Source organism: Vibrio artabrorum (assembly GCF_024347295.1).
Classification (GTDB): domain Bacteria; phylum Pseudomonadota; class Gammaproteobacteria; order Enterobacterales; family Vibrionaceae; genus Vibrio; species Vibrio artabrorum.
Map to the genome: position 1 here is coordinate 115,343 of NZ_AP025458.1, position 56,618 is coordinate 171,960.

Genomic DNA, 56,618 nt, shown 5'->3' on the forward strand with positions numbered 1-56,618 from the left:
CCCGACGGGCTCAGGTAAATCAACAACCTTGTACGCCGGTCTGCAAGAGCTCAACAGTAACGAGCGAAATATTTTAACTGTTGAAGACCCAATCGAATTCGATATTGACGGCATAGGTCAAACACAAGTGAACCCTAAGGTTGATATGACCTTTGCGCGAGGTTTGCGTGCCATTCTTCGTCAAGATCCTGATGTGGTGATGATCGGTGAAATCCGAGATTTAGAAACCGCAGAGATTGCAGTACAAGCTTCTTTGACCGGCCATTTAGTGATGTCGACTCTGCACACCAATACTGCCATCGGTGCGATCACGCGTTTGCGGGATATGGGTATTGAACCTTTCTTGATTTCGTCTTCATTGCTGGGAGTTCTAGCGCAGCGTTTAGTGCGTACCCTATGCCATGGCTGCAAAGAGCCTTATCAAGCCGATAGCGAGCAGAAAAAACTGTTCGGATTGATGAAAAATGAAAGCCTGACGCTATACCGAGCGAAAGGTTGTGAGTTGTGTGGTCATAAAGGATACAAAGGCCGTACGGGCATTCATGAACTATTGATGATTGATGACTCGGTACAAGAGCTAATCCATAGTGAGTCTGGAGAGCAGGCCATTGAGAAGGTCATTCGTGGCACAACGCCCAGTATTCGTGACGATGGTTTAAGCAAAGTTCGAAAAGGCGTAACGTCCCTAGAAGAAGTGATGCGTGTGACCAAGGAAGTCTAGAATGGCAGCATTTGAATACAAAGCGTTGGATAACACTGGCAAGAGTAAAAAAGGGTCAATCGAGGCCGATAATGCCCGCCAGGCTCGTCAAAGAATCAAAGAGCTTGGTTTAATTCCGGTTGAGATGACCGAGGCCAAAGCCAAGCCCTCGAAAGGTGTTCAACCATCGACCAGTTTTAAACGTAGTATCAGTACGCCAGATCTGGCGTTGATTACCCGTCAAATCTCAACACTGGTTCAATCTGGCATGCCTTTAGAAGAGTGTTTGAAAGCGGTGGCCGAACAGTCGGAAAAACCTCGCATTCGTACCATGTTACTTGCGGTGCGATCTAAAGTTACCGAAGGTTATTCGCTGGCGGACAGTTTGTCTGATTTCCCACATATCTTCGATGAGCTGTTCAGATCGATGGTTGCCGCTGGTGAGAAGTCAGGACACTTGGATGCGGTGCTTGAACGCTTGGCTGATTACGCCGAAAATCGTCAAAAGATGCGTTCAACATTACTGCAAGCGATGATCTACCCTATCGTGTTGGTGGTCTTTGCGGTCGCGATCGTCTCTTTCCTACTCGCTACGGTAGTCCCTAAGATTGTAGAGCCAATTATTCAAATGGGACAAGAGCTGCCTCAATCGACACAATTTTTATTAGCATCGAGTGAATTTATTCAGAATTGGGGTATCCAATTACTGCTATTGGTCATGGGTGTGATTTTTGTTGTCAAGACCGCGTTGAAAAAGCCGAGTGTCCGCATGAGTTGGGATCGTAAATTATTAAGTCTCCCGCTGATTGGCAAGATAGCGAAGGGCATCAATACATCTCGGTTCGCTCGAACATTGTCGATCTGTACCTCAAGTACGATTCCCATCCTTGAAGGGATGAAAGTGGCCGTGGATGTGATGTCGAATCATTATGTGAAGCAACAAGTATTGCAGGCTTCAGACAGTGTTAGAGAAGGTGCAAGCCTGCGTAAAGCGCTCGCCCAAACCAAACTTTTTCCACCGATGATGCTGCATATGATCGCCAGTGGTGAGCAGAGTGGTCAGTTGGAACAGATGTTAACAAGAGCCGCGGATAACCAAGACCAAAGCTTTGAATCGACGGTGAATATTGCGTTAGGTATTTTCACCCCAGCGCTTATCGCTTTGATGGCAGGTTTAGTGCTGTTTATTGTGATGGCGACCTTGATGCCGATGCTTGAAATGAACAATCTAATGAGTGGCTGATTTAACAGTAGCTTATAGAACATGAGTTTTTGGATTGTCGAGATGAAGGCATTGCTGTCTCAACTCGCATCTGTAATTTGGAGAAAATAATGAAACACAAAATGAAAAAACAGTCAGGCTTTACCCTATTAGAAGTGATGGTTGTTGTGGTTATTCTTGGCATTTTAGCCAGCTTTGTTGTGCCTAACCTCTTAGGTAATAAAGAGAAGGCTGACCAACAAAAAGCCATTACTGATATTGTGGCGCTAGAGAACGCGCTCGATATGTACAAACTGGATAACAGCGTTTACCCAACAACGGATCAAGGTCTTGATGCATTGGTTTCTAAGCCAAGCAGTCCAGAGCCTCGTAACTACCGCGATGGTGGCTACATCAAGCGTCTACCTAATGACCCATGGGGTAACGAGTACCAATTCCTAAGCCCAGGTGATAATGGCACTATCGATATTTTCACTCTTGGTGCAGATGGCCAAGAAGGCGGTGAAGGCATTGCTGCGGATATCGGCAACTGGAACATGCAAGACTTTCAATAAGCGGCGGTGGATTGCTTCTTGATAAGTTATTGCGCGTGACACATTTTGAGATCAGGACGTAAACCCATGGAGTCTAGACGGTGAAGACGACGCAAACACAGCCAGGTTTCACTTTGATTGAGATTCTTTTAGTGTTGGTTCTGCTGTCATTAACAGCGGTCGCGGTGATCGCGACCATCCCGATCAATAGTAAAGATGTTGCTAAAAAATACGCTCAAAGCTTTTATCAACGAGTTCAGTTGCTCAACGAAGAAGCGATTTTGAGTGGTTTGGACTTTGGTATTCGTGTTGATGAAAAGAGATCGACCTATGTATTGATGGCACTGAAATCAGAAGGTTGGCAGGACGTTGAATTCGAGAAAATCCCCTCTTTAACGGAATTACCGAAAGAACTGGCGTTGTCACTGACATTAGGGGGTGGCGCATGGGAAGACGATGATCGGTTATTCAATCCAGGAAGCTTGTTTGATGAAGATATGTTTGCCGATCTTGAAGAGGAAAAAAAGCCTAAGCCACCGCAGATATACATCTTATCGAGTGCGGAAATGACACCGTTCGTTCTTTCTTTTTACCCAAATACAGGGGATACGGTGCAAGACGGTTGGCGTATTCAAGTGTTGGATAATGGTGTCATTCGATTGTTAGAGCCGGGAGAAGAAGATGAAGAGAAATAACCTCTATTCTCATCGTTCTCGTGGTATGACGCTACTTGAGGTCTTGGTCGCGCTCGCGATTTTTGCAACCGCGGCGATCAGTGTTATTCGTGCCGTAACTCAACATATCAATACACTCAGTTATCTAGAAGATAAAACCTTTGCAGCGATGGTCGTAGATAACCAAATGGCCTTAGTGATGCTCCATCCTGAGAAGCTAAAAAAAGCGCAGGGCACACAAGAATTAGCAGGAAGAGAATGGTTCTGGCAGGTTACCCCCATCGATACCAGTGATAATCTATTAAAGGCGTTTGATGTGAGTGCAGCAACCAGTAAACAAGCTTCTCCAGTGGTCACGGTGCGCAGTTATGTCGCGAATTAAAAACCGTTCGCTCAGTAAAAGTAGGTCGTCTACGCTGGCTTCATTTAAGAGTTTGTCACGCAAACCGCGCCTACTTGCAAAAGGGAGAGGCTTTACCTTAATTGAGGTTTTGGTCTCGATTGCTATCTTTGCCGCTTTAAGTATAGCGGCCTATCAAGTTGTAAATCAGGTGCAGCGGAGCAATGATATCTCAATTGAACGCAGTGCGCGTTTGAATCAACTGCAACGTAGTTTAGTCATTTTAGATAATGACTTTCGTCAGATGGCGGTTCGACAATTTCGCACCAATGGTGAAGAAGCATCATCTAAGCTGATCTTAATGAAGGAGTATTTATTGGATTCCGACGGTGTTGGTATCCTATTTACTCGCCTTGGGTGGCACAACCCACAACAGCAGTTTCCACGAGGTGAGGTGACGAAAGTCGGTTATCGCATAAAAGAGGAGACGCTTGAGCGTGTGTGGTGGCGCTATCCTGATACACCAGCAGGACAACAAGGTGTGATTACGCCTCTGCTTGATGATGTCGAAAATTTGGCCTTTGAGTTTTATGACGGGAGCCGTTGGGAGAAAGAGTGGCAAACGGATAAGTCTCTGCCTAAAGCAATAAGACTAAAACTGACTTTGAAAGATTATGGTGAGATAGAGCGTGTCTATCTCATCGCAAGTGGCACCCTAGATCAGGTCGATGACACTTCAAACAGTGGCGCTTCAGTCACTAATGAGGGGAATAATGATTCATCGAACTAACTCTCTTGTCATGACCCGGCCAACGTTGGGGCGGAAACAGCGTGGTGTTGCACTGATCATTATTTTGATGCTGCTGGCGATCATGATAACCATTGCTGGGAGTATGTCAGAACGTTTGTTTACGCAATTTAAACGTGTGGGTAATCAGTTGAATTACCAACAGGCTTACTGGTACAGCATCGGTGTTGAAGCGCTCGTTCAAGATGGTATTAGGCAAAGCTACAAAGACAGTGATACCGTAAACTTAAGCCAACCTTGGGCGCTTGAGGAGCAGGTATACCCGTTGGATTATGGGCAAGTGAAAGGGCGAATCGTGGATGCGCAAGCGTGTTTTAATCTCAATGCCTTGGCTGGGGTTACGGTCACATCCAATAATCAGTCCCCCTATTTACTGACGGTTTGGCAAACCTTATTGGAAAATCAAGATGTTGAGCCTTATCAGGCGGAGGTGATTGCGAATTCAACATGGGAGTTTGTTGACAGTGATACACGTAGCACCTCTTCCGTTGGTGTTGAAGACAGCACCTATGAGGCGATGAAGCCATCTTATCTTGCGGCAAATGGCTTAATGGCTGACGAATCGGAGCTGCGCGCAGTGTATCAGGTGACGGGTGAGGTGATGAATAAGGTTCGCCCATTGGTTTGTGCACTGCCTACCGATGACTTTCGATTGAACGTGAACACAGTTTCGGAAAAACAAGCCCCTCTGTTAGAAGCGATGTTTGCGCCAGGTCTAAGTGAGTCAGATGCCAAACAACTGATAGATAAACGCCCATTTGATGGTTGGGATACGGTCGATGCATTTATGGCCGAGCCCGCCATGGTTGGTGTGAGTGCCGAAATCAAGAAAAAAGCGAAAGCATATTTAACTGTAGATAGTGCCTATTTTGAGCTAGATGCAGAGGTATTGGTTGAGCAGTCACGTGTACGTATACGGACGCTTTTCTATAGTAGCAATCGAGAGACTGTGACGGCAGTACGCCGTCGTTTTGGAGGAATCCGTGAGCGAGTTTCTGACCGTTCGACTGAGTAGCGAACTACACCATCCTGTGCAGTGGTTAGTTTGGTCGACAAGCCAACAGGAAGTGATAGCCAGTGGTGAACTGTCTAGCTGGGAACAGCTTAACGAGTTAACACCTTACGCGGAAAAGCGCAGTTGTATCGCTTTATTGCCGGGAAATGAGTGCTTAATTAAGCGTGTGGAGATCCCGAAAGGTGCTGCTCGTCAGTTCGATTCTATGTTGCCGTTTTTATTAGAAGACGAAGTCGCACAAGATATCGAAGAGTTACACCTGACGATTTTAGATAAAGACGCAACGCACGCCACAGTGTGTGGTGTCGATCGCGAATGGTTAAAGCAAGCTTTAGACCTGTTTCGCGAAGCCAATATCACCTTCCGTAAGGTGTTGCCAGATACGCTAGCGATTCCTTTGCAAGAGCAAGGAATCAGTGCTCTGCAAATCGAGCAGCATTGGTTGCTGCGTCAAAGTCATTATCATGCGGTATCGGTTAGCGAAGTATGGTTGCCGATGTTCTTGCAAAGTGATTGGGTTGTCTCTGGTGAGGAAGAGCAAGCGACGACGATTTTCTGCTATACCTCAATGCCAAACGACGACGTTCAGCGACAAAGTGGTTTGGAGTGGCAAGCCAAGCCTGCTGAATTGGTGATGGCTTTATTGAGTCAACAAGCGATCTCAAGCAGTGTCAATTTACTGACTGGCACCTTTAAAACCAAATCTTCATTCAGTAAATATTGGCGAGTTTGGCAGAAGGTGGCGATTGCTGCTTGTTTGCTGGTGGCTGTGATTGTCACTCAACAAGTGTTGAAAGTTCAGCAATACGAAGCGCAAGCACAAGCTTACCGCATGGAGAGTGAACGTATCTTTAGAGCCGTTCTTCCTGATAAACAACGCATTCCGACAGTCAGTTATCTGAAACGTCAGATGAACGATGAAGCCAAGAAATATGGCGGCTCAGGCGATGGCGACTCTTTATTGGCCTGGTTAGCACTGCTGCCTGAAACCTTAGGAAAGGTCGGGGCGATAGAAGTTGAAAACATTCGTTATGATGGGAATCGTTCTGAGATTCGGCTGCAGGCTAAAAGTTCTGATTTTCAACATTTTGAGACCGTGAGGGTGAAGCTCGAAGAGAAGTTCACCGTAGAACAAGGGCCACTAAACCGAAATGGTGATGCCGTATTTGGCAGCTTTACTCTTAAACCCCATCAATAACCAGCGTAAGGCGATCTGTGATGAGAAATATAATTGAGCCACTCCAAGCGTGGTGGACTTCAATCAGTCAAAGAGAGCAACGATTAGTCATTGGTTGCTCCGTTTTATTGGTGGTCGGTGTTGTTTATTGGGGATTAATTCAGCCACTCAGTCAGCGAGCTGAACTTGCCCAGAGTCGCATTCAAAGTGAGAAGCAACTGCTGGCTTGGGTAACCCATAAAGCCAATGAAGTGGTTGCGCTACGAGGCAGCGGTGGCATCAGTGCGAGTCAACCTCTGAATCAATCGGTGCCTGCTTCTATGCGTCGTTTCAAGATTGAATTGATTCGAGTGCAACCACGTGGTGAGATGCTACAAGTGTGGGTGAAACCTGTGCCATTTAATCAGTTCGTCGATTGGCTGACATACCTGAAAGAGAAGCAGGGTGTAGAGGTTGAGTTTATGGATATTGATCGCTCTGATACCCCTGGGGTTATTGAGGTCAACCGACTACAGTTTAAACGAGGTTAATGTGAAACGCGGTTTATCTTTTAAATATGGCCTGCTCTTTAGTGGCATCTTTGTCGTCTTTTTCTCCGTCAGTCTACTGCTGCACTTACCGGCTTCTTTTGCTCTTAAGCTCGCCCCGGTGATGCGCGGTTTCAGTATCGAAGGCGTGGAGGGCACGGTTTGGCAAGGCAGCGCAAACAACATCGTGTGGCAGCGTGTTAATTATGGCTCTGTGCAGTGGGACTTCCAGTTTTCTAAGCTATTCCAAGCCAAAGCGGAACTCGCCGTTCGCTTTGGGCGTAGCAGCGATATGAATTTATCAGGTAAAGGGTATGTCGGGTACAGCATGAGTGGGGCTTATGTGGAAAACTTGGTGGCATCAATGCCAGCTAAGAATGTGATGAAGTATGCTCCTGCTATTCCAGTACCGGTTTCGATTAGTGGACAAGTTGAACTGATGATCAAATCTGCTGTTTATGCGCAGCCTTGGTGCCAATCAGGCGAAGGTTCGCTGGCTTGGTCTAGTGCGGCGGTGGCTTCCCCAGTGGGGTCGTTAGATTTGGGGCCTGTGATTGCGGACATCACTTGTAAAGACAGCACCATTATGGCGAAAGGTACTCAGAAGAGCCAACAGGTAAACAGTGAGTTTTCGGCGAGCGTAACGCCAAATCAACGCTATACGTCGGCAGCGTGGTTTAAGCCGGGCGCTGAATTTCCACCAACGATGCAGAATCAACTTAAATGGTTGGGGAATCCTGATAGCCAAGGTAAGTACCAGTTTACTTATCAAGGTCGCTTTTAGCTAAACAGCTAAGGGTCACTCAATTATGAAATATAAAAAACGGGCGCCTCATTGAGGTGCCCGTTTTGTTTGATTCGTTAGAATGACAGCGAGCAAACTCGGCTAGTCTTTACCTTGTAAGATCTCTGCCCATGGTAAGTCCGCATCACCAAGAACAATGAAATTGGGGTTCTCAAGCGTCTCTCTTTCATTGTATGAGAGTGGTTCTAGCTGGGTGCTCAAGATGCGGCCGCCCGCCTCTTCAACAATGCACTGGGTTGCGGCGGTATCCCATTCACCCGTTGGACCAAGTCTTAGGTAACAATCCACAGCACCTTCTGCCACTAAACAGGCCTTAAGCGCTGCTGAGCCTAAAGGGACCAAATCATAGTTCCAGGCTGAGCTCATACGGCTAGTGATGTGATTGATGTCTTGGCGGCGGCTGATCGCCATCGCGATCGATTGGTTTGGCTGTTCATGGCGATGCGTTTTGATTTTCACTCTGTCATTGAGGTCCGGGATTTTCCAAGCGCCTTTACCACGGTAGGCGTAATAGCTCACTCCGGAAGTCGGTGCGTAGACGACCCCCATGACGGGCTTGTTATGTTCAATTAGAGCGATAATTGTTGCGAAGTCACCACTTCGTGCGATGAACTCCTGGGTGCCATCTAGTGGGTCAACCAACCAGTATCGATCCCATTGAGCTCGTTGCTCTAGGCCGATGTCAGCCGCTTCTTCAGACAACACGGGAATATCAGGGGTCAGTTCACAGAGCCTTTTCGAGATCAACTTATGCGCTGCAAAGTCAGCCGTGGTGACCGGCGTGTCATCACTTTTAGTGAACGCTTCGTAATCTTTTTTCTCGTAGATCTCTAAGATGAGCTGCCCAGCAGAACGAGCAATCTCAATGACTGAAGGGAGGAGATGAGATAAATCTTTTTTTATAGGCATAAATGTTCTCTTACGCTTCGAGTGAGCCTGTTCGTTCTAATTGTTGTTTAAGGTTCGAAGGGTTAATAGTAGTGCGGTAATACTACGAGCCTCACAGAAGTCGAGATGCGTTAATAACTCTTCGGCTTGAGCAAGGGGCCAACGTACAATATCCAGTGGTTCGGGTTCATCACCTTCTAGTTTCTCTGGGTAGAGTTCTTGTGCGATAAACAGTGTCATTTTGCTAGAGAAGTAAGAGGGCGCAAGGATCACTTCCTTTAGTGGGGTGAGTTTGTTGGCACCAAAACCAATCTCTTCTTTTAGCTCACGAACGGCGGCTTCATTCGGTTGTTCACCTGAGTCAATGAGGCCTTTTGGAAAGCCCAGTTCATAGCGTTCTGTGCCCGCGGCGTATTCACGGACTAATAAAATATCGCCTTGTTCAGTAATCGGAACCATCATCACAGCATGGCGCCCACTCGGTTTCATGCGTTCGTAAGTTCGCTGTTCGCCGTTTGAAAAGCGCAAATCAAGAGATTCGATAGAGAACAGTTTTGATTGAGCGACAGTTTGCTGAGCCAAAATTTCGGGCTTGGTCCTTTTTGTCATTGCGCTCGCTCCTTAACTCATTGAGGTTCTTTCTTATAAAGTCATTCTAATATAGGGGAAATGACGTTGAGTTCCTAGATCCGAGTTTTTATATCCTAGAATTATTAGAGCAAGAACCGATTGCGATCACTTGAATACCTTACTGCAAATGGTAACGAGCGGTGTTGAACGAGACATCACGGCTCGGAAGTGTTTCTGCTGTTTCAAATACAAAAAAGGTTGATGCTTACGCATCAACCTTTTGATTGAATACCTTACTTGGTATCGCTAAGACAGCATAAGTGTCTAGTAGTAAGAGTGCTCACCACGATCGTGCTCAGTGGCATCACGAACAGCCGTTAGTTCACCTTCAAACTGTTGAAGAAGCTCTTTTTCGATGCCTTCTTTTAGCGTTACATCAACCATAGAACAACCGTTACAGCCGCCACCAAATGCAACGATAGCCGCACCGTCTTCAGTGATTTCCACCAAGCTTACGTGACCACCGTGACCAGCAAGCTGTGGGTTAACTTGTGTTTGAATGGCGTATTCAACGCGTTCTACAAGTGGCGCATCATCAGAGACTTTACGCATTTTAGCATTTGGTGCTTTCAGTGTGAGTTGAGAGCCCATTTTATCCGTCACGAAGTCAATCTCAGCTTCGTCTAAGAATGGTAGGCTTAACTCATCTACGTATGCAGAGAATGCTTCGAAAGAAAGCTTGGTATCAGACGCTTCGATAGCATCTGTTGGACAGTAAGAAACACCACACTCAGCGTTTTGTGTGCCTGGGTTTACCACGAACACACGAATGTTTGTCCCTTCAGGCTGCTGTGACAGCAGATTGGCAAAGTGAGTTTGAGCTGTTTCTGTAATAGTAATATTTGACACGACGAATACCTGAGTAGATTTGTAGGTTATTAGCGCCATTCTACCCCTGTCAGATTTGTAATTCAGCCCTTTTTTTGTTGGATTGCTGTACAAGTTGTGATTGACAGCTTTTATCCCGAGGGCTCAGGAGTACGGCAGATACAGTAAATATCAATCCTTTTAACGCCCACATCAAGCAGTAATTGGCATAATTGATACACAGTACTGCCGGTGGTTACAACATCATCAATTATCGCGACGTGAGAGGGGATTGTTTCTTCAACATCTTGTTTTCGCAGTGCAAAGGCGTTGTTTAGATTGTGTAATCGTGCAGATTTGGACAGCCCTTGTTGAGAAGCGGTTGAACGAATTCGACGAAATAGCACCTCATCTTTAACGCCAAGCTCTTGAGCGGTGTAATTCGCTAGCAGCTGACTCTGATTAAAGCCACGATGAATGTATCGACGCCAATACAACGGTACACTGGTGATCAGCGGAGCAGGATGTTCGACACGTGATGCTAATAATTTTGCCAGATCGCGTGCCAACCAAAACTTATCGGCGTACTTCATTTGTTGGATATAACGTGCCGTTGGGAAGGTGTAGTCACCGACGCAATAGAGACGATGCCAAGGTGGAGGTTTTGATAAGCATTCACCACATTGAGCGACAGTGACTCGCGTTGTTAAGCCACATCGCTGACAGCGTGGGGTAGGTTCAAATAGCCTAAGGCAACAATCACACCATCGAGGATGTGTATCGCTGGGGAGTTTATCGAGCTTGCACAGATGGCACTGAGGCGTGACCAGACGTGGTGTGTGTTTTTGTAGCCAATCGGATAACATAGCCCGCAATGCTTTTGGGTGATGGTGTTCTTTGGACTAACCATACTAAAAAGCGCGGATTATCGCTGATGGAAAAAGTAGGGAATATTGAGAATGAGTGATGGGTTATATTGGCATGTTTCTGGGCAAGGGCCTGATTTAGTGCTGGTTCATGGCTGGGGAATGAACGGTGCGGTATGGCAACAAACCGTTGAGGCATTACACGCTGACTTTCGAGTGCATGTTGTCGACCTTCCGGGCTATGGACACAGCGCGCACTGTCACGCTCAAGATCTTGAAGAGATTGCTCAACAACTGTTGGCTGAAGCACCTAAACACGCTATTTGGGTGGGTTGGTCACTGGGTGGTTTGGTTGCGACACACATGGCACTTCATCATTCCGATTATGTGAGTAAACTGGTGACGGTAGCCAGTTCTCCTAAATTCGCCGCTGCAAAAGAGCCAGTGTTATGGCGAGGCATTCAACCCAATGTATTAACGGCTTTCACTGAGCAGTTAGTGGAAGACTTTCAGACGACTATTGAACGCTTTATGGCACTGCAAGCGATGGGCAGTCCTTCAGCAAGGCAAGATGTAAAACAGCTCAAGCAAGCGATACTGTCGCGCCCGTTGCCAAATCCTGACTCATTGTTGGCAGGACTAAAGATGCTGTCAGATGTCGACCTGCGCGAACAACTGCCTGAGATTTCAGTACCAATGCTGCGCTTGTATGGTCGACTAGATAGGCTGGTACCAATAAAAGTTGCCAAAGATCTAGGTAATGCACTGCCTCATACCGAGCAATATATTTTTACTCAGTCTTCTCATGCGCCATTCATGACCGAAGCCGATGCCTTTTGCAGTGAACTGGTCAGCTTCGCGCAAAAATAATCGCTAAATTTATCGTCGGTGTGGTCGATATATGATCAACCAAGGCGTTACATGACACTCAGACCTCACTCTCTCCTGAGTTGATTGTGACAAGTTGGGCTATGCCTGTTGTACTGACTCAGTGCAATAGCGTTATGGCAATAGCGATGGGCGATTTTTGAGGAGAGTTCGCGATGATTGTGTCACCTGCAACAGCAGTGAGTGTGCCATTAATCGCCCCATCTGTTAATGTGCAAACCGAGCAAGTTGCGCGTGATAATAAAGTTCGAGAACCCGTTGCTCCCGCCGTAGCATTGGCGAAAACCAATGCAGAGCGAAAGGTGAAATCGGACGATAAGCGAAGGCAGCAGTCGGCTTGGGATCCTTCAGACCATCCTGGTTATGAAATGGAGAACGAGTCAGAGGCCAATTCGATTAGCCAAGAAGAGCCACAAGATCCTTTTGAGCGGTTGTTCAACTTATTGGCATTGAGAACATACAGTGCTGACCAAGGAAAGGGCTATACCATGCGTTTCCGCCTGCCAAAGCATGTTTTAGATGCGGCGATTCAAGAGGGACAGATGGAGAAACGACGTAAGGTCATAAAATATCATTATGGTCATGCTGTTGCGCCTCATGCTTCATCAGGAATGCTGGTTGTTTTATAAACGAGTTGTTTTATCAACCAGTTGTGTTGTGAACGGATCACAAAACGACACAGCCGGCCATTCGTGTCTTTTTTGAACACATAATAAAAACCTGCATACCCTAAGGGATGCAGGTTTTCTGTTTTAGGCGATTCAGTTTTGATGAAAGTTAAACCGACGCTTTAATCATTGTTTCGCTATCACAAGGGTTATTTCTTCGCTTTAGCAAAGGCAGCCGCAAAAGCGCCCCCCATCGCCGCGTTTTGTTGCGGCTCCTCACGGCGACGTTGTCCACCTTGTGAGTTTTGGTTCGGGCGGTTTTGTGCGCGAGGTGCAGTTGAGCGTTGTGCACGGTTGTCTTGTCCTGGTTCATCTTTCATACGCATGCTGAGCGCAATACGTTTACGCTGAACATCCACTTCCATGACCTTCACTTTGACGATATCTCCCGCTTTCACCACTTCACGTGGATCAGAGACAAAGCGGTCAGTTAACGCTGAAATATGCACTAAGCCGTCTTGGTGAACCCCAATATCAACGAAGGCACCAAAGTTCGCTACGTTCGAAACCACACCTTCTAAGATCATGCCCGGTTCTAGATCAGACATGCTGTTGACGCCATCGGCGAAGGTGGCCGTCTTGAATTCTGGGCGAGGGTCACGACCCGGCTTATCGAGCTCTTTGATGATGTCAGTTACGGTTGGTACACCAAAACTGTCATTGGTGTAATCCACGGCGTGTAAACCACGTAAGAACGCTGTGTTACCCACCAGAGACTTGATGTCTTTTTGGTTTTTCTCGGCAATGGTTTTGACGACAGGGTAAGCTTCTGGGTGAACCGAGGATGCATCCAGTGGGTTCTTACCATCCATAATACGGAGGAAACCAGCACACTGTTCAAAGGCTTTTGGCCCCAAACGTGCAACCTTTTTCAAGGTAGTACGTGCTTCAAAGCGACCGTTTTCATCACGGAAATCCACGATGTTCTGAGCGATGGTGCTCGAAAGGCCAGCAACACGAGTCAACAGCGCAGCAGAAGCGGTATTCACGTCCACACCAACCGCGTTTACACAGTCTTCGACAATCGCATCTAGGCGCTTAGCAAGCATGGTCTGGCTAACGTCGTGTTGGTATTGGCCCACACCGATCGATTTAGGGTCAATCTTCACCAATTCTGCCAGTGGATCTTGTAGGCGGCGAGCGATAGATACCGCACCACGGATCGACACGTCCATGTTCGGGAACTCTTTTGCTGCTAACTCAGACGCAGAATACACCGATGCGCCGGCTTCGCTGACAATGATCTTTTGCGCTGTTAGATTGCCGCGTTTAATTACGTCAGCCACAAAGCTGTCGGTTTCGCGTGAAGCGGTACCGTTACCAATGGCAATCAGATCAACATTAAATTGACGAACCAGTTGCTCAACCACGTGGGCTGATTTGTCGTATTGCTTTTGTGGTGGGTGAGGGTAAATGGTTTCTGTCGCCAGAACCTTACCGGTTGAATCCACGACCGCGATTTTTGAACCGGTACGTAAACCGGGATCCAAGCCTAAGGTTGCTCGAGGGCCAGCCGGCGCTGCCATTAAAAGATCTTTTAAGTTGGTGGCAAACACTTCAATCGCTTCGATTTCAGCACGTTCTTTCATCGCGCCCATCAATTCGGTTTCCATGTGCATAGACACCTTGATACGCCATGCCCAACTAATCACTTGCTTACGCCATGCATCGGCAGGCGCGCTGCTTAAGGTAATGCCGTAGTGGTCTGAGATGATGCTCTCACAGTAGGAACCACGTACACCTTCTTCTTGCTCTGGATCGGCGTTCATTGCTAACGTTAGAAAGCCTTCATTACGGCCTCGTAGCATGGCAAGCGCTCGGTGCGAAGGCACTTTGTTTAGCGTTTCGTTGTGTTCGAAGTAGTCTTTAAACTTCTCGCCTTCATGCTCTTTGCCTGCGACGACACGAGCGACTAGCTCAGCATTGCGGTTTAGGTGTTGGCGAACCTTCTCAAGCAGATTCGCGTCTTCTGCAATGCGTTCCATGATGATCGCACGTGCGCCATCGAGTGCTGCTTTGGTGTCAGCAATGCCTTTGTCGCTGCTGATGAAGTGAGCCGCTTCGGTTTCAGGATCGTGCTGTGGCTCGTTCCATAGCATATCGGCCAGGGGTTCTAGGCCCGCTTCAATCGCGATCTGACCTTTGGTACGACGCTTTGGCTTGTATGGTAGGTATAAGTCTTCTAGGCGAGTCTTGCTGTCGGCTTGCGTGATCTCTCGCTCTAATTCTGGCGTGAGTTTACCTTGGTCTTGAATTGATTTTAGAATCGTTTGACGACGATCGTCGAGTTCGCGAAGGTAAGAAAGACGACTATCGAGGTTACGCAGTTGGGTATCGTCTAAGCCACCTGTGACTTCTTTACGGTAGCGGGCAATAAAGGGAACAGTGTTACCGTCATCAATTAGGTTTACTGCGGCGGTGACTTGTTCTGAACGAACATTCAGTTCTTCAGCAATCAGTCGACAGATAGCTTGGCTCATCCGATGAATCTCTTATTTAATATCGTGACCAATACATGGGGGTGAGCGTACGCTTTTTCTAGCTTTGGTTGTGTAATTATCCTGTCAGAAACCGAATTTCCTTTTGTGACGCTGACTGTGTGCGAGATCTCTTACAAGTGATGTGCGACTAAGTCACTTTAAACCTATGTAATTGTCTTAATTTTGATGTAACACGTTGATTTGTAATGCCTTGTTGGGTTTTGCCCCTATTGACCACAATAAAAGTTTTTTCGGCCTATCTAGGAAACTCGTTCAATTACCGTATAGTTATCTTGTCGACAGGGAGTTGGCAGGAACAGGAAAAAGCCTAATGGACTAGGTATCTTCAGGATGAAGATTTGATGACTTAGGATGAGTGATCAGCAAGGAAGTGATGATCTCTGGATGAGATTCGCCCGTCAGGATGACAGGCTAGTATGGACACCGCTAGGATGGCGATGAACAAAAAGGAAATCGGTTAAAGGATTTAGCCTCGATCAAGGAAAGATGCAGGGAGCACCTTATCTCGAAGAGATAAACAGTAGCCGGATTGCTGCGATAGAGACTTAACCCCGCAGGCGCAAGCCTAGCGGGGTTTTCTTTTGTCTGGCGTTTGTGATTTTAGATCGTGTGGTTGAGCAGCGGTTAATTCTCTGTGTAGTGAATGGCATTGATGAACCACTCTTTGTCGCCTTCCGGTGTGTTTACCGTAAACTCATCATCCACTTCTTTTTTGAGCAGAGCGCGCGCCATCGGTGAATCGATAGACACGTAATTTTTCACGCCGCCATAGATCTCATCGGGGCCAACAATACGGAATGTTTTGATATCACCAGCATCATTCTCAATCTCGACCCAAGCTCCGAAAAACACTTTGCCTTCTTGCTGTGGTGAGTAATCCACGACCTTAACCTGATCAAGCCGTTTTCTTAGATAACGAACCCGTCGATCGATCTCTCGAAGGCGTTTTTTGTTGTATTGATAGTCTGCGTTTTCACTGCGATCACCAAGGCTAGCAGCCCAAGTTACTTTTTTGGTGACCTCGGGACGGTCTTCTCGCCACAAAAAATTGAGCTCAGCGGTAAGTCTTTCATAACCTTCGCGAGTAATTAGGTTTGTTTTCATAAATCTGGCTTAATGAAATGATGTTCTAAAATAGAATATATAGAAAGGCAACACACGTTAACAATTCTTTAGGCGACTTTTTCTCAAAAAATGTTACATTTTTAATGTCTTATACCCATACACAATTTACCAAGGATGCTTAGCCTTAGGTTTGAGTTTTAATAGGTGGAACCATTACATGCAAGAAAACTATAAAATTTTAGTGGTCGATGACGACGCTCGATTACGTGCATTGTTAGAGCGCTATTTGTCAGAGCAGGGCTTTCAAGTGCGTAGCGTGGCAAACAGTGAGCAGATGGACCGCCTGTTAACTCGTGAAAATTTTCACTTGATGGTATTGGATTTAATGTTGCCGGGTGAAGATGGTCTATCGATCTGTCGCCGTCTACGAAATGCCAATAACTCTCTCCCTATCTTAATGTTGACGGCAAAGGGCGATGAAGTGGATCGTATCGTGGGTTTGGAAGTCGGAGCAGATGATTACCTACCCAAACCATTTAACCCGCGTGAGCTATTAGCGCGTATTAAAGCGGTGATGCGTCGCCAAGTGATTGAAGCGCCGGGGGCGCCAAGCTCGGAAGAGTCTGTGGTTGAGTTTGGTGAGTTTCGCTTAAACCTAGGCACTCGAGAGATGTTTCGTGGTGAAGAACCTATGCCGCTGACTTCTGGTGAGTTTGCGGTGCTCAAGTCGCTCGTGATGAATGCTCGTGAGCCTATGTCTCGTGATAAATTGATGAACATGGCTCGTGGCCGTGAGTATTCAGCAATGGAGCGTTCTATCGATGTTCAGATTTCACGCCTGCGTCGTCTTGTTGAAGAAGATCCAAGTAAACCTCGTTATATCCAAACGGTATGGGGTTTGGGGTATGTATTTGTTCCTGATGGCAAAGCGGTTTAAGACCGGTTAATCGGTTATCTACCGGTTTCATCGGTTCTGTGAGCAGAATGGTTTATTTACGGGTCATCTCATTGATATGTGATGGCCCTTTTTGTATTTAACACAATGAGTTAGAGTTATAGTTTCGATTATATCTTTGTTTCTCTAACTTCCAATTTAGGTCTCCTATGCGCATACGTAGCTCCTTTACTCAGTCGATAGTGCTCTTCTTAACCCTATTGGTTGCCAGCCAAATTTTTTCTTATTATGCGGTGTTCAATTATGCACTGATGCCGAGTTTACAGCAGTTTAATAAGATCTTAGCCCATGAGCTAAATATCGTATTGAACCAAGGAGATGAAATCGATTTAGATATTGATGTGCCATTGCGTCAGCGCGTGCTTGAGCAGTTAGGTGTCACCGTTCATGCTAAAGATAGCCAAGCGGCGGATGAGTATTATCATGCTGTCTCGATTGACCTGATGAGCGAGGAGATGACCAAAGAGCTGGGCTCAGAAACGGAAGTGCGTCTGATTTCGGGCAAAGACAGCTATGTGCTATGGATGGATATTGCAAAGTTACCGAATTCCTTGATTCGTATTCCGCTGTCAGAGTTACAAGAAGAAGATTTCGCTCCTCTCTTTCGTAATAGTTTAGTCATGGCGCTGTTGATTGTAGTGGGGGGGTGGTTGTTTATTCGACTGCAAAATCGCCCGTTAATTACATTGGAAAAAGCGGCGCAAGGTGTTGGGCGCGGTGAAATACCCCCGCCGCTGCCAGTGCAAGGTGCACAAGAAATTCGTTCAGTCACTCGAGCTTTTAATCAGATGTCGAAAGGCATCCAAGAACTGGAAGAAGACCGAGCGTTATTGATGGCGGGGATCAGTCACGATCTACGTACACCATTGACTCGTATTCGTTTGGCGACGGAGATGATGTCACCAGAAGACAGCTATTTAGCGGATGGGATCATCAGTGACACTGAAGAGTGTAATGAAATCATCAGTCAGTTTATGGATTACCTTAAACCTGTCGATCGATCATCATTCCAAGCCGTGTTTGTCGATGATATTGCTCGTGAGGTGTCCAGTTCTGAAGGGGGTTACGAGGTGCAGATTGAAACCGATATTCCACAGTCAATGAAGCCTGCGCTAGGTAACCCAATCGCGATGAAACGTGCGGTGAGTAACTTGGTGGTGAATGCGCTGCGTTACGGCAATGGTTGGGTTAAGGTGTCGACCGGTATGACGGCCGATAATAAGCTCGCTTGGGTGACGGTGGAAGATAATGGCCCGGGTATCCCACAAGACCAGATCGGTAAGTTGTTTGAACCCTTTACGCGTGGTGACACGGCTCGTGGCAGTGAAGGGACCGGCTTAGGCTTGGCGATCGTTAAACGCATTGTTAGTCAGCACCAAGGAGCCGTGGTGGTTAATAACCGAAGTGAGGGTGGTTTGAAGGCGCAGATCAGTTTCCCGGTTAAGCCCTAGTTGTTATCGGTCCGTGTGACGACGATGAGTGTGGTTCGGGAAGCGGTTAAGAGTTCCCCGACTCAGTCATGCTTACCTCTCGGGGATGACGAATTGCTAACCATGGACCTTGATGATGGAAGTTTACTTTGATCGTTATTCCCTATCGTAAGGAGCGAACGAGTAGGGAATCTCGTTCTTGATTGATGAAAGTAACGTGCATGAAAAAGGCTTCCTTGTGGAAGCCTTTCTACGTTTTAAGCCGGAATATGAGGGCTAATTACGCCTTCGAATAAACATCGCGCTCGCCCAACCAACGGTTGATGATCGCTTTGGCATTGTCTGGGTAGCTATCATGAATATGACGCGCGATACGCTGCACTTCTGGGATCAAACGTTGGTCACGAACGAGGTCGGCGATCTTGAAGTCCGCTAAGCCCGTCTGCTTAGTCCCAAGCAGCTCTCCGGGGCCACGGATCTCTAAGTCACGCTGTGCAATGACAAAACCATCGTTACTTTCACGTAGTACGCCTAAGCGCTTCTGAGCGGTCTTAGACAGCGGTGAGTGATACAGCAGTACACAATGGCTTGCGACTGAACCACGGCCAACACGGCCACGCAGTTGGTGCAGTTGTGCGAGGCCGAGGCGCTCTGGGTTCTCGATGATCATTAAGCTCGAATTCGGTACATCTACACCCACCTCGATAACGGTTGTGGCAACCAATAGGTGCAGTTTGTTCTCTTTGAACTCTTGCATTACCGATTGTTTCTCGGCAGGTTTCATTCGACCATGCACTAAGCCAATTTTTACGTCTGGCAGTTTTCGTTGCAGCTCTTCTGCGGTGTCAGCTGCAGCTTGCGCTTCCAATACTTCAGATTCATCAATCAGTGTGCACACCCAGTACGCTTGTTTTCCCTCATTGAGACAGGCATTACGCACGCGCTCGACAATGTCGTCACGTTTAGTATCAGGAATTGCTACGGTTTGAATCGGCGTTCGACCCGGTGGTAGCTCATCAATGATTGAGGTTTCGAGATCGGCATAGGCGGTCATGGCGAGTGTTCGTGGAATTGGGGTTGCGGTCATCACCAACTGATGGGGGTAGTAGCCCTGCTTAGCGCCTTTTTCACGCAGCTCTAGTCGCTGGTGGACGCCAAATCGGTGCTGCTCATCAATGATGACGAAGCCAAGGTTTTTGAACTCGACATGCTCTTGGAACAGTGCATGAGTACCGACCACCATTTGCGCTTCACCACTGGCAATACGCGCCAATTCCGTTTCACGAGCTTTGCCTTTGAGTTTGCCAGCCAGCCAGCCAACTTGAATACCCATTGTTTCAAACCAGTTAGCAAAATTAATCGCGTGTTGCTCTGCGAGTAGTTCCGTTGGTGCCATCAGTGCGACTTGCTGACCATGTTCGAGTGCGCGAACAGCCGCCAGCGCAGCGACTAAGGTTTTACCTGAGCCCACATCTCCCTGCACTAAACGCATCATAGGGTGCGGCTTTTCCAAGTCCGCTTCGATCTCTTTAGTGACTCGTGCTTGAGCATGGGTCGGCGAAAATGGCAGTTGAGCCAACAACTTATCTTTCAGCGTATTTACTGGAGGAAATGGCATTGCTTTATCTTGTTGCCCTTTACTACGAACGGACAACATCGATAGGTTTTGAGCCAGTAGCTCTTCCATAATCAGGCGCAATTGAGCAGGGTGTTTTCCTTCATCAAACTGCTCTAGGTCAATACCTGGAGGTGGTCTGTGAATGGTATGCAGCGCTTGTGCGAGAGGCATTTGTTGGTTGTATAAACCAGATGGAAGCAGCTCGTTTACCGCCGCCTTATCTATCAGCTCGAGCGCTTGGTCTGTGAGGTTGCGCAGTGTGACTTGTCTTAGCCCTTCGGTGGTTGGGTACACCGGAGTTAGGTTCGCTTCTACATCTGGTTGCTGCCTTGGGGCAAAGAACTTGTAGTCAGGGTGGACGATTTCCAGTCCCATATTACCGCGCTTGATCTCACCGTAGGCATGCACTTGTTTGCCTTCGGCAAAGTTATTTTTCATTCCTGCGGTAAAGTTAAAAAAGCGCAGCGTGATAGTGCCGTTTCCATCGCTGATCTTTACTGCGAGCATCTTACGTTTACCAAAAATGGTATCGACGTGCATGACTTTGCCTTGTACAGCAGCCCAAAGGCCAGCGTGCAGTTTTACGATTGGATAAATACGCGTTCGATCTTCATAGCGTAACGGCAGATGAAACAGCAGATCTTGTACATTGTTAAGCCCAACCTTTTCCAATTTCTCTGCGACTTTTGCGCCGACTCCAGATAAAGAGTTGAGAGGGATAGCAGATAAAAGCTGTGACATAACCGGGCTCATAAACGTAAGAGAGATAATCTATTCAAGCATTTTACTGGATTTTTGTACAGGAATGGAATGAAGCGAGGGAAATTCTAGGATGACTGCCATAAAAAATCCCCTTAAGTGGTGAAGCATTAAGGGGATTTAAATAGCGATCAAAGTTGCTAACAAGTTCGAACGTTAATTCTTACGACGTCTAACTTTCAGTGCGTGTGGCATTACACGTAGCTTCTTCATAATGCTGGCAAGGTGAACACGATCTTTGGTGGTCAGCAAGATAGTCACAGTATACAAGCGTCCATCACGTTCTTCGGTTGAGATGCCGTGAATGTTAGAACCTGTTTTTGAGATGACGTTCGTTAACTCAGCTAAGGCCCCGTGATGGTTCTGAAGATCAACTTGAAGTTCTGCGGTAAATTCTTGGCTGTAATCGTCAGACCATTCCACCGCCATGTATTTGTCTGGCTCTTTTTGGTAGCCACGAACATTTGGACACGTTTCGCGGTGAACCACAAGGCCACGACCTGGGGATACATGGGCAATAATGTGATCACCTGGAATTGGGTGACAACACTTAGCGAACGTCAGCAATAAACCTTCAGCCCCTCGAATAGGAAGCTTTTTCTTTGGTATGCCGCTGTTATTTTCAACTTCAGTCAGTTCGTCAGCATCACCCAGTAGACGACGAGCTATAACGATACTCATCAACTCACCAAGACCAATTGATGCGAGCAAGTCTTCGAGGTTGGCTAGGCGAAGATCAGACAGTACGTGATCGATATTTTCTTGACCGATATCGGCAATAGAGTGCTCGCCAAGTGCGTGGTTCAGTAGGCGACGACCGAGCGTGATCGACTCCTCACGACGCATCGTTTTCAGAACTTGACGAATCTTAGTACGTGCACGCGATGTCACCACGTAATTGAGCCATGCCGCATTTGGACGTGCGCCCGGCGCACTGATGATCTCAATGGTTTGGCCATTCTTCAGCGATTTGCTGAGTGGGTAAGGGTTCATGTCTACACGAGCGCCGACACACATGTTACCGACGTCGGTATGGACCGCGTAAGCAAAATCGACCGCTGTTGCGCCAGCGGGAAGTTCGACAATGCGACCCTTCGGCGTGAACACGAAGATCTCATCTGGGAACAGATCAGACTTTACATTTTCAATGAATTCGAATGAGTTACCTGCGCTTTGTTGCAGCTCAAGTAAGCTTTGCATCCAACGTTGCGCTTTGACCTGTGCGGTTGTCCCATTACTACTGCGCGAGCCATTACCTTTATAAGACCAGTGCGCCGCGACACCTTTATCGGCCATTTGCTCCATGTCTTCCGTACGGATCTGGACCTCAACAGGCACTCCGTGCGGGCCGATCATAGACGTATGCAGAGATTGGTAGCCATTGGCCTTTGGCACCGCAATATAATCTTTCATGCGGCCAGGGCGTGGTTTGTACAGACTGTGAGCCTGGCCAAGTACGCGATAGCAAGTATCAGGGGTATCCACTACGACGCGGAAAGCGTAGATGTCCATAATGGTGTGGAAGCGCTGCTCTTTGGTTTTCATCTTATTGTAGATGGAGAACAGGTTCTTTTCACGGCCAAGTACGCGAGCAGGTAACCCGACTTCTTCAAGGCGGCCTTCGATTTCGCTATGGATGCGTTGGATCATCTCCTTACGATTACCACGTGCAGCTTTCACTACGTTTTTTAGTACGCGATAACGGTTAGGATAAAGGGCTTCGAACCCCAGCTCTTCGAGCTCGGTCTTAATGTTATGAATACCAAGACGGTGAGCGAGCGGAGAATAAATTTCGAGAGTTTCACGAGCTATACGACGCTTTTTGTCTGGACGAAGTGCCCCAAGCGTGCGCATGTTGTGAGTACGGTCAGCTAATTTGATCAAGATAACGCGGATGTCTTGCACCATAGCGAGAACCATCTTACGAAAGTTCTCTGCTTGCGCTTCTTTGCGATCACGAAATTTAAGCTTATCCAGCTTAGATACACCATCAACCAATTCAGCAACAGTATTGCCAAACTTTTCTTCTAGATCTTCTTTAGTGACATCACAGTCTTCAATGACATCATGAAGCAGAGCAGCCTGCAGGGTTTCGATATCCAGGCGCATTTCTGCCAGAATTCTTGAAACAGCAACAGGGTGGATAATGTATGGTTCACCCGTTGAACGGGTTTGCCCTTCATGGGCGTTTCTCGCTACCACATAAGATTGACGCAGAGCCTCAATTTGAGGCTCTGTTAGGTATTCTTGGGCAACGTCTTTGAGGCTATCGAATAGATACAAATTAAAGGCCCGGAAGGTTAATTAGTTCGAACGACGCTATTAGCGGCTGTGATCTAACGATTGCGAGCTAACGAGTGTGAGCGATGCTGCTTACTGCTGCTAGTTCAGCCGCTTCTTGCTCTTGTTGCTCTTGACGCTCACGAGCATCTAGCACGTCTTTAGTGATAAGACCGTCTTCGATTTCGCGAAGAGCGATAACCGTTGGCTTATCGTTTTCTTCAGGCACTAGTGAATCTTTACCGCCAGTTTGCATTTGACGTGCGCGGCGAGCCGCAATAAGAACTAGGTCGAAACGGTTGCCAACTTTTTCAACAGCGTCTTGAACAGTTACGCGTGCCATGAGGACTCCAAATAGTAATTAACTAATAAATTTTTGATGACGAGAAAGTATACAAGTTTAACTAGAGACTTTCTAGATCACCGTATACTTATCTCAATGGAAAATCTAGGGGATCTAGATTATTCCGCTAATAAAGCCGTAAGCATGCCGCTGTATTTCGCTGCTTGCTTATCTTCTTTTAAGCGCTCCGCACGAATAATAGCTCTGAAGTCCATTAGGGCTGCATCAAAGTCATCATTCACGATCACATAATCATATTCTGCATAGTGAGAAATCTCTGACTTTGCTTCGCTCATGCGTTTCGCAATAACTTCGTCGCTATCTTGACCGCGAACATTCAAACGGCGCTCTAGTTCACCATTTGATGGTGGAAGAATGAAGACACTCTTCGCTTGAGGCATTTGTTCACGGATCTGACGAGCACCTTGCCAGTCGATATCTAGGAATACATCGATACCGCGGTTTAGGTTTTCTTCAATCCAAACGCGTGAAGTACCGTAGTAGTTGCCGAACACTTCAGCGTACTCTAGGAACTCACCTTTATTAATAAGGTCTTCAAAATGATGCTTCTCTACGAAGTGGTAGTGAACACCATTTTCTTCACCAGGGCGCATACCGCGAGTGGTGTGCGAAACAGATACCTTCATTGCGTAGGTTGGATTGGTTTCTAGCATTGCTGAGATCAAGCTCGACTTACCTGCGCCACTAGGTGCAGATACGATGTAAAGAGTACCTTTGCCCATCTGTATATTTCCACTGTTGGTTGGATTGAGTGATGGCGATAAAACCGACACTATAAAAGATAGCACTGACTCCAATTTTTGTTCCGATGGTTACGTCTAACAAAGAGGCAACGGGTGGAAATTAGGTCAGAAAAATGGAGGCGAAGAGTAGCATATTTAGATGATTGAGAACAACTGGCTTGATCGTTATTTATGAGTAAATGGTTTTGTTGCTATTCTTGGCACCGAAGTCATGAGCGTTGATACGTACTTTTTAGGTAAGTTGTTTGGGGGACATGTCTCGAAGGTTTCGCTCATCGCGATGGATAGCGAAACTTTAGCGTCGATGTTTTGGCAGTACGCGACTGATATCGATGCATGCTATTGTAGAGGCTGGATTAATTATTTCTTGAAGAGTGACTATGCCTTCTCACTTACCTAAATCTTTTAGTAAGCCGTTTTTAAAAGTATTCCATATTATGGAAGCGGTATTGCTCGTGGCCATAACACTGGCGACGTTGTTTGCCATGACGGAAGAGTTCATGCACGTGTTTTCTGAACGTCGAGTCCAACTCACCGATATTCTTTTGATGTTCATTTACTTGGAAGTGCTGGCGATGGTTCAGCAGTTCGTGATGAACGGCAAGATCCCAGTGCGATACCCTATTTATATCGCGATGATGGCGATTGCTCGTTATATCACCTTGGGTATGAAAGAGTTGGATGCGGTACTGATCGTTTGGCTGTCTGCGGCTGCATTCATCTTAGCGGCTGCCACACTGCTGATTCGAGTGGGGCACTATTATTGGCCATATGTCGATAATAGGACGAATCAGCCTGATGAGTAACGCGGATTAGTCAAGCTTGTATAAAAAGAAACCTAGTTTGAATGCTAGGTTTCTTTCGTAACCACTGGCACAATAAATATTCATCATTCTTCAAATAACGCTTTACAATGCTACTTAGATCACCAACAATGACCTCGCTCTGTTTTCAGAGTTATTAAATGAAACATCCAGTTGTAAAGTAAAACCCTCAGTATTGCTTCATTGTTATTCTCAGTGTTTCCCTTGGCTTCATAGATACATTAAATAATTCAAGCTTTCAGCGCATCGCACTTTTGGCGATTAATTTTTTATTTTTATATAAGGGACACATCATGTCTAACAAAACAAACGGCGTAGTAAAATGGTTTAACGAAGAGAAAGGTTTCGGTTTCCTAACTCAAGACAACGGCGGCGCTGACGTATTCGTTCACTTCCGTGCTATCGCTTCTGAAGGTTTCAAGACTCTTAAAGAAGGCCAACAAGTGTCTTTCGAAGTAGAGCAAGGCCAAAAAGGTCTTCAAGCTGCAAACGTTGTAGCTCTATAAGATTTTAAGTCGACGCAAGTTGCAACAGCAACTTGCGTCACTTTCTCTTTCAAACCTATTCCCCCCTCTGTTTTACCGTAATACTCTTCTCCACTTGCCATTCCTCCTCTAAATATTCTTAAGTTCTTTTGTACATCGGCTCCGTTCTATCTGTCTTTTGCTCTAAGTTAATCTCTTGCGTACTGACTTACAAACTAGTCCTGATCGTTATTACTGTCTCCATAAAAAAAGCCCCTAAAACTAGGAGCTCATTTTTAGTTAATCAACACTGATTGAGCATAATGGCTATGCACAGCGTATTACTGAAAAGCGGTTATTCTATATTTTGAATTTGCTCGTGGATTGTTAATTTTTTATCTTTCAAAAACAATGAGTTAATTTTTTGTTTTGTATATTTAAGGATATTACTACCCAATATACTACCCAGTTGGGTTACATCTCAGTGTCTCTTACAGTGACAATAGCTCTTTTTTGAAATGATAATTATTTTCATTGTTAGGTGCGGTGTTTTGACCAACCGAAACACTAAGCTGTGAGAGTTATATTTGCATGCTAAGGCAAATATGGTGTCATGTAATTCTACCGTAAACAACAGTGTCTTTGTTTTAAACGCTGCTTCATCAGGTTGCTTAAGATGTATTCGATAAACGGAATTTTAATCCCCATCTCCACTTCTTGTTAGTATCTCAAGTTCTAGATCGGTACGTCATCAAAACTGTCATATCACGTGTATGATACATGCCTTTATACAACTCCGCTAATGTGTTTAGACCCATCAAAGTAGGCGGTCTCTCCGTAAATGTTTACTCCAAAACTTTAAAAATCTGCTGTAAAACGACAGGAGGTATTGGTTCCTCACTATTCACGATGAAGCTCTTTAATTCCAGCCGTAGATCGCTCAAATTTTGCAAAAATTGAAAATAATGCTTCTCAGGGGATTCTTGCGATTGATGCTCAGAACTCTGTTTTTGCTTTTCCTCAGACTCTCCCACGATCTTTTTTGGGGGCAAAAATTGTGACGCAAAATTTTCTGTTACCTGTATAAAAGTGCCAAGACTTAATTTCCCATGTTTGGCTTTTTCTTTGTGTCGTCTCACATAACCGAGTTGCTCAAGTCGATTTAAAGTATCTGACACTCGGCGAAGACTCATTCCCAATACAATCGCAATCTTGCTTTGGCTTATCCCTAAACCGTGGGTATTGCGATCAATATTTTTGGCTAAAAACGAGCAAACCAGAATCGATGCTTCCGCAGCATCATAATGCAGTTCGAGTTTGCTTTTCCAAAAGGTGTTGATGATTTTTGTTCGATTAATCTCTCTCTCGGAATAGTGACTCGTTTGCATATGGCTTTTTGAAATTGAAGAATACGGTAGCAGAATAATCCGCTTTTGTTTTTTAAGAAATGGGTGATCTTTGAATAGGCGGGTCTTATGGAGTTGCCTTATGGTTCGAGCTTCTTCTAGCTCTTTCATTAGGCTAACTCTCTTTCTATCATCAGGCCGGAGAAGTGTCGAAACCAGCTTTTCTTCTCCTTCATGGTAAAGATAGCAATTCCCTTTAATATCGAAAGTGTTAATGAAATTGATGATTTCCACGTTAGCGTTCAGATCGAGTGTTGGTGTTTCCTTCATGGTTGTAGTGTCTACTGATGTATCTTCATCTATGTCGATTGATGGCATGACTTTTACTCTAATTTACGCTTGGTAAGGTGTAATCCGATGATATATATAGATATTTTAAGTTATTTTTTTCACTTTTTATGTGAGTGAACTCCAGAAGTAAAAATGCATGAGCCGTGATTTTTGATAAAAAATGAAGGTTAGCTGGTTAGATTTAGCCGATGTGAAGGCTCAGTAATCATCAAAAAATAGGGGAGAGTAAATCGAGGGGGATCGGTAATTAATAATATATATACCCATCTACTCACCTAATCCTAGGCCTAAGCCAATTACCTCATCACACGATATCTTGGTTGGGGATTGGTTCCCCTACCCAAAGAGAGACTTAGAAAATAACGTCACTCTCAGTACCTATGTCATTAACAAAACATAGGTCTCTATCATGTCTAAAAATCTAACCATCACACACGAATCCACTTTCAACGGAAACAAGGTATACATCGACAAGGAGGGTTTGGTCGTTGAATACCTAGAAGGGATAGAGTCAGTCCTTGAGAAAGCTCTAGAGCAATACGCAAGACTTTTTATCGTTCGAGTGGACCTTAACTTACCAACAGACTTTAGAGGGGATGATTCAGCAGTGATGACTCGTTTCTTCCGCTCTTTGAAATCTCAGGTAGCGGCATATCGAAGACGTAGTGCTCGCCTAAATGGCAAACCCTATCGTGAAACCACCATTCGATATGTATGGGCTAAAGAGTGTGATACCTCATCAAGCAGTCATTACCACGTTGTGCTTATCTTTGACCGGAATATCTTTCGCTCTCTGGGGGATTTTGGAGAGTATCAGCAAAGTTTGGCTAACCGTATTCGTCATGCATGGAAGCGTTCAGTGGAAGCCTCGTACTCAGGCAAAGAGAAACCAGCTATCCATTTCTCCAAACAAGGCCAGTATCACTTGCTACGTAACTCTGAGGAGTTTGATGAGGTGTTTCAGTCCGTCTTTTATCGACTAAGTTACCTAGCGAAGAGAAGAACCAAGCATTTTGGCAAACGTATGAACAACTTCGACCATAGTCGTAAATAGCTTAAAAATTACGGTAGTTACAGTTCCTGTGGGAATCACAACAAACCACAGGAACCAATCATGATTCATCAACTCAACGTATCTCATCAAAGAGTCCACACCATTACTCATGACCGAACCTTTAATGGGAAGCCACTCTACTACTTTGAGGATGGTCTCGTTCTCGAATACCTAGAGGAGATCGACCGAGTGCTGACTGAAGCTCTAAACCAATACCCAAGAATCTATGCTGTTCACATCAACCTAAACCTACCGAGTGACTTCGGGGGTGATTACCTAACGGTGTTTGCCCATTTCTTTCGTATTTTGGAATCGGAGACTAATGAGCTCTGTAGAGACAAATACACCGACAGAACTTATCAATACCAGCAAACGGTCATTCGCTATATCTGGGCGAAGGCCAGTGAATCCACCAGCGATCACCATCATCTTATCTTGCTCTTTGATAGGGATCTCTTTCAAAACTTAGGCACTGGTCGAGAGGGTTGGGGGCGTTTTCTCTACAAAAAAGTGAGGAAGACATGGGATAGGGTGGTTGAAGCTTATTACAGCCAACCATGCTCAGGATTAGCTTATTCCCCTACGAATGAAGGTTTTGAACTATTCTCCGATACAGAAACATTCCCGTTACAGTTAAACGAATTCTTCTATCGAATCAGTCGTCTCGCGGAGCCCATTGCCAACCGGAACGATCACCGCAACAAGAACTTTGGTTGCAGTCTCGACTCACCTTAAAAAAATACAGCGCGAGTAATGCCTATGTCATTCACACACAAAAAGGCATTACTCATGGCGAATAGAACCTACCTCCCAAGCATTACTCTTGATAGAACTTTTGAAGATTACCCGCTGTATTACAGCGACAAGGGGTTATACGAGTCAGCACTGACCTCAATGGTCGATGTTTTTGAACAGGCACTCAGTCAGTTTGACATCGCTCTTGCTACACGTTTGGACGTGTTTTTGCCAGAAGACCATCAAGATACCGACCTCAGTATCCTCAACGATTATTTTAATCTGCTTAAAGAAAAGCTTGATACGGATTCTCTGTTCTATGTATGGCGTAAGCGGGAAGACAAGGTGCCATCCCACAACTATCGCGTGATGTTGTTTAGTGACTATAGCCAGCACTTTGGTCCCGCTATTTGTTGGGACAAGCGCAATGAATTGGTTGAGCACCTTAAAGCGGCTTGGCAAGAAGCGATAGAAAAGCACTACAGCGGCGAAGCGCGTTCATTGGTGTTTTTCAATGACCGAGGCAATTATGGGGTGGGGATGCGTTGTCGTAGCAAAGACGCCAACATAAAGAACACGCTCTTCCACCGCATGAGCAGCCTTGCTGAAGCGTGGGAAGAAAAGCGTTATTGCTTTGGCTCTAGCTTGGAGTAGACCGACTGCATTTTTTTACAGTGGCGGCTTATCACATGGGTATATACAAAGCAGGAGACGATCCCCAGTGAAAATGAGATTTCTACGACTTAAAGACGTGATGTCACTAACAGGGCTAGGCCGCTCCACTATCTACAAGTTCATGGCTGATGAAACCGATTTTCCGAAGAGTGTCCCACTTGGCGGACGAGCGGTAGCTTGGGTAGAAAGTGAAATCGAGGAATGGATGGAATCGCGCCTGAGTATGCGAGACAACCAAGAATCCTTTCAGTAACACAAACATCAAATCACATCATCAATGGGGCGCAGGCTAAGCAAAGTCATGCGCCCTTTTTGCAATTAGAGAGAGATAAAAAATGAGCTATTCAATTTACGTAGACGGCGCTGCACCAAACAACCAACACGGATGTACACGAGGTGGCATTGGGCTGGTGGTTATGGATGAAGACAATGAGATTGTGCATGAAGAGAGTCTCACTATTGACCGCAAAACGAATAGTGCTGAGCTTGAGCTACTGGCCTTAGTTGAGGCGTTGGAGTACGCAGAAGATGGGGACGTGATTTACTCAGATAGTGATTACTGTGTAAAAGGTTTCAACATCTGGATGGACGATTGGAAAGACCGAGGTTGGCGCCGTGCGGATAAGAAACCCGTCAAGAATCGTCACCTGTGGCAACAAGTCGATGAGCTGAGTTCCAGGAAGTATGTTGAAGTTGAAAAGGTAAAAGCACACTCTGGTGTTGAAGGAAATGAGAGAGCTGACTTGTTAGCGGTTGAAGCCGCGGCGTTATAAGGTCAGTGGCACGCAGCTTGTGGGATGTACCCCACAAGCTGTCATTCTTATTTATCATTACTATTGCTGGCTTCGAGAGTTTCTCTTAACGTTTCAGTATTGCCCAAGGAACGAGTTATCGTTAATGCTCAACGAAAAGTTTAGAATGCCCGTTATCAAGTTGGGCAACCCATTTTTACCTTCGCCGGATGAAGTCTCAGCGTTTTTGGGACTCCCTGTTTCTCCAAGAGAAAAAATAAAGTGGTTAAATGCGTCAGTGGTCAAGAGTAAGATCCCGACAGACCGCACGCTTGATAACATAAGTAAGGAGGGAATACGGTGGAAATCGATACGTCAGTTTGCTTGGCAATTGGCGAGAGTGTTTGTTCGTAAAGGATGGTCCCTTAACGTTTCTCTCCCCGATGGTGGTATTCATAAATCAGACTTATCTTTTTGGTGGTCACACACTCTTAAAGGCGTTCAGCAAGGGTTGTCTTCGACTTCTGGTGAGTTGAATCTCGGGCTCTTGGTTAGCTATATCGATAAGCGCTGCGTCGCTTATCAAAGACAGTTGGCTTTTATTCAGGATGCTCCCGATATCAATGAGAACAACCAACATGAGTTAATTTCAGGTTATTACCTACCAGTCCTCGACTTTACGTTGCTTAGTGAGCAAGAAAAGGCGCTAGTAAAAAACTGGCTCAAATCCCCCAGTGAACTTGCCTCAAAAGAAACTGAGCAGGCGATGCTTTGTTTCTGTCATGATTTTTGGTTGTCCTTAATGTCGGTCATTGATGTCATGTTTCTTGAAGATTGGGATAAACACTATGCAGAATACACTCCGAGTGTTCATGCGCAGCAGTACGGGTTGTTCGGGCAGGTTTTTAATAGAGAAGAAAGAACATTTCTTGGCAAGTTTTTTGGCCTAATAAAAGAGCAGACTAATCAAACTTACGCGCAGTTGTCAGAGTATGTTGTCTTACCCGTTAGTGAGTATGAACGAAATGGTCTGTTAAAGCGCGATGTTCAACAGGCACGCTTTAAAGAGTGGCGTAGCGGAAAAAGCCTCCCTTCTGTAGAAGCCTTAAGTACGTTTTTTGCCAATATGGATGCAGGGCGTCAAGGTGCGGACTTACTGATATATGCATTGTTCATGAGAGCGCTCGATAAGGTGGGTAGTCGCTCTCTACCTGATATCTACACGACAAGTCGTTATCAACGTTACTTCCAACATTACGCTCCCTAGGCTGCGCTATGGCAGCCTAGGTTTGCTTCTATTTTTTGCTTGGCGGATTATTGGTCCGTCCACCACCTGAAGGATTCGAGGTGCCATTTTTGGTCGGCCATAGTGGGGCGTTGTTTGTTGATGGTGTTTGTTTATTTCCCATGAGTAGCTCCTTGTATTGAGATTGTCGACGAAAGTTCGTCGATAATCATCATGCATGAATCCAGAGATTCACAGGGAGGTGGGAAAGAGCGAAAGTTACTAGGAGTTACTAAGTGCTTTTTCGTTGGTGTCCAATATGGATATGTGTGTTATCAGCTTCAGTAAGCCCTTATGTATTGCTTGGTACTCCGATAGAGTTAACTCGCTTTTTTAACAGATAACATATACCTTCAAACTGGTGTATTGAGACAAAAAAAGAATGGGGAGCGTGATTGCTCCCCATTCTTTTTTATCGTTGCTGGTGGTGTTACTTTTCTTTGATTGCGTCACAGCCTTCAGGAACGGTGATGCTCGCTACATCCTTGCCTTCCTGTTGCGCCGCTTTCACATCCATTTTGTATTGAGTGCATTTGCCCACACTAACGTTGACGGCTCCCGAATCTGCGGATGGGTTGCCGCCCAGTGTTCCACCAGCAAAAGCGGAAGAGGTAGAGAAAACTAAAGCTGCTGTGATAAGTAGAGATGACTTGTTCATGGTTGATCCTTACGAGTTGGTTGAGTGTGTTATTGAGGAATTAAGAGTTAGAAGGTGTAGACAAAGGTGCCAGCACTGGAGGTGACTTCGATTTCTTTCACGCTGTCCACGGTGCAGTTGTTGCTGTATCCGGTGTAGGTCTGGCCGAACTTCAATGAAACGTTTCTTGATAGCTCTGAGGTTGTGCCTGCGGGTAATCGGCAGTTACCACGGTTAATCACTACATTGCTTATTACGGTGCTGTCGGTGATGGCTTGTAGGTCAAAGACCAATGTTCCCCAGTGAGGGTTAGCAGATATCGACACTTCAATATCTGCTGTTGCTGCTTGAGTCTCTTCTTGGTCGCCACAAGCAGTGAGCCCGATAAACAGCACGCTCATAGCGGCGTATCGGAGTAGGGTGTCGGTTAATGTCATAACGGTGCTCTCCTTATCGGTGAGTGAAATTCAGGGTATACTGATTCCATCGTGTTCACGCATGAACCGCTCAAGATTGAAATCAGTCGGATAGGTAAAAGAAAACGTCGATACACTGGCCTCATCAATCAAAGGCAAGGCTAGGGTGCGTATCGTGTGTTGACCGGATAATCGAAAGAGCAGCAAGAGCGCGTCACACTGAACCGAGAGTCCCAGTGGTTCAATGAGCGCCTTCTCTTGCTGCAAAACTTGACTCGATACCTTAAGCATACGGTTGTTCAGCAATGCCGTGTGTACCGCATTCAATACTTGCCTCTGCTCATTACTCCACTCACGAATAGTGGGCAATGCCACATGGACTTTGGCTAACCATGCTTGCTCTTTTAAATGCTCTGAGCCCTTGTGGGATAAAGGTTTGTCTCTCTCCGAGGAGCGACCTTGCCCATAATTCAGTGCATTAGGAATAAGCGGCAGTAAGTACTTGTTGGTCAACTGCCAATAGAGCATTTCCTGCTTATCGAGCTTCCATAATTGCTCAGAGGTTTTCCGATAAACATGAGGCATGCTCATCGAATCACACTCCACGTTAAACACCTCCACAATGACTTCATCGAGGTAGCGTTTAATGCTGCGCGTGGTGCGATGGATATCGAGTAGGGCTAACTGCTGCTGCAACTCCCTAACGGTAATCCATCGATGTTGAGGAATAAGCATCAGCGTGTGCAGCAAAGCGGATAACCCTTCAATGCTGGTTTTATTGCTCATGACTACGCTCTCAATACATCAAAGCTCCACACCGGAGTCGGACATTTAATGTCGGGAGAATAGAGGTGGGTCAGACACATAATGTCCAACGGTTAAAATGCAATCAATTCGTTTCATAAAAGTGTGAATTAATTAACATTAATCAGGTTTATGCTTATCACTGAGCTCGGCAATGGCCGCCAGTAACCCAATTAACAGCAGCACCAGAAACCCTAAACTGGATAGTGCTCCAATAGCGCCGAAGAACGGGGAAAGTGAAAACAACGTGATGAGGGCAGTGACAAGTTTGATGGTTTGTAGAAGGAGGGAGGTCATGAGTTATTGCGGAGTGACGGCTATCTCGTTGTAGGAGTCCATATCAACATAGGCAAGAAAGTTATTCTCCCATAGCCGATACAGCTCTTTAGCATCACGGCTACCTTGCATCGGTAGCCAGCCACGATAGGCCACAAAGAACTGTCCAACCCGAAAATCAAAATCCAAGTTGCGCTCTAGCTCTGGATAGTAATTCCTCATATAAGCAAAGTCGGTGATGTACTCAATACTCCATTCCCCTGTTGAGGTTTGGCAAATCGCCATCTCAACCGGATGGAACCCGCCTTCTTCCGCGCTGTAACTTTTATCGCGAAAGTTAAACACCAGATAACGGCTGGTGGTCAGTGCTTCATTGCTCAGCAAATGAGCGGTGAGCTGTTCACTTAACAGCTTATGCAGTTTCTTAGACACAGGTAGTAAGGATGCAGTGAAGATTAATTTAGACATAGTGAGTCCTCCTTGTTTCAGGATTCAAATAAGAAATACAGAGTGAGAATTATTGGAACGTGCCGACCATCGTCAGTTGAACGTCATCAAAGACGTTTCTGGATAGATGGCGAACAAAGGCTTTCATCCATACCGAGAGCAGCTCTTGTACCTCTGGGTGGGATAAATCCGTGCTCCCCACATCAGGTTGATAGCACCAGCGATTAGCCAGATGAAAGTACAACTCAGGCTCAACGGTTGTGCTGTTGTCATCGGGATAAGAGAAGCTGGCAAAGAACACCACCAGCCAAGGGCTTGAGCCTGACTCACGTTTAAGCTGCACCTCAATGGGGTGCAAACCTTGTCGATGTCGGTAGTAACTCATTTGGCGGCAGTTCAATACGAGTCGTTCCGCATTGTCCAAGATGTTGTATCTATTCAGAAGTGCTTCCAGTGACGCATGTAAAGCATCATCAATAGAAAGCTCACCATAATGTAGCTCAATCATAACCATCCTCTCTCTGCAAATGATGTACAGGTTTTGCCCGTCACGATATGGTCAAGCACTCGAACATCCACTAGTGCGAGCGCGTCTTTGAGTCTTTCGGTTATGCGTCTATCGGCTTGAGACGGCTTTGAGTCTCCAGATGGATGGTTATGGGCAAATATCACCGCTGCTGCATTTACTTCTAATACCGCTTTCACCACTTCTCGCGGGTAGACGCTGGCGGCGTCCACCGTTCCTTGAAACAGTTCTTTAAATTCAATCAGTCGGTTTTGGTTATCCAGTAGCAATAAGGCAAACACTTCACGCTCATGGCTGCCTAGCTTACAGCGCACATACTCTTTAGTGGCATCAGGATTGGTTAGGGCATCACCACGCACGTAGCGTGTAGCCAGTATCTCAGCGGCATGCTCTAGGATTTCATTTTCCTGATAGCGTTGCTGCTTTTGGTAATCGGAAGTTTTGGGATTCATTTCAAGCTCCTGTCGGAATCAATGATGGGGTTTCACATTGATGACATATGCCTGAAGATTTTTGGATTGAGGTGGATGTTGTTTTTTGTTTTGGGCAAAAATACAAGATTATGTGGGTAGTTTTATGTATTTAGTAATGTTCATAGAACTCAGCTTTGATTTTAAGGTAATATGCAACAAGTGATGCGGTTAGAGTCTAAGGTACTGAGCTAGACATATTTCCCTGACGTTACCTCAATTTTTTAGAAATTTTAATGCTTTGGGCAAAGGGACGGTCGACATAAAGCTTATATTCAGTAAAATGCTATTAAAGAGATGATGTAGAGAATATTTAAAAATGAATAATGAGCTGAAAATAGTCGATTTGTTTAGTGGATGTGGTGGTTTTGGTCTGGGGGCTGAGTTAGCAGGTTTTAAATCGGTTGTAGCAGTTGATATTGAGGCTAATTTGCAATCGGCCTATTCGAGAAACTTTCCTGAAACTAGAACTCTTTTGAGTGATATCGCTCAAATGGACTCGGAGTCTTGGGGGCTGATTCTAAATAGACAGCAAATTGATGGTGTAATCGGTGGCCCTCCTTGTCAAGGTTATAGCAGGATGGGGCACTCAGATACAAATGACCCTCGCAGAACATTACTTGCTCATTTTTTTCGAACGATCAACATCATTAAGCCTAAATTCTTTGTCATGGAGAATGTTGAAGGATTGCTTGATGATAAGAATAAATATGAACTTGATGCTGCACTCGAAATAATAGATCCCCAGTATAAGGTTCTTCAACCGGTAGTCGTGAATGCGTTAGATTATGGGGCGCCTACGAGTCGAAAGAGAGTAATCGTTGTTGGTTATATGCCGGAGTTTGTTTCTGAGATTCATGAAACGGAGTTAATTCCGGTAAACTCTAAAAGGACTACGGTTGGGGAAGCTATTTTAGATATCAACGAGCCTATACCTCAAACAAAAGATAAAACAGATTTTGGTTGGACTACATATAGAACTGAGAGGGACTTGTCGGAGTATGCAAAGTTGATGAGAAGTTTTCCACCTAAAGGGTTAGGAGACCCTGAAATGAATAAAAAGTTATTTCAAGGATTAGTTTCCGGAAACTTTGACACTAGACATACGCCTACAGTACGAGAGAGGTATACGCGCCTAAAGCAAGGACAAATAGATAAAACCAGTAAAGCAAAAAAACTAGAACTCAATGGTTTTTGTCCAACTCTTCGCGCTGGTACTGGAACTGATAAAGGGAGTCATCAAGCTGTTCGTCCTATTCATCCTAATTCAGGGAGAGTTATAACAGTGCGTGAAGCCGCTAGACTTCAAGGTTTCCCTGACTGGTTCACCTTTCATGCTACCAAGTGGCATAGTTTTAGGATGATTGGTAATAGTGTTTCTCCGCTTGTTTCTCGAAGAATACTTGGTTTGATAAAGAGTCGGTTAATGAGTACGCAGAATATAGCAAAAGCAATTTAATAAATTTTAGGATGGCTAGATGGAACAAAATACTTCAGTAAAATCATTGAACAACAAGGAGCATCGTGAGGTTGTGCGGTTAAAAACGGGAATTGATCCTAGATTTTTAGCTGACACGTTGACTACTGATATTGAACTTACTGATGCATTGTTTGACTTGATAGATAACTCCATCGATGCTGCACGAGATCAAATTCTTAATGGACCCCATGAAACAGATTCTCGTGGTTTGCCAAGTAATTATTCTGGCTATGAAATTAAATTGAGATTTTCTCGAGAAAGCATCTTAATAGAGGATAATTGCACCGGAGTCGGGACTCAAACTCTTGAAGAAAACACCTTTTACACAGGACGACGTTCTGACCATAAGTATGGTATTGGATATTATGGACTTGGGCTAAAACGAGCATTATTAAAAGCCGGTAGCCGTTATGGGATGATAACTGATAATGGGGATTATCAATATAAGTCTCGTTTTGACATGGCAGCTTTTGCTTCTGATGGAGATGTACAGTTGTTGGCTGAGCGTTCACCATCAACAGATAGACTTCGCACCGTCTTTGTTGTTTCTTCTTTATACGAAGAAACAACATCACAAATACATAATGCCGATTGGATTAACTCCTTAGTTAAGAGCTTAGAAGTCCGTTATTCGATTTTTATTAGTAAGGGACTAAAAATTAAAGTCGTTTGTTCTTTAGATTCTTTAACCGATACATCTTTTATTAATCCCACAGTGCCTCAGTTGAGGAATGAACTGATAGCTCCACTGAGACAAAAATTCGAGTTTGGAGGCGTCTCATGTGATTTTGAAACAGGCATCCATGCAAATTATCTTTTTCCAGGAGAGTATGGACATACGCCGAAATGTAATGAAGAGCTAACTGATCAATACGGTGTATATTACATATTTAATGACCGCGTTATTGTTGAAGCCAGCAGAGAGAAAAAGCATGGTTTTACCACTAACTGGCACTCCGAATATGGCGGCTTTGTATGTTTAGCCCATGTAACCGGTTCTAGCCCTAAGGATCTTCCTTGGAATACGGCTAAAACTGATGTTAAGTTATTCAGTCCTCTTTTTATCAAGATTAGGGAAAACGTCGAGCCTTTAGCTAAAGAGTATCGTTCGAAAGCTAAAAAGTTGATAAATATATGGACGAATAAAGAAACCAAATCGTTGCCAGAAGAACAACGTAAGCAAATTTTTGCCGCTAAAACTGGCGTCAAAAAGTTAGATAGATCGAATGTATCTGCTTCAACTTTAACAACACATAAAAATAATCCTAACAATACCTCAATTACAACCCTTCTTGCTCCAAAAGAAACTAAGTCTCCTACATTAAGTACTGCTAAAAATAGCGTCAAAGCAGCGAGAAACAATTCAAATAAGCATTCTAAGTCTTGGAAAACCATACTTCCAGATTACTTTCCAATGAGTGGAGACGCGATTTTTGATCATTTAGCTCTTGAAGCCACGACGATTGTGATCTCGGAAGTACCAAACTCTGCTAGTTTACTTTATCGCTCACTTTTTGAAGCCGCGTTTAAAGCTTTTGCGAAAAAACATTCGCTACATGATCAAATCAAAGAGCATTACTATACAAAAGGTGAGGGACGCAAAAAGCAGCACGATAGCGATTATGTCAAAAAACGTACATTGGATCTTTCTATGTGCGCAGGGTGGATAGTTGATAATGATAGCCTGTACCCTTCTGATATGAAAAAGCGCTTATCTTTATGTGCTAAAAGGTTTAAACAAGAGGCTCCGGTTCTCAATGGATTAGTTCATGGGAATCGTGTTTTGGGTAATGCGAATGACTTGTTTAGTATGCGTGATGCGACAATAGAGTTGTTAGAATTTTTAGCTGATGGCAAGCCAAACTTAAATGGTGCCTGATTTTCTTATACAACCAATTGAGTTATAGAGGGTGCAGTCGCACCCTCTTTTCTTTTTTGAACGTTATCTGATTACTATAAAGCATTTACCTATAGTGATGATTTTCCCCAGTGCTTCTTTGATCGCTTAAAGGTAATCATATATGTGTTTTTTTGATACAACCCACACTCCAAGAGTTATGAAACGATATGATGAGACACTCTAGGATTCTGTCGATAAGATAAGCAGAGTTAAATGATTGGAATGGGAAAGCTTTTATACTAAATCGCAAGCTAGTACCAAGAAAGGAAGTCATCAAGCTGTCAGATTAATTAACACTCGAACCCACGAGTTGTTGTCGTTATATAAGGTTGCTAGGTTAAAAGGCTTTTCGATTAATTTTTAATCCAACCTAGTTTTACAGCTTCAGGAAGATAGGCAATAGTGTCTCACCACTGGTGTCTTATCACCTGTTCCAAGGAATATACGGTAGCTGTTTAAACTCGCAGCTTACTTTTTAGAGGTAACTAAAGTGTCTCAAATACCACAAGCAAATTTTACACCCACGAAGCGCTTTTTCGTAGATATGCTGACACGAGATATCGATCTTGAAGATGCTATCTTAGATTTACTAGACAACTGTCTTGATGGTGTAACTCGATCTCAGAAAAAAGATCCCGATGAAATTGATTATAATGGTTACTGGGTAAACATTAATTTTGATAGAAACTCTTTTACGATTGAAGACAACTGCGGTGGTATTCCCATCCAGAGTGCTGCTTACGCATTTCGAATGGGGAGACCTAAAGATGCTCCGCAGGAGAACCTAGCAACCGTCGGTGTATATGGCATCGGTATGAAACGTTCTATTTTTAAGATAGGTAGGCATTGCAAAATATCAACTGCTCACAGTGATACCGATTCATTTTCAATAGAGATTGATGAGGAATGGCTGAATAGTGATCATGATTGGGAGATTCCTATTCAACCTTCTCTAGTTAGAGAAAATGAACATGGGACAAAGATCGAGATAACTAAGGTACAAAAAGATATTTCTAACCAATTTAAGCAGAGCACTTTTCAATCGACGCTAGTTAACAAAATAGTCTTTGCTTATAGCTATATTATTGATAAAGGTTTCAGCGTTAAGGTTAATGGTGAACCTATAAATCCTATGCCAGTAAGTATGCGCTATGAAAGAGTCGATACGCAAGGTAAAGCAATTCAACCTTATATCTTCAAAGGTGAAATAGACGGAGTAGATGTAAAGCTTATTGTGGGCTTTTATTCTCCACTTCCGAGTGAAAATGAAGAAGAAAACGATAAACAGCAAGCAAGGCATAATACGAGAGATGCTGGTTGGACTATTGTATGTAATGATCGAATTGTAGTCTTTAAAGATAAAACAGAGCTTACTGGTTGGGGCTCTGACTATGCTAGATATCACACTCAATTTATAGCGATAAGCGGTATCGTTTACTTTAAATCCAAGTATCCAGAGAAACTCCCAATTACGACGACCAAACGCGGTGTGGATATATCATCACCACTATTTTTGAAAGTTAGGAAACATATGGTCGAGGGCACTAAACTGTTTATCGACTATACCAATAAATGGAAAGGCCAAGAGCTGATTAGCGAAAGTAACAATAGATTGAGCAAGTCAGAAGTGGCATCTCCGCTAAAAGTTATTGAAGAATTTTCAGCTGTTCCTGATAAGTGGACGAAAGTTAGAAATAGATCTTCTGAATCTAAATTCAAGCCAACACTACCAGTTCCGAAGAATGTTGAATCTAATAAGCGTATTAGTTTCCAAAAGCCACAGGAAAAAGTTGAGATTGTTTGTGAGTATCTAAATTTGGAATCAGATGCGACCCCTAATCAAATTGGTGAGTCATGTTTTGATTTTGTCTATATGGAGGCAACTAAATGAGTGGGGGTAGCATTCCATACCATTTGAGGACAAATAAGGCTATTGAAAGAAGAATATTCTTTGACTTGCTGGGCAATCTAGCTTTAGGTAGAGATTTGAAAAACTATAAATATATTAGTCTTGGTGGTCCAATGCTTGCTGATCATCAAGCTTTGCATCATGAACTAGGCCTGACTAAGCTAGTTTCTATTGAGCGAGATTCTGCTGTTCTGACACGCCAAGATTTCAACAAACCTTACTCATGTATTGAGTGCTGGGAAGGCTCTACTAGTGACTATATTAACAACTTCAATGAAGATGATCCCGTTATAATCTGGTTGGACTACACAGATACTAAGTGGGGGGCGCAGATCAATGATTGTGTTAGCTTAATTGAGAATTTGAAAGAGTATGATATCTTTAAAGTTACCTTTAATGCTAACCCAGATAGTCTTAAAGGTAACTCAGCGGTAACTCCATTGGAGGCATTTCAAACTAAAGCTAATTGTAGTCAACTTAGTGCAAATCTAACACCTAATGATGTTTCAGGTATGGATAGGTTTGCTTTGACTATCTCCGACATGTTTATGCGAGCAACTGAGGATGCTTTAGGGCTAGAAGAGTTGGTTTATGTGCCGTTAACGCAGTTTCGTTACATTGATAATCGACACCAAATGTTGACTGTGACAGGAATAATTCTTCCAGAAAATCATGAAAATTCATTGTGGTCACTATTAAACGATTCTCATCTAGCAAATTGGCCGTATATGGCTGAGTCGTGGAAAGATATTCAAGAAATAAACGTCCCAGATATTACATTGAAGGAACGAGCTGAAATAAATAGGCATTTGCCTTGCCAAGAGGGTGATTTCGATCTTGATATTTTACCTTTCAAGCTGGATAGAAATGCACGAAAAGCGAAAACAAAAATAGAAAATTATATAAAGTACTATCGCTTTATCCCTAATTTTCAAAGAGTTGTTGGTTGACGCAGGATGACACATTGAATGTTTATTAACTCGTTGGGAATTAAAGCATTTATTAAGCTTTGTTAATTTTTAAAGTAAGGATGCTAATTGCATCCTTTTTCTTTTTATTGATCATCTCTCTTCATATAGACTTTTACTAGATCGGTGACTTTTTCCAGTGCTTCTTTGCGCTCTTCCAAGTAGTCATATCGATCATAGATACCTTCAACACCTTTCAGCTTGTGATTTAAACAGCGCTCTGCGATATGGCTAGGAACTTTTACCGAAGCGAGTAGGCTACGGCAGGTGCGGCGTAGATCGTGAACCGCAAAATGTTTGATATCGCCCATTTTATTTGGTGGTTGTACCTTACGACCGGGCTCTCGACCAAATAGCTTTGAAATAGCTCTGTTCAGTGTGTCTTTGCCCATGTGAGGTACTTTGCTTTCCCTTCTGTTTGGGAAGACGTACTCCGAACGACAAGCTCGCATATGCAGTTCTTTAAACCACTCTACGCACAGCTCCGGAAGCGGAATAGTGAAACCTGTCCCTGATTTGCTTCGCTCCGCTGGTAGGTGCCATAAAGCATTATCTAGATCGAACTCAGTCCACTTTGCTTCTGTTAGCTCTGATTTACGAACGCCAAGACAAAGAAGCAGAGCACAAGCTAGGTAGTTGTCTCGATTGAAACTATAAATGTTTTGGTTGAAGATGGAAAAAACATGTTTAATCTCTTCAAGCTCTAAGACCCGATCTCGGCTCTCTTCAATGCCACCAGCATCATAGTTAGAAAATGCTAGTGCAGGATTAGACTCAATAACACCAATCTTCATACCGTGTTTAAAAAGCTGCTTGCAGTACATTAGCGTGTCGTTAGCTGTGGTTGGACGGCCACTGTCAGCGACTATTTGGATGATTTTGCGGATATCTAAAGGTGTAACACGTTTCAACGTGTATTGACCAATTTGTGGAGAAATCTCTTTCTGGTAGATACGCTTAGGTATATTGGGGTGCTTGAGCCTTTTGGATAGCTCCTTGTACCAGTCTTCGAAGAGGTCATCGATTATTTGTATATCGGCTTGCTTACTCCGTTTTCTTTCTGCAATTGGATTAATCCCTTCGCTTATTTGTTTTCGAAGCTCAGCGGCTTTCAACCTTGCATCTGCAAGGGAAAGCTCATCTACCTTGCCAATAGTCACTTCCTTTCTTTTCTTAAAAAGGGTGTACCTTAGCATCCAGTATGGTCGACCTACTCTAGGAATCATTAGATAGAAACCATCACCATCGGCATGACGACCTGTTTTTTGGTCTTTTACTATCGCCTTAACTTGGTTGACAGTGAGATTACCCATCTCTATCTCCTTGAATTTATAGCTCTAATCGAAGTTATCATTACATCACCCTCCAGAGGTGGGGAGTATGTTGTGATATTTATACTACGGTGGGGAGTAAATAGCAAAGTGCTACCCACTATACTCCCCGTTTTTTCATGGCTGTTGATGAATTTCATGGATGTATATAGATGGTGAAAATAACAAGGCCCTTATAAGTAAGGGCCTTGTGGAAGTGTGTGGAGTAGAGGGGAATCTATTCTATATTCTGAATTTGCTCACGCATCTGTTCGATAAGAACTTTAAGCTCGACGCCCGATGCGGTGATGTCTGTGCTGATAGACTTAGACGCTAGCGTGTTTGATTCGCGGTTGAACTCTTGCATCATGAAGTCTAGCTTACGGCCACAAGCGCCACCTTTCTTCAATACGACATTTGCTTCTTTCACGTGAGAGTCTAGACGGTCTAGCTCTTCTGCTACGTCTGACTTCTGTGCTAGCAAGATAAGCTCTTGTTCAACACGAGAACCTTCCAGTTCAATTTTCGCATCTTCAAATTTATTGAGTAGACGTTCACGTTGCCACTCTAGGATTTCAGGCATGCGTGCACGAACTTTCACGACTTCTGCTGTGATTGCATCTAAGCGCTGTACAATAAGCGCCTTCATGTTCTCACCTTCACGAGCACGAGCATCGATGAATTCTGTAATGGCATCGTTGAACGCTTCAAGTAGGTCTTTGTTGATGGCATCCATGTCTTGCTCGGGTGTTTCCATCACGCCAGGCCAGTTCATGATTTGGAATGGGTTCAAACGGCTGTTTTCACCCGTCATCGTCATGACTTGGTTAGCGGCATTTATGACTTGTTGTGCCAAACCTTCGTTAATGCTGAGTTCGCCCTTCGCGGCTGGGTTCGCTTCAAAGCGTAGGTTACATTCAACCTTACCGCGCGCGAGACGCTTACGGAAGCGCTCACGTAGGATTGGCTCTAAACCACGGAACTGTTCAGGCATGCGAAAGTAAGTTTCTAGGTAGCGTTGGTTAACACTACGGATTTCCCATACTGCGCTGCCCCAATCGCCTTTTACTTCTTTGCGTGCGTACGCGGTCATACTATAAATCATCGAATTTTCCTGTCTTTTATCATTCTGAAAATAACGCGCACACATAGTAGCACGGTATGGGGTGTACCCGAAGTCTATCGCCTTTGATGATGGATAGCTTTGCACGATAAACTGCTATATAATCTTGCCCCAATCAAAACTGTCTCACCCCTTTCTTAGGTGATGCACTCTTTCGATAGTTAATCACTTCAGACTGTTAATAAGGTAGATACCGATGCGTCCAAATGACCGCGCTGTAGATCAAATTCGTCCAATTAAAATTACTCGTAACTACACGGCTTATGCTGAAGGTTCGGTATTAGTTGAGTTCGGCAACACTAAAGTTCTATGTAATGCGACGGTAGAAGAAAACGTGCCGCGTTGGTTAAAAGGTCAAGGAAAGGGTTGGGTAACGGCTGAATACGGCATGCTGCCACGTGCAACACACACGCGTAACCGTCGTGAAGCAGCGAGCGGTAAGCAAGGGGGTCGTACGATGGAGATCCAACGTCTGATCGCGCGTAGCCTACGTGCTGTTGTTGACCTGAAAGTTATGGGTGAAATCATGATCACTGTCGATTGTGATGTTATCCAAGCTGACGGCGGTACTCGTACTGCGTCTATCTCAGGTGCCAGCGTTGCAATGGCGGATGCTATCAGCACTCTTCTGGCAAGCGGTAAACTGAAAAAGAATCCAATGAAAGGCCACGTAGCGGCAGTTTCTGTGGGTATTGTTGGTGAACAAGCACTGTGTGACCTTGAGTACGTTGAAGACTCAGCAGCCGATACCGATATGAACGTTGTCATGACGGAAGACGGTAAGATGATTGAGATTCAAGGCACTGCAGAAGGTGAACCGTTCAGCCACGAAGAGCTGATGCAGCTTTTAGCCCTGGCGAATAAGGGGATTGCTGATATTGTTGAAGCGCAGAAGTCGGCGTTAGCAGAATAATTATTAGATAGCTCCTTTCATAAGGGGCTATTTTTTTGTCTGTAAAACTCGAAAGAGTAGTGCAGAGCGTAAGTTAAGTTTTATTGAATAAACGTAGAGGAAAAACATGAAAGCATATCAACGTGAATTTATTGAATTTGCACTAGAGAAAGAAGTCCTTAAGTTTGGTGAATTTACTTTAAAGTCTGGGCGTAAGAGCCCTTACTTCTTCAATGCTGGATTGTTTAATACCGGTCGTGACCTAGCACGTTTAGGTCGTTTCTATGCCGCTGCATTGGCGGATTCAGGCATTGAGTTCGATGTGCTATTTGGCCCTGCATACAAAGGTATCCCAATCGCGACAACAACGGCGGTTGCCTTAGCGGATCACCACGATGTGGACACGCCTTACTGTTTCAACCGCAAAGAAGCGAAGAATCACGGTGAAGGTGGCAATCTTGTTGGTAGCGAACTTGAAGGCCGCATCATGTTAGTGGATGACGTGATCACTGCTGGTACGGCGATCCGTGAGTCGATGGAAATCATTCAAGCAAACGGCGCTGACTTAGCGGGTGTTCTGGTTGCGATTGACCGCCAAGAAAAAGGCAAAGGTGAATTGTCTGCGATCCAAGAAGTAGAGCGTGATTTCGGCTGTGCAATTATCTCAATTGTTAGCCTGACTGATCTGGTGACTTTCCTTGAAGAGAAAGACACAGACGCAGCACATTTAGAGTCAGTAAAAGCGTACCGCGCTCAATACGGCATCTAATTCCCAAACGGCAAAAGCAAAAAGGCCCGAGAGATGACTATCTTTCGGGCCTTTTTTGACTTAAATATTACGGGGTAGAGCAAGGCTCACTTATTTGTAGCGAATACCGCGTTCAACGTCAGGGTCTTCCATTGTTTTGAAGCGCTTGTGTAGCCACATCCATTGCTCTGGCGCCCTTAAGATAACCTTCTCAAGATAGCGGTTCATATAGGCAGCCGCAGCTTTGCTGTCTTTTTGTGGATAGTTTTCTTCGATTGATTCGTCGGCCATGATTTCATATTGGCCCTCTGCATTTCTAAATCCGGATCCGGGAACAAGCGCACATCGGCTAGTGTAAGCCAGAATGCTAGTGCCCGTTGTGGTGCAGGCATCCGGTACTGCGAAGAAAGGAACAAATACAGACTTGTTCCGGCCGTAATCATGATCAGGTAAATACCACAGGGTCTCCCCTTGGCGCAGCATTCGAATCATGAGTTTTACATCTTTTCTGTGAATAAGACGATTGCCATTTTGAGTTCGGCCGCGGTGTTGAATGAATTCATATGCTGGGTTGCTGTGTGGGCGATAAACACCTAACCCAGAAATACCGAGAACAGCCATTGCTCGCGCGGTGATCTCTAGGTTCAAGGCGTGCACACAACAGAGAAGAACGCCTTTACCATTGGCTCTGTGAGTACGAAGCGCTTGGGTGTCTTTATCGATGAGGAGCCTTTGGAAGCGCCAAGTTGGCCAAAACCATGTAATGCCGGTTTCGATCAGCGCCATACCGGTATTTTTTAAATTTTCACTGGCCATCGCAGCCACTTCGTCGGATGACTTGTCTGGGAACGCGAGTTCTAAATTTCGGGTTGCCACGGCCACGCGCTTTTTAGCAAAGAGAGTCCCGAGGACTCCCAATGATCGCCCTAACAGAAATAGTATCTTATAAGGCAGCACGTTAACGATAAGCGCCAATAAACCAAAGCCAAGCCAAACGCCCCAATATTTAGGGTGGAGCAGTGCCAGAGTAAAAGGTGGCTTAGTCATCGCGAATTGTGTCGTGTTGCTAGCCGGAGAAGTTTTCGTCGTCATAACCTATCACTTAAGAGTGGGGGATTACTTAATTTGAGCACTTAGCAGAGCCCAATAAGCATCAAAATTTTCTGTCGGTTGATACTTGAAGTCAGAACGCACAAATCGATTGAGACTGCCTTCAACTTGGCCGAGCAGCTGAGCGGCTAAAATCTTCTCATCAACTGGGAATGATTTCGCTTCGCGCAGTTTCCTTTCACGAAGAATTTGGCGTAGCTGAGTTTCGATACGCTCAAAAAGTTGATTGACTCGTTCACGCAGACGCTCATTTTCAAACATTAGAGCATGGCCAGATAAAATACGAGTCAAGCCTGGATTGCGCTCAGAAAAGACCAAGATCAATTGCATGACGAGGCGGATACGTTCAAGAGTGTCTTTTTCTTCATCAAGAATACGGTTGATTCGAGATATCAATGCGTCTTCAATGAACTCGATCAGGCCTTCAAACATGCGGGCTTTACTTGGGAAGTGGCGGTATAACGCAGCTTCAGATACGCCGACTTGCTTAGCCAATTTTACCGTTGTGATACGAGAAGCCCCTTCCGTTGACTCTAACATTTGTGCCAGAGCTTGCAGGATTTCTTCACGACGGTTTGATTTTCGAGTACCAGCCATCTATTTACTTCCTTTCCTAAAGATGAGGATTGAGTGAAGCAGGGATTATAAACACCATTCGATTCTGTTCCTAGTTTTGTAAGCGCTAGGTCAACAGAATCGAGAAGTATCAGTATATTGTTAGCGTCACATTGTGCGTTTATACATCAATAAGCTGCTGGATTTGGTCGAGGATCTGAAGGCTGAGTGTGTACTTACTCTCCAGTGGTAAGGATTTATCACCGTCTTTCCAGTAAAGGTGCAATTGATTACGGCTACTGTTAAAGCCTTGGCCTTCGACAGAGACATCGTTGGCGCAAATCATGTCGAGGTTCTTTCTTTCCAGTTTGCCGCGCGCGTACTTCTCAACATCTTGCGTTTCAGCGGCGAAGCCGACGGTATATGGGCGATCTTCGTTCATTGAAGCGACAGAAGCGACGATGTCAGGGTTCTTCACCATCTGAATGGTCATGTCATCTTTGCCATCGACCTTTTTAAGCTTTTGGCCTGCGATGGTCTCTGGACGATAATCGGCAACCGCGGCGCAACTGATGAAAATATCGTGTTGAGCAGCGTGGGCACTAACGACGTCAAACATCTGTTGTGCGCTGTCTACATCAATACGATTAACCTTGTTTGGTGTCGCTAATGTTACCGGGCCACTGATTAGAGTCACCATAGCGCCTTGTTTCGCAGCCGCTTCAGCCAATGCATAGCCCATTTTCCCTGAGCTGTGGTTGGTAATGTAGCGCACAGGGTCGATAGCTTCACGCGTCGGTCCCGCGGTTATTAAGACTGAACGGCCAGTTAAAGGCTTAGGCTGGAAGAAGTCTTCACAACGATGCACGAGCTGCATCGGCTCTAACATGCGTCCCATTCCTACATCCCCACAGGCTTGTTCGCCAGCCGCTGGACCCCATATCTCACAACCACGACGTTTTAGCGTTGCGATGTTCTCTTGAGTGGCAGGATGACGGTACATTTGTTGGTTCATTGCTGGAGATACCGCAACTGGCGCATCGGTCGCTAAAACCAAAGTCGTCAGTAGATCGTTCCCCATGCCAGCTGTCATGCGCGCAATCAAATCTGCCGTTGCGGGCGCTAATAAGACCAGATCAGCCCATTTCGCCAGTTCAATGTGCCCCATTGAAGCTTCCGCGGCAGGATCAAGCAAACTATCAGATACTGGCCTTCCAGAGACGGCTTGCATGGTCAGCGGAGTGATGAACTCTTTGGCGGCATTCGTCATCACGACTTGCACCTGTGCCCCACGCTCAATCAGGCGTCGAGTCAGTTCGGCACATTTATACGCAGCGATACCACCACTAATACCAAGGAGGATTTTTTTTCCTGCTAGGCCTTGTTGGTCAGCGCTACTCAGTTGATTACCTAATGTTTGCATGATTCTGTTCCTTAATTTCTCTGAGACTAACGATATCAGAACAAAGGATTAGTGCCTAGAAGCAGAGAGTGAACAGCGTTGACACTCATCAAGTTGGTGTTATCAAACTTATCAATTACATCTTTTTGTTAGACATTCGTGTTCTTTATATTGTTCTGGCCGTGCGGCGGTCATAAACAAACTAGGCTAGAGGATCGTGTTTATGACCAACGGACGAGCTTTTATATGCCGATAAATAAAATACCGCTTGAATCGATGCCGAGAGAAAAGTTATTGAGTCGAGGCGCTGATTCTTTGAGTGACGCTGAATTGTTAGCGATATTTCTTCGAACCGGTACACAAGGAATGAACGTGTTAGAGCTGTCTGATAAGTTGATCAAAGATTTTGGGTCACTTCGCCACCTGTTTTCTGCAACCGAGACCGAGTTTTGTGCTCATAGAGGGATGGGGCAGGCTAAATATGTTCAATTGCAGGCGGTTTTAGAGATGACGCAGCGCTATCTAGCGGAAACGTTATCTCGAGGAGATGCATTAACCAACCCAAGTCATACCAAGCTCTATCTTTCGAGTATGTTGCGTGATCGCCAGCGAGAAGCCTTCTATATACTGTTCCTCGATAATCAAAATAGGGTAATAAAGGATGAAGTGATGTTTGAAGGAACCATCGATGCGGCGTCGGTTTACCCTAGAGAAGTCGTGAAACGGGCACTTCATCATAATGCAGCAGCATTAATTCTAGCGCATAACCATCCCTCTGGTGTTGCAGAGCCTAGCCCCGCAGATAGGCGAATTACACGACGATTAACCGACGCCTTAGCGCTGGTGGACATCCGAATTCTCGACCATTTTGTCATTGGAGATGGTGAAGTGGTCTCTTTTGCGGAGCGTGGATGGATTTGAATCACATTTTAGGTTGTTAGTTACGTTAAATCTGCTATTATTCCGCCCACATTTTTAGACTTAAAATCAGCTCTGATTACTCAAGCAAGCTGCGCTGCACAAAAAAAGATCACGAAATCCGTAAAAAGGATCTGTTCGGGTCTTGAGCAATGCGTGTCAAGTTAGTATAATGCGCGACCTTTGATAGCCTTGTATGGATTTTCCATAACGGTTTTTACCTTCTATTTTTATTTATAGAGAGGTTCGGCCACCAAGGTTGATATCGAGCTGAAACGATTGGAGAAGACATTCATGTCCCGAGTATGCCAAGTAACTGGTAAGCGTCCAGTAACGGGTAACAACCGTTCACACGCACGCAATGCTACTAAGCGCCGTTTTCTGCCGAACCTACAAACTCATCGTTTCTGGGTAGAGAGCGAAAAACGTTTTGTTAAACTACGTCTAACTGCTAAAGGCATGCGTATTATTGATAAGAAAGGCATCGATGCTGTTCTTGTTGATATCCGTGCACGCGGCGAAAACGTTTAAGAGGAATTAAGCAATGGCTAAAGGCATTCGTGAGAAAATTCGTCTAGTATCTTCTGCAGGTACTGGTCACTTCTACACAACTGATAAGAACAAGCGTAACATGCCAGGCAAATTTGAGATCAAAAAGTTTGATCCAGTAGTTCGCCAACACGTTATGTACAAAGAAGCTAAAATCAAGTAATTGATGCTTTTTTGCTCTTCTTCAGTAGAAGACAGAATTGAAAAACCCAGCTTAATCGCTGGGTTTTTTTATGTTCAAAATTTGAGTCGTTTCAACCTTTTTAATCACATATCTGTGAATCCCATCAGTCGTGGATTCGATACTGCGCTTGATAGGTAACAGCCATACACATTGGGTCTAGATTTAATCGAGGGCTACCCATCATAGAAAGTGTCCCCCTTTTCACGATATACTGATCGCTCAAATAGTTAGATGAGCAGAATCAGATGAGATATCGTGGACGCCGATGGAACAACATACTCATGTTAAGCGTGATTGTTTTTATTGGGGTGTTAAACCTTCCCACATTGATCAAAATGTACCTTATCGAACCAGACCCCGAACCTGAACAGCAAATCAGTAGCCCTTACCCTTTTCTCTTAAACCCAACCGCAGAAATTCAGGCCTTGCATGCCGCTAAATGGTCTATCGTATTAGAAGACGGTGATTGGGTTTATCAAATGCAAGAGTCGGGTAACAAGCAAAGCGTGAGTGCTCGCGAGTTATTGCAACGCTGGCAACAGCTTATAGGTACTGAAGTCGATTCGAAAACTTATAGCAACCTGGCTCCTCAGCTTAATACGCCACACACTATTGAAGTATGGTATCAGCATCAAGAAGAGCCCCAGCGTATTACCTATTATCAATTGCCTGAGTTCTGGTTGTTAAAAAACTGGAATAATCAGTGGTTGGCGGTGTCTATTGAAAAGAGCTACTTGTTTCCAAACCTTAGCTCAGACAATTCCTTGATATTGGACGACTAATTATGCCTGAATTACCCGAAGTCGAAGTAAGCCGTATGGGGATCTCGCCTCATTTAGTCGGCGAGACCATTAAAACGCTTACCTTTCGCACCCCAAAGCTGCGTTGGGATATCCCACAAGAGCTTAAAAAGCTAGAAGGTCAGGTGATTCGTTCTATCTCACGTCGCGCAAAGTACCTATTGATTGAGACAGATACAGGCACGGCCATTGTTCACCTCGGCATGTCGGGCTCACTGCGCGTATTAGATGCTGACTTCCCAGCAGCAAAGCACGATCACGTGGATCTTACGCTCACTAACGGTAAAGTCTTACGCTATAATGACCCACGTCGTTTCGGTGCTTGGTTGTGGTCTGCTCCTGACGAAATACACCCGGTCTTACTGGGTTCTGGCCCTGAGCCGCTCACTGACGACTTTAATGCAGACTATATCGCTGAAAAGGCAGAGAAACGTAAAGTTGCTGTTAAGCCATTCATCATGGACAACAAAGTGGTGGTGGGTGTGGGGAACATCTACGCTAACGAAGCGCTATTTGCTTCACGCATTAACCCTTTGCGCTCGGCAAGCAAAGTGACAAAACAAGAGTGGGTCTTATTAACCCAAGAGATCAAACAAGTGCTTGCTAACGCCATCAAGCAAGGCGGTACAACTCTGAAAGATTTCGCACAAGCGGATGGCAAGCCGGGTTACTTTGCTCAAGAGTTACAAGTTTATGGTAAAGCCGGCGAAAAGTGCCCTCACTGTGAAGCTCTGATTCAAGAGCTGAAAATAGGCCAACGGAACACGTTTTTCTGTGAAGAGTGCCAAGTATAAAAAAACTGAACCTATGTTCACTTTTTTACGCTAGTTGATGGGCGGGCTAATCGCTACAATGACACTAATGATATGAATTGAGAATAACAGAATGAAATATTTAGTAACTGGCGTTGCCGGGTTTATTGGCTCTGCCGTATCAGAGCGACTATGTGCAGCAGGCCATGAGGTTGTCGGTATTGATAACTTAAATGACTACTACGACGTCTCTTTAAAGCATGACCGTCTAAAACGTATCGAACATGAAAACCTAACCTTTATCGAGCTGGATCTTGCTGATAGAGAAGGCATGGCTACGTTGTTTGCTGAACAAAAATTTGACCGTGTCATTCATTTAGCGGCGCAAGCGGGTGTTCGCTATTCTATTGATAACCCAATGGCCTACGCTGATAGTAATCTTGTTGGCCACTTAGCTATTTTGGAAGGCTGTCGCCATAACAAGGTTGAACACCTCGTTTACGCTTCATCAAGCTCTGTTTATGGCTTGAACCAGAAAATGCCATTCCACACAGCAGACAGTGTTGACCACCCGATCTCATTGTATGCCGCGACTAAGAAGTCGAATGAGCTAATGGCACATACCTACTCTCATTTATACGATGTGCCGACGACAGGCCTTCGTTTCTTTACCGTCTACGGTCCTTGGAGCCGCCCTGATATGGCGATGTTCAAGTTTGCGAACTTAATTGTAGCGGGTAAAGAGATCGACATTTACAACAATGGCGACATGATGCGCGACTTCACTTATATCGATGATATTGTTGAAGGTATCATTCGTGTTCAAGATCGTATTCCAGCCAAGCAGCCAGATTGGACGGTAGAGCAAGGCTCACCAGCGACCAGTTCTGCGCCGTATCGTGTGTTTAACATCGGCCATGGTAGCCCGGTTAAATTGATGGATTACATCGAAGCATTAGAAAGTGCTCTAGGCGTTGAAGCGAAAAAGAACTTCATGCCAATGCAACCGGGTGATGTGTACGCAACTTACGCTGATACGGAAGATCTGTTTGAAGCGGTTGGCTACAAGCCTCAAGTTAAAATCCAAGAAGGAGCGAAAGCTTTCGCGGATTGGTATAAAGCCTATTATTCGCTGTAGTAATTGATAGCTTTGAAATGAAAATAGCGCTTAATGAGCGCTATTTTTGTTTTTCGGGGTAGACAAAGAGAGTCACTTGGCTGTTTTTATTTTGATTTCGTCTGCGACTTTCTGTGGTACAAACTGACTAATGTCCCCACCGTGTATAGCGACTTCACGAACAATGGTTGAAGAGAGGAAGGCATACTCTTCTGAAGGGGTAAGGAACACGCTTTCAAGCCCCGGCAATAACTTGCGGTACATGCTAGTGAGACCAAACTCATACTCAAAATCCATGGTTGTTCTTAAACCGCGTACTAATACGTTGGCTTGCTGCTGTTTAGCAAAGTCGACCAGTAATCCAGAAAACCCTTCAACAGATACGTTAGGTAGGTGAGCCACAGCATCACGCAGCAGTTCAACTCGTTCATTTAACTCAAACATGGTTTTTTTACTTGGACTTGCAGCGACTCCAACCGTGATATGGTCAAACATGCTTGCGGCACGAACAATAATATCAAGGTGACCATTGGTCACAGGATCAAAAGTTCCTGGGTAGATAACGTGTGTAGTCATATTAGCTGTCCTTGCTTGATGTTTGGCGAGAGTTTAACACTTTGTTGAGTTGCTGCTTGACCATATCGAGTGTGATGTCTTTCATCAGATCATCGCCTTTAGCACGAGTTCCCCATGGAAGGTCTGCGACGGGTTTACCTTGTTGCTCCTCTACGTGCTGTTGATAAACGCTGACCACGATATCAAGGTCATTATAAGGGCCGGTTCTACGAGGATCGCTGTGTGCGTACAAGCCGATGACCGGGGTCGACTGTGTGGTTGCCAAGTGCGCTGGCCCGGTATCAGGTGCCAACACTACCGTTGCATGTTTGAGTACGGCAGTCAGCTGTTTCAAGTTCGTTTTGCCAACCAAGTTCGTGATTGGCGACTGGCATAATTTTTCGATGTCGTTACCTAGGTTGACTTCTCTTGGCGCTGGAGAACCACATAACACCACTTGCATGCCTTGTTCGATAGCATAGTCAGCAATCGCGGCGTATCGCTCTGTTAGCCAGTTGCGAGAATCTTTGCTAGCCGCAGGGGAGATAACCAAGGTCGGTTTGTCTGCCATGGTGCTGATTGCTAACTGTTCGTCTTCCGCTGTTAAAGGGATATCCCATTGAGGCTTATCGAAGGGTACACCAATATAGCGGGCAAATTCGGCAAAGTTATCCAATACATGGAACTTGTCTGAAATAGGCAGGTGGTGATTGGTAAAGAGTGACTGTGCTTCACGAGTACGATTTTTACCAAAACCTACTTTATATTTCGCTTTGATTCCCCAAGACAGTACACTGGCTCTGAGTGCAGCTTGCATGTGTAGCAGCGCATCAAATTTACGATCAGACAGTTGACGCCATAATTCACGCATTCCTTTGAAGCCTTGCTTCTTGTCGAAAATAATCACTTCAATACCGGGTAGATCGCCGATCAGCATGGCTTCTATTTTGCCGGTTATCCAAGTGATTTTCGTTTCGGGCCACTGCTTCTGGATGGCTTGAACCACAGAAATAGCATGACAAACATCGCCAATCGCGGAGAGGCGAAGTATGCAAAGAGATTGAGGTGCAGCTGAGAACAGTGACATAAAGTACTCGAAAAAAGTGAATAACATCAGAATTATGCAGATACTCGCATTAGTTGTAAAATAGCAATGACGAAAAGCGACCCAAAGGCCTCATCGATGGAAACGATTAGCACCAACAATCAAACAATTTGGTACGACCCTAAACTTCTTACTCAGGTAGCAAAGGGCGATATCGCTCAGATATTCGAGGTTGAATACTGGCAGCAACACGATGCCATTTCTGGAAGTGCACAGGGTCGTGGTACTACATGGTTTATTCAGCTTGATGGAATGCAAGCTGCGTTGCGTCATTATCGTCGAGGCGGGTTGTTTGGAAAGCTCGTTGAAGATCAATATCGTTTCTTGGGTTGGGGGAGCACGCGTTGTGCGATGGAGCTTAATGTTCTTAACGTATTGGCTAAGGCTGGTGTCAATGTGCCGAGGCCGATTGCCGCACGAGCGACGAAAAGTGGACTATTTTACCGTGCTGATTTGATGTCGGAACGAATCCCTAATGCGAAAGATCTCGTTGATGTTTTGGTTGCAAAACCAATCGATGCGAATATTTATCGTAAGATTGGCCAAGAGATACGCAAGATGCACGATGCTGGGGTCAATCATACCGATCTCAACATTCATAATATCTTGCTTGATGGTGCGCAAACCGTGTGGATTATTGACTTTGATAAGTGTGGTCAGCAAGCGGGTGATGACTGGAAAGACGGTAACTTGAATCGCCTAAAGCGCTCGTTCTTAAAAGAGGTGAACAAGCGCCAGATTCAATGGCAGGAGTCGGATTGGGAGCCGTTGTTAAAAGGCTACCAAGGTTAATTCAATGGTTGTTAACCAAGAATCTGTTGCAAGGTGTTACTCAGCGCCCCTCGATTCTGCTCAACCACTTGATAAGCTGCTAAGCCTCTTTCTTTACGCAAGTCAGGTTGGATGAACAGCTCTCTGAGCTGGCTTGCCATTTCATTGCTGTTTTGACAAATAGTGACAGCTTGAGCTTCAAGCAGTTTGTCGGTGATCTCGCTGAAATTAAAGTAGCTAGGGCCATTCAGTAAAGGCAATTGCAAGGCTGCGGGTTCGAGAAGGTTGTGGCCGCCTACTTTAGCGCCCACAAGGCTTCCGCCCATAAAACAGACATCAGCACCACCGAGTAGTACCAACATTTCTCCCATCGTATCCGCAATATACACTTCAACATCAGCAGTGAGGGGTTGCTGACTCGTTCGAGTGATGGTGTTGAATTGGTGTTGTTTAGCCAGTTCTGTCACTTGATTAAATCTCTCTGGATGACGAGGCACAATCATTAATAACGCACTCGGGTTGTCTTGTAGAAGTTGTCTATGAGCGTCTAAAATAAGGTCATCTTCACCTTGGTGAGTGCTTGCTGCAATCCAGACATCGCGCTCAAAGCCTATTTGTTCACGTAACGCTTTGCCTTTTGATACTTGTTCTGCTGAGACGTCAATATCAAACTTGATCGAGCCAGTCACATGCACCGATGCTTTATCTAATCCCAATCGTATAAAACGTTCTGCATCACTTGGGTATTGGCAAAGTACTTGAGAGAGGTTTTTGGCTAAGAGGTCAAAAATGGCTTGGAATTTAGCATAACGCTGGCATGAGCGTTCCGATAGACGAGCGTTGAGTACCGAAATGGGAATGCCAGCTTTCGCCACGCAATGCAGTGTGTTTGGCCAAAGTTCAGTTTCCATAATCAACATCTGCTTTGGTTTAACTGATTTTAGAAAGCTTCGCACACACCAAGAAAAATCAATCGGCATGTAGCGATGCTCGACCAAATCACCAAGCTTTTCTATTTGCTCTGCGCCTGTGCTGGTCGTGGTGGTGACAATAATGGCTTGGTTTGGATCTCGCAGCTTCAATTGCTTTATTATTGGTATGGCGGCAATAGATTCACCAACCGATACGGCATGAATCCAGATAGGATTTTTACCTTGAATTTGTGG

The 56,618-nt window shown here is 45.0% G+C and carries 60 protein-coding genes (2 of these 60 running past the window's edge); 35 read left to right on the forward strand and 25 right to left on the reverse strand.

Annotated features, from left to right (window positions below; genetic code table 11):
* The 10 genes from gspE to OCU36_RS00545 form a co-directional block, all read left to right on the forward strand.
* A protein-coding gene (gene gspE / locus OCU36_RS00500; RefSeq protein ID WP_261838570.1) for a type II secretion system ATPase GspE crosses the window boundary here: on the forward strand, positions 1-721 show its 3' end. Its footprint begins 782 nt before the window's first position; only the last 721 of its 1,503 coding nucleotides appear in the window; its start codon lies off the left edge, out of view; its stop codon occupies positions 719-721.
* Position 722: 1 nt separating this feature from the next.
* Positions 723-1,943 carry a type II secretion system inner membrane protein GspF gene (gene gspF / locus OCU36_RS00505; RefSeq protein WP_261838571.1) on the forward strand — a complete coding sequence of 407 codons (1,221 nt, stop codon included), beginning with the start codon at positions 723-725 and terminating at the stop codon, positions 1,941-1,943.
* Between the two features lie 89 nt (positions 1,944-2,032).
* Complete coding sequence (gspG, locus tag OCU36_RS00510; protein WP_261838572.1) at positions 2,033-2,476, forward strand: type II secretion system major pseudopilin GspG; 444 nt, start codon at positions 2,033-2,035, stop codon at positions 2,474-2,476.
* An 80-nt stretch (positions 2,477-2,556) separates the two neighbouring features.
* Positions 2,557-3,150, forward strand: a complete 594-nt coding sequence (gene gspH / locus OCU36_RS00515; RefSeq protein WP_261838573.1) for a type II secretion system minor pseudopilin GspH — start codon at positions 2,557-2,559, stop codon at positions 3,148-3,150.
* Positions 3,137-3,511: a type II secretion system minor pseudopilin GspI gene (gspI, locus tag OCU36_RS00520; RefSeq protein WP_261838574.1), complete on the forward strand. Its 375-nt coding sequence runs from the start codon at positions 3,137-3,139 to the stop codon at positions 3,509-3,511. The genes gspH and gspI overlap by 14 nt, the downstream gene beginning before the upstream one ends.
* Positions 3,498-4,259 (forward strand): type II secretion system minor pseudopilin GspJ, encoded by a 762-nt coding sequence (gene gspJ, locus OCU36_RS00525; protein WP_261838575.1) that lies wholly within the window; start codon positions 3,498-3,500, stop codon positions 4,257-4,259. The genes gspI and gspJ overlap by 14 nt, the downstream gene beginning before the upstream one ends.
* Positions 4,243-5,292: a type II secretion system minor pseudopilin GspK gene (gene gspK / locus OCU36_RS00530; protein ID WP_261838576.1), complete on the forward strand. Its 1,050-nt coding sequence runs from the start codon at positions 4,243-4,245 to the stop codon at positions 5,290-5,292. The genes gspJ and gspK overlap by 17 nt, the downstream gene beginning before the upstream one ends.
* A complete protein-coding gene (gene gspL, locus OCU36_RS00535) occupies positions 5,261-6,490 on the forward strand; it encodes a type II secretion system protein GspL (protein ID WP_261838577.1) in 1,230 nt (409 codons plus the stop codon). Before gspK ends, gspL begins: the two co-directional genes overlap by 32 nt.
* Positions 6,491-6,510: 20 nt before the next feature.
* Positions 6,511-6,999 (forward strand): type II secretion system protein M, encoded by a 489-nt coding sequence (locus tag OCU36_RS00540; RefSeq protein ID WP_261838578.1) that lies wholly within the window; start codon positions 6,511-6,513, stop codon positions 6,997-6,999.
* A gap of 1 nt (position 7,000) precedes the next feature.
* Entirely contained in the window at positions 7,001-7,780 is a 780-nt protein-coding gene (locus tag OCU36_RS00545; protein ID WP_261838579.1) for a type II secretion system protein N, read from the forward strand.
* A 102-nt stretch (positions 7,781-7,882) separates the two neighbouring features.
* On the opposite strand, the gene cysQ is transcribed toward OCU36_RS00545, so the two are convergent.
* From cysQ to OCU36_RS00565, 4 genes are all read right to left on the reverse strand, one after another.
* Entirely contained in the window at positions 7,883-8,710 is an 828-nt protein-coding gene (gene cysQ / locus OCU36_RS00550; protein WP_261838580.1) for a 3'(2'),5'-bisphosphate nucleotidase CysQ, read from the reverse strand.
* A 36-nt stretch (positions 8,711-8,746) separates the two neighbouring features.
* On the reverse strand, positions 8,747-9,298 hold the full coding sequence (nudE, locus tag OCU36_RS00555) for an ADP compounds hydrolase NudE (RefSeq protein ID WP_261838581.1): 552 nt from the start codon (positions 9,296-9,298) through the stop codon (positions 8,747-8,749).
* Positions 9,299-9,583: 285 nt separating this feature from the next.
* Complete coding sequence (nfuA, locus tag OCU36_RS00560) at positions 9,584-10,168, reverse strand: Fe-S biogenesis protein NfuA (RefSeq protein WP_029405734.1); 585 nt, start codon at positions 10,166-10,168, stop codon at positions 9,584-9,586.
* A gap of 110 nt (positions 10,169-10,278) precedes the next feature.
* A complete protein-coding gene (locus OCU36_RS00565) occupies positions 10,279-10,992 on the reverse strand; it encodes a ComF family protein (protein ID WP_261838582.1) in 714 nt (237 codons plus the stop codon).
* Positions 10,993-11,085: 93 nt separating this feature from the next.
* On the opposite strand from OCU36_RS00565, the gene bioH reads away from it, so the two are divergent.
* Both bioH and OCU36_RS00575 read left to right on the forward strand, forming a co-directional pair.
* A complete protein-coding gene (gene bioH, locus OCU36_RS00570) occupies positions 11,086-11,862 on the forward strand; it encodes a pimeloyl-ACP methyl ester esterase BioH (RefSeq protein ID WP_261838583.1) in 777 nt (258 codons plus the stop codon).
* Positions 11,863-12,035: 173 nt separating this feature from the next.
* Positions 12,036-12,509, forward strand: a complete 474-nt coding sequence (locus tag OCU36_RS00575; protein ID WP_261838584.1) for an ATP-dependent Lon protease — start codon at positions 12,036-12,038, stop codon at positions 12,507-12,509.
* 188 nt (positions 12,510-12,697) lie between these two features.
* Here OCU36_RS00575 and OCU36_RS00580 read toward each other — a convergent pair whose 3' ends face one another.
* Together OCU36_RS00580 and greB are read right to left on the reverse strand one after the other, a co-directional pair.
* The gene (locus OCU36_RS00580; RefSeq protein WP_261838585.1) at positions 12,698-15,028 is read right to left on the reverse strand and encodes a Tex family protein; all 2,331 of its coding nucleotides are present in this window, start codon (positions 15,026-15,028) and stop codon (positions 12,698-12,700) included.
* A gap of 645 nt (positions 15,029-15,673) precedes the next feature.
* Positions 15,674-16,153, reverse strand: coding sequence for a transcription elongation factor GreB (greB, locus tag OCU36_RS00585; protein ID WP_261838586.1), 480 nt, complete (start codon positions 16,151-16,153; stop codon positions 15,674-15,676).
* Positions 16,154-16,331: 178 nt separating this feature from the next.
* On the opposite strand from greB, the gene ompR reads away from it, so the two are divergent.
* Positions 16,332-17,051, forward strand: a complete 720-nt coding sequence (gene ompR / locus OCU36_RS00590) for an osmolarity response regulator transcription factor OmpR (RefSeq protein WP_261838587.1) — start codon at positions 16,332-16,334, stop codon at positions 17,049-17,051.
* A 167-nt stretch (positions 17,052-17,218) separates the two neighbouring features.
* Complete coding sequence (gene envZ / locus OCU36_RS00595) at positions 17,219-18,520, forward strand: two-component system sensor histidine kinase EnvZ (protein WP_261838588.1); 1,302 nt, start codon at positions 17,219-17,221, stop codon at positions 18,518-18,520.
* Between the two features lie 259 nt (positions 18,521-18,779).
* Here envZ and recG read toward each other — a convergent pair whose 3' ends face one another.
* The 4 genes from recG to gmk form a co-directional block, all read right to left on the reverse strand.
* On the reverse strand, positions 18,780-20,858 hold the full coding sequence (gene recG / locus OCU36_RS00600) for an ATP-dependent DNA helicase RecG (protein WP_261838589.1): 2,079 nt from the start codon (positions 20,856-20,858) through the stop codon (positions 18,780-18,782).
* Between the two features lie 174 nt (positions 20,859-21,032).
* The gene (spoT, locus tag OCU36_RS00605) at positions 21,033-23,159 is read right to left on the reverse strand and encodes a bifunctional GTP diphosphokinase/guanosine-3',5'-bis pyrophosphate 3'-pyrophosphohydrolase (RefSeq protein ID WP_261838590.1); all 2,127 of its coding nucleotides are present in this window, start codon (positions 23,157-23,159) and stop codon (positions 21,033-21,035) included.
* A 67-nt stretch (positions 23,160-23,226) separates the two neighbouring features.
* Positions 23,227-23,499, reverse strand: a complete 273-nt coding sequence (gene rpoZ, locus OCU36_RS00610) for a DNA-directed RNA polymerase subunit omega (RefSeq protein WP_137373982.1) — start codon at positions 23,497-23,499, stop codon at positions 23,227-23,229.
* Positions 23,500-23,618: 119 nt separating this feature from the next.
* Entirely contained in the window at positions 23,619-24,242 is a 624-nt protein-coding gene (gene gmk, locus OCU36_RS00615) for a guanylate kinase (RefSeq protein WP_261838591.1), read from the reverse strand.
* 401 nt (positions 24,243-24,643) lie between these two features.
* On the opposite strand from gmk, the gene OCU36_RS00620 reads away from it, so the two are divergent.
* Together OCU36_RS00620 and cspE are read left to right on the forward strand one after the other, a co-directional pair.
* Entirely contained in the window at positions 24,644-25,069 is a 426-nt protein-coding gene (locus tag OCU36_RS00620) for a phosphate-starvation-inducible protein PsiE (protein WP_261838592.1), read from the forward strand.
* A 311-nt stretch (positions 25,070-25,380) separates the two neighbouring features.
* Complete coding sequence (gene cspE / locus OCU36_RS00625) at positions 25,381-25,593, forward strand: transcription antiterminator/RNA stability regulator CspE (RefSeq protein WP_004735656.1); 213 nt, start codon at positions 25,381-25,383, stop codon at positions 25,591-25,593.
* A gap of 803 nt (positions 25,594-26,396) precedes the next feature.
* On the opposite strand, the gene OCU36_RS00630 is transcribed toward cspE, so the two are convergent.
* Positions 26,397-27,275, reverse strand: coding sequence for a MarR family transcriptional regulator (locus OCU36_RS00630; RefSeq protein WP_261838593.1), 879 nt, complete (start codon positions 27,273-27,275; stop codon positions 26,397-26,399).
* Positions 27,276-27,657: 382 nt separating this feature from the next.
* Between OCU36_RS00630 and OCU36_RS00635 the strand changes: the two genes are divergently transcribed.
* The 6 genes from OCU36_RS00635 to OCU36_RS00660 all read left to right on the forward strand — a co-directional run bounded on the left by OCU36_RS00635 (position 27,658) and on the right by OCU36_RS00660 (position 31,710).
* Entirely contained in the window at positions 27,658-28,302 is a 645-nt protein-coding gene (locus tag OCU36_RS00635; RefSeq protein ID WP_261838594.1) for an inovirus Gp2 family protein, read from the forward strand.
* A gap of 60 nt (positions 28,303-28,362) precedes the next feature.
* A complete protein-coding gene (locus OCU36_RS00640; protein ID WP_261838595.1) occupies positions 28,363-29,037 on the forward strand; it encodes an inovirus Gp2 family protein in 675 nt (224 codons plus the stop codon).
* Between the two features lie 54 nt (positions 29,038-29,091).
* Entirely contained in the window at positions 29,092-29,691 is a 600-nt protein-coding gene (locus OCU36_RS00645; protein ID WP_261838596.1) for an inovirus Gp2 family protein, read from the forward strand.
* 73 nt (positions 29,692-29,764) lie between these two features.
* Positions 29,765-29,965, forward strand: coding sequence for an AlpA family transcriptional regulator (locus OCU36_RS00650; protein WP_001211742.1), 201 nt, complete (start codon positions 29,765-29,767; stop codon positions 29,963-29,965).
* An 82-nt stretch (positions 29,966-30,047) separates the two neighbouring features.
* Positions 30,048-30,485 (forward strand): RNase H family protein, encoded by a 438-nt coding sequence (locus OCU36_RS00655; protein ID WP_261838597.1) that lies wholly within the window; start codon positions 30,048-30,050, stop codon positions 30,483-30,485.
* 124 nt (positions 30,486-30,609) lie between these two features.
* Positions 30,610-31,710 (forward strand): hypothetical protein, encoded by a 1,101-nt coding sequence (locus tag OCU36_RS00660; protein WP_261838598.1) that lies wholly within the window; start codon positions 30,610-30,612, stop codon positions 31,708-31,710.
* Positions 31,711-32,158: 448 nt separating this feature from the next.
* Here the strand turns inward: OCU36_RS00660 and OCU36_RS00665 are convergent, their stop codons facing one another.
* From OCU36_RS00665 to radC (OCU36_RS00690), 6 genes are all read right to left on the reverse strand, one after another.
* On the reverse strand, positions 32,159-32,386 hold the full coding sequence (locus tag OCU36_RS00665; protein WP_261838599.1) for a hypothetical protein: 228 nt from the start codon (positions 32,384-32,386) through the stop codon (positions 32,159-32,161).
* Between the two features lie 47 nt (positions 32,387-32,433).
* Positions 32,434-32,802 (reverse strand): G protein-coupled receptor family protein, encoded by a 369-nt coding sequence (locus OCU36_RS00670; RefSeq protein ID WP_261838600.1) that lies wholly within the window; start codon positions 32,800-32,802, stop codon positions 32,434-32,436.
* Between the two features lie 30 nt (positions 32,803-32,832).
* Positions 32,833-33,567: a WYL domain-containing protein gene (locus tag OCU36_RS00675; protein ID WP_261838601.1), complete on the reverse strand. Its 735-nt coding sequence runs from the start codon at positions 33,565-33,567 to the stop codon at positions 32,833-32,835.
* 318 nt (positions 33,568-33,885) lie between these two features.
* On the reverse strand, positions 33,886-34,329 hold the full coding sequence (locus OCU36_RS00680; protein WP_261838602.1) for a DUF2787 domain-containing protein: 444 nt from the start codon (positions 34,327-34,329) through the stop codon (positions 33,886-33,888).
* A 49-nt stretch (positions 34,330-34,378) separates the two neighbouring features.
* A complete protein-coding gene (locus tag OCU36_RS00685; protein ID WP_261838603.1) occupies positions 34,379-34,816 on the reverse strand; it encodes a DUF2787 domain-containing protein in 438 nt (145 codons plus the stop codon).
* Positions 34,813-35,286: a RadC family protein gene (radC, locus tag OCU36_RS00690; RefSeq protein ID WP_261838604.1), complete on the reverse strand. Its 474-nt coding sequence runs from the start codon at positions 35,284-35,286 to the stop codon at positions 34,813-34,815. The genes OCU36_RS00685 and radC (OCU36_RS00690) overlap by 4 nt, the downstream gene beginning before the upstream one ends.
* Positions 35,287-35,623: 337 nt before the next feature.
* Here radC (OCU36_RS00690) and OCU36_RS00695 point away from each other — a divergent pair, with 337 nt between their 5' ends.
* The 4 genes from OCU36_RS00695 to OCU36_RS00710 all read left to right on the forward strand — a co-directional run bounded on the left by OCU36_RS00695 (position 35,624) and on the right by OCU36_RS00710 (position 41,543).
* The gene (locus tag OCU36_RS00695; protein WP_110168265.1) at positions 35,624-36,763 is read left to right on the forward strand and encodes a DNA cytosine methyltransferase; all 1,140 of its coding nucleotides are present in this window, start codon (positions 35,624-35,626) and stop codon (positions 36,761-36,763) included.
* Between the two features lie 19 nt (positions 36,764-36,782).
* Positions 36,783-38,663, forward strand: coding sequence for an ATP-binding protein (locus OCU36_RS00700; RefSeq protein WP_261838605.1), 1,881 nt, complete (start codon positions 36,783-36,785; stop codon positions 38,661-38,663).
* A 511-nt stretch (positions 38,664-39,174) separates the two neighbouring features.
* A complete protein-coding gene (locus OCU36_RS00705; RefSeq protein ID WP_261838606.1) occupies positions 39,175-40,575 on the forward strand; it encodes an ATP-binding protein in 1,401 nt (466 codons plus the stop codon).
* Entirely contained in the window at positions 40,572-41,543 is a 972-nt protein-coding gene (locus OCU36_RS00710; RefSeq protein WP_261838607.1) for an O-methyltransferase, read from the forward strand. Before OCU36_RS00705 ends, OCU36_RS00710 begins: the two co-directional genes overlap by 4 nt.
* Positions 41,544-41,647: 104 nt before the next feature.
* Here the strand turns inward: OCU36_RS00710 and OCU36_RS00715 are convergent, their stop codons facing one another.
* A complete protein-coding gene (locus OCU36_RS00715) occupies positions 41,648-42,874 on the reverse strand; it encodes a tyrosine-type recombinase/integrase (RefSeq protein WP_261838608.1) in 1,227 nt (408 codons plus the stop codon).
* Positions 42,875-43,109: 235 nt separating this feature from the next.
* Positions 43,110-43,976, reverse strand: a complete 867-nt coding sequence (locus OCU36_RS00720; RefSeq protein ID WP_261838609.1) for a YicC/YloC family endoribonuclease — start codon at positions 43,974-43,976, stop codon at positions 43,110-43,112.
* A 214-nt stretch (positions 43,977-44,190) separates the two neighbouring features.
* Here OCU36_RS00720 and rph point away from each other — a divergent pair, with 214 nt between their 5' ends.
* The gene (gene rph / locus OCU36_RS00725) at positions 44,191-44,907 is read left to right on the forward strand and encodes a ribonuclease PH (RefSeq protein WP_261838610.1); all 717 of its coding nucleotides are present in this window, start codon (positions 44,191-44,193) and stop codon (positions 44,905-44,907) included.
* 106 nt (positions 44,908-45,013) lie between these two features.
* Complete coding sequence (pyrE, locus tag OCU36_RS00730; RefSeq protein WP_261838611.1) at positions 45,014-45,655, forward strand: orotate phosphoribosyltransferase; 642 nt, start codon at positions 45,014-45,016, stop codon at positions 45,653-45,655.
* Between the two features lie 90 nt (positions 45,656-45,745).
* Here pyrE and lpxL read toward each other — a convergent pair whose 3' ends face one another.
* From lpxL to coaBC, 3 genes are all read right to left on the reverse strand, one after another.
* Complete coding sequence (gene lpxL / locus OCU36_RS00735) at positions 45,746-46,726, reverse strand: LpxL/LpxP family Kdo(2)-lipid IV(A) lauroyl/palmitoleoyl acyltransferase (protein ID WP_261838612.1); 981 nt, start codon at positions 46,724-46,726, stop codon at positions 45,746-45,748.
* Between the two features lie 24 nt (positions 46,727-46,750).
* Positions 46,751-47,341, reverse strand: a complete 591-nt coding sequence (gene slmA, locus OCU36_RS00740) for a nucleoid occlusion factor SlmA (protein WP_261838613.1) — start codon at positions 47,339-47,341, stop codon at positions 46,751-46,753.
* Positions 47,342-47,480: 139 nt separating this feature from the next.
* Entirely contained in the window at positions 47,481-48,722 is a 1,242-nt protein-coding gene (gene coaBC / locus OCU36_RS00745; RefSeq protein WP_261838614.1) for a bifunctional phosphopantothenoylcysteine decarboxylase/phosphopantothenate--cysteine ligase CoaBC, read from the reverse strand.
* Positions 48,723-48,947: 225 nt separating this feature from the next.
* Here coaBC and radC (OCU36_RS00750) point away from each other — a divergent pair, with 225 nt between their 5' ends.
* The 6 genes from radC (OCU36_RS00750) to OCU36_RS00775 all read left to right on the forward strand — a co-directional run bounded on the left by radC (OCU36_RS00750) (position 48,948) and on the right by OCU36_RS00775 (position 53,042).
* Positions 48,948-49,622: a RadC family protein gene (gene radC, locus OCU36_RS00750; protein WP_261838615.1), complete on the forward strand. Its 675-nt coding sequence runs from the start codon at positions 48,948-48,950 to the stop codon at positions 49,620-49,622.
* 291 nt (positions 49,623-49,913) lie between these two features.
* Positions 49,914-50,150: a 50S ribosomal protein L28 gene (gene rpmB / locus OCU36_RS00755; protein WP_004728407.1), complete on the forward strand. Its 237-nt coding sequence runs from the start codon at positions 49,914-49,916 to the stop codon at positions 50,148-50,150.
* Between the two features lie 13 nt (positions 50,151-50,163).
* Positions 50,164-50,331, forward strand: coding sequence for a 50S ribosomal protein L33 (gene rpmG / locus OCU36_RS00760; protein ID WP_002535344.1), 168 nt, complete (start codon positions 50,164-50,166; stop codon positions 50,329-50,331).
* Positions 50,332-50,597: 266 nt separating this feature from the next.
* Positions 50,598-51,134 (forward strand): hypothetical protein, encoded by a 537-nt coding sequence (locus OCU36_RS00765; protein WP_261838616.1) that lies wholly within the window; start codon positions 50,598-50,600, stop codon positions 51,132-51,134.
* Positions 51,135-51,136: 2 nt separating this feature from the next.
* The gene (gene mutM / locus OCU36_RS00770) at positions 51,137-51,946 is read left to right on the forward strand and encodes a bifunctional DNA-formamidopyrimidine glycosylase/DNA-(apurinic or apyrimidinic site) lyase (protein WP_261838617.1); all 810 of its coding nucleotides are present in this window, start codon (positions 51,137-51,139) and stop codon (positions 51,944-51,946) included.
* A gap of 91 nt (positions 51,947-52,037) precedes the next feature.
* Positions 52,038-53,042 (forward strand): NAD-dependent epimerase, encoded by a 1,005-nt coding sequence (locus OCU36_RS00775; protein ID WP_261838618.1) that lies wholly within the window; start codon positions 52,038-52,040, stop codon positions 53,040-53,042.
* Positions 53,043-53,114: 72 nt separating this feature from the next.
* Here the strand turns inward: OCU36_RS00775 and coaD are convergent, their stop codons facing one another.
* Together coaD and OCU36_RS00785 are read right to left on the reverse strand one after the other, a co-directional pair.
* Positions 53,115-53,597, reverse strand: coding sequence for a pantetheine-phosphate adenylyltransferase (coaD, locus tag OCU36_RS00780; protein WP_261838619.1), 483 nt, complete (start codon positions 53,595-53,597; stop codon positions 53,115-53,117).
* A gap of 1 nt (position 53,598) precedes the next feature.
* Positions 53,599-54,663 carry a glycosyltransferase family 9 protein gene (locus tag OCU36_RS00785; protein WP_261838620.1) on the reverse strand — a complete coding sequence of 355 codons (1,065 nt, stop codon included), beginning with the start codon at positions 54,661-54,663 and terminating at the stop codon, positions 53,599-53,601.
* A gap of 96 nt (positions 54,664-54,759) precedes the next feature.
* Between OCU36_RS00785 and OCU36_RS00790 the strand changes: the two genes are divergently transcribed.
* Positions 54,760-55,473, forward strand: a complete 714-nt coding sequence (locus OCU36_RS00790) for a 3-deoxy-D-manno-octulosonic acid kinase (protein WP_261838621.1) — start codon at positions 54,760-54,762, stop codon at positions 55,471-55,473.
* 11 nt (positions 55,474-55,484) lie between these two features.
* Here the strand turns inward: OCU36_RS00790 and waaA are convergent, their stop codons facing one another.
* Positions 55,485-56,618 carry the 3' portion of a lipid IV(A) 3-deoxy-D-manno-octulosonic acid transferase gene (waaA, locus tag OCU36_RS00795; RefSeq protein WP_261838622.1) on the reverse strand. The gene runs 129 nt beyond the window's last position, so only the last 1,134 of its 1,263 coding nucleotides appear in the window; its start codon lies off the right edge, out of view; its stop codon occupies positions 55,485-55,487.

Excerpts from the sequence above, each read along its gene's own strand:
- gspF (WP_261838571.1), top strand. The coding sequence starts at position 723 with ATGGCAGCATTTGAATACAAAGCGTTGGATAACACTGGCAAGAGTAAA.
- gspG (WP_261838572.1), top strand. The coding sequence starts at position 2,033 with ATGAAACACAAAATGAAAAAACAGTCAGGCTTTACCCTATTAGAAGTG.
- gspI (WP_261838574.1), top strand. The coding sequence starts at position 3,137 with ATGAAGAGAAATAACCTCTATTCTCATCGTTCTCGTGGTATGACGCTA.
- gspJ (WP_261838575.1), top strand. The coding sequence starts at position 3,498 with ATGTCGCGAATTAAAAACCGTTCGCTCAGTAAAAGTAGGTCGTCTACG.
- gspK (WP_261838576.1), top strand. The coding sequence starts at position 4,243 with ATGATTCATCGAACTAACTCTCTTGTCATGACCCGGCCAACGTTGGGG.
- OCU36_RS00540 (WP_261838578.1), top strand. The coding sequence starts at position 6,511 with ATGAGAAATATAATTGAGCCACTCCAAGCGTGGTGGACTTCAATCAGT.
- cysQ (WP_261838580.1), bottom strand. The coding sequence starts at position 8,710 with ATGCCTATAAAAAAAGATTTATCTCATCTCCTCCCTTCAGTCATTGAG.
- nudE (WP_261838581.1), bottom strand. The coding sequence starts at position 9,298 with ATGACAAAAAGGACCAAGCCCGAAATTTTGGCTCAGCAAACTGTCGCT.
- OCU36_RS00565 (WP_261838582.1), bottom strand. The coding sequence starts at position 10,992 with ATGTTATCCGATTGGCTACAAAAACACACACCACGTCTGGTCACGCCT.
- bioH (WP_261838583.1), top strand. The coding sequence starts at position 11,086 with ATGAGTGATGGGTTATATTGGCATGTTTCTGGGCAAGGGCCTGATTTA.
- OCU36_RS00575 (WP_261838584.1), top strand. The coding sequence starts at position 12,036 with ATGATTGTGTCACCTGCAACAGCAGTGAGTGTGCCATTAATCGCCCCA.
- OCU36_RS00580 (WP_261838585.1), bottom strand. The coding sequence starts at position 15,028 with ATGAGCCAAGCTATCTGTCGACTGATTGCTGAAGAACTGAATGTTCGT.
- greB (WP_261838586.1), bottom strand. The coding sequence starts at position 16,153 with ATGAAAACAAACCTAATTACTCGCGAAGGTTATGAAAGACTTACCGCT.
- ompR (WP_261838587.1), top strand. The coding sequence starts at position 16,332 with ATGCAAGAAAACTATAAAATTTTAGTGGTCGATGACGACGCTCGATTA.
- envZ (WP_261838588.1), top strand. The coding sequence starts at position 17,219 with ATGCGCATACGTAGCTCCTTTACTCAGTCGATAGTGCTCTTCTTAACC.
- recG (WP_261838589.1), bottom strand. The coding sequence starts at position 20,858 with ATGTCACAGCTTTTATCTGCTATCCCTCTCAACTCTTTATCTGGAGTC.
- rpoZ (WP_137373982.1), bottom strand. The coding sequence starts at position 23,499 with ATGGCACGCGTAACTGTTCAAGACGCTGTTGAAAAAGTTGGCAACCGT.
- gmk (WP_261838591.1), bottom strand. The coding sequence starts at position 24,242 with ATGGGCAAAGGTACTCTTTACATCGTATCTGCACCTAGTGGCGCAGGT.
- OCU36_RS00620 (WP_261838592.1), top strand. The coding sequence starts at position 24,644 with ATGCCTTCTCACTTACCTAAATCTTTTAGTAAGCCGTTTTTAAAAGTA.
- cspE (WP_004735656.1), top strand. The coding sequence starts at position 25,381 with ATGTCTAACAAAACAAACGGCGTAGTAAAATGGTTTAACGAAGAGAAA.
- OCU36_RS00630 (WP_261838593.1), bottom strand. The coding sequence starts at position 27,275 with ATGCCATCAATCGACATAGATGAAGATACATCAGTAGACACTACAACC.
- OCU36_RS00635 (WP_261838594.1), top strand. The coding sequence starts at position 27,658 with ATGTCTAAAAATCTAACCATCACACACGAATCCACTTTCAACGGAAAC.
- OCU36_RS00640 (WP_261838595.1), top strand. The coding sequence starts at position 28,363 with ATGATTCATCAACTCAACGTATCTCATCAAAGAGTCCACACCATTACT.
- OCU36_RS00645 (WP_261838596.1), top strand. The coding sequence starts at position 29,092 with ATGGCGAATAGAACCTACCTCCCAAGCATTACTCTTGATAGAACTTTT.
- OCU36_RS00650 (WP_001211742.1), top strand. The coding sequence starts at position 29,765 with ATGAGATTTCTACGACTTAAAGACGTGATGTCACTAACAGGGCTAGGC.
- OCU36_RS00655 (WP_261838597.1), top strand. The coding sequence starts at position 30,048 with ATGAGCTATTCAATTTACGTAGACGGCGCTGCACCAAACAACCAACAC.
- OCU36_RS00660 (WP_261838598.1), top strand. The coding sequence starts at position 30,610 with ATGCTCAACGAAAAGTTTAGAATGCCCGTTATCAAGTTGGGCAACCCA.
- OCU36_RS00665 (WP_261838599.1), bottom strand. The coding sequence starts at position 32,386 with ATGAACAAGTCATCTCTACTTATCACAGCAGCTTTAGTTTTCTCTACC.
- OCU36_RS00670 (WP_261838600.1), bottom strand. The coding sequence starts at position 32,802 with ATGACATTAACCGACACCCTACTCCGATACGCCGCTATGAGCGTGCTG.
- OCU36_RS00675 (WP_261838601.1), bottom strand. The coding sequence starts at position 33,567 with ATGAGCAATAAAACCAGCATTGAAGGGTTATCCGCTTTGCTGCACACG.
- OCU36_RS00680 (WP_261838602.1), bottom strand. The coding sequence starts at position 34,329 with ATGTCTAAATTAATCTTCACTGCATCCTTACTACCTGTGTCTAAGAAA.
- OCU36_RS00685 (WP_261838603.1), bottom strand. The coding sequence starts at position 34,816 with ATGATTGAGCTACATTATGGTGAGCTTTCTATTGATGATGCTTTACAT.
- radC (WP_261838604.1), bottom strand. The coding sequence starts at position 35,286 with ATGAATCCCAAAACTTCCGATTACCAAAAGCAGCAACGCTATCAGGAA.
- OCU36_RS00695 (WP_110168265.1), top strand. The coding sequence starts at position 35,624 with ATGAATAATGAGCTGAAAATAGTCGATTTGTTTAGTGGATGTGGTGGT.
- OCU36_RS00700 (WP_261838605.1), top strand. The coding sequence starts at position 36,783 with ATGGAACAAAATACTTCAGTAAAATCATTGAACAACAAGGAGCATCGT.
- OCU36_RS00710 (WP_261838607.1), top strand. The coding sequence starts at position 40,572 with ATGAGTGGGGGTAGCATTCCATACCATTTGAGGACAAATAAGGCTATT.
- OCU36_RS00715 (WP_261838608.1), bottom strand. The coding sequence starts at position 42,874 with ATGGGTAATCTCACTGTCAACCAAGTTAAGGCGATAGTAAAAGACCAA.
- OCU36_RS00720 (WP_261838609.1), bottom strand. The coding sequence starts at position 43,976 with ATGATTTATAGTATGACCGCGTACGCACGCAAAGAAGTAAAAGGCGAT.
- rph (WP_261838610.1), top strand. The coding sequence starts at position 44,191 with ATGCGTCCAAATGACCGCGCTGTAGATCAAATTCGTCCAATTAAAATT.
- pyrE (WP_261838611.1), top strand. The coding sequence starts at position 45,014 with ATGAAAGCATATCAACGTGAATTTATTGAATTTGCACTAGAGAAAGAA.
- lpxL (WP_261838612.1), bottom strand. The coding sequence starts at position 46,726 with ATGACGACGAAAACTTCTCCGGCTAGCAACACGACACAATTCGCGATG.
- slmA (WP_261838613.1), bottom strand. The coding sequence starts at position 47,341 with ATGGCTGGTACTCGAAAATCAAACCGTCGTGAAGAAATCCTGCAAGCT.
- coaBC (WP_261838614.1), bottom strand. The coding sequence starts at position 48,722 with ATGCAAACATTAGGTAATCAACTGAGTAGCGCTGACCAACAAGGCCTA.
- radC (WP_261838615.1), top strand. The coding sequence starts at position 48,948 with ATGCCGATAAATAAAATACCGCTTGAATCGATGCCGAGAGAAAAGTTA.
- rpmB (WP_004728407.1), top strand. The coding sequence starts at position 49,914 with ATGTCCCGAGTATGCCAAGTAACTGGTAAGCGTCCAGTAACGGGTAAC.
- rpmG (WP_002535344.1), top strand. The coding sequence starts at position 50,164 with ATGGCTAAAGGCATTCGTGAGAAAATTCGTCTAGTATCTTCTGCAGGT.
- OCU36_RS00765 (WP_261838616.1), top strand. The coding sequence starts at position 50,598 with ATGAGATATCGTGGACGCCGATGGAACAACATACTCATGTTAAGCGTG.
- mutM (WP_261838617.1), top strand. The coding sequence starts at position 51,137 with ATGCCTGAATTACCCGAAGTCGAAGTAAGCCGTATGGGGATCTCGCCT.
- OCU36_RS00775 (WP_261838618.1), top strand. The coding sequence starts at position 52,038 with ATGAAATATTTAGTAACTGGCGTTGCCGGGTTTATTGGCTCTGCCGTA.
- coaD (WP_261838619.1), bottom strand. The coding sequence starts at position 53,597 with ATGACTACACACGTTATCTACCCAGGAACTTTTGATCCTGTGACCAAT.
- OCU36_RS00785 (WP_261838620.1), bottom strand. The coding sequence starts at position 54,663 with ATGTCACTGTTCTCAGCTGCACCTCAATCTCTTTGCATACTTCGCCTC.
- OCU36_RS00790 (WP_261838621.1), top strand. The coding sequence starts at position 54,760 with ATGGAAACGATTAGCACCAACAATCAAACAATTTGGTACGACCCTAAA.